Annotated in this window: 55 protein-coding genes (1 of these 55 only partly in view); 17 read left to right on the top strand and 38 right to left on the bottom strand. The window is 74.1% G+C overall.

The genetic code is table 11. From position 1 onward, the window contains the following. On the bottom strand, positions 1-648 hold the beginning of the coding sequence (locus VE614_RS01220) for an MFS transporter (protein WP_324930437.1). It extends 840 nt beyond the left edge of the window; 648 of the gene's 1,488 nt are visible here — the first part of the coding sequence; its start codon is at positions 646-648; its stop codon lies beyond the left edge, outside the window. Positions 649-734: 86 nt separating this feature from the next. Between VE614_RS01220 and VE614_RS01215 the strand changes: the two genes are divergently transcribed. Further along, the gene (locus tag VE614_RS01215; protein WP_324930435.1) at positions 735-1,142 is read left to right on the top strand and encodes a MarR family transcriptional regulator; all 408 of its coding nucleotides are present in this window, start codon (positions 735-737) and stop codon (positions 1,140-1,142) included. Positions 1,143-1,179: 37 nt separating this feature from the next. On the opposite strand, the gene VE614_RS01210 is transcribed toward VE614_RS01215, so the two are convergent. The 8 genes from VE614_RS01210 to VE614_RS01170 form a co-directional block, all read right to left on the bottom strand. Beyond that, entirely contained in the window at positions 1,180-1,926 is a 747-nt protein-coding gene (locus tag VE614_RS01210; protein WP_414719467.1) for a maleylpyruvate isomerase family mycothiol-dependent enzyme, read from the bottom strand. A gap of 88 nt (positions 1,927-2,014) precedes the next feature. Beyond that, positions 2,015-3,217, bottom strand: a complete 1,203-nt coding sequence (locus tag VE614_RS01205) for an MFS transporter (protein ID WP_324930432.1) — start codon at positions 3,215-3,217, stop codon at positions 2,015-2,017. Positions 3,218-3,519: 302 nt separating this feature from the next. Further along, positions 3,520-4,098, bottom strand: coding sequence for an AMIN-like domain-containing (lipo)protein (locus tag VE614_RS01195; protein WP_324930429.1), 579 nt, complete (start codon positions 4,096-4,098; stop codon positions 3,520-3,522). 146 nt (positions 4,099-4,244) lie between these two features. Beyond that, positions 4,245-5,690 carry a glyceraldehyde-3-phosphate dehydrogenase gene (locus tag VE614_RS01190; RefSeq protein WP_324930426.1) on the bottom strand — a complete coding sequence of 482 codons (1,446 nt, stop codon included), beginning with the start codon at positions 5,688-5,690 and terminating at the stop codon, positions 4,245-4,247. A gap of 316 nt (positions 5,691-6,006) precedes the next feature. Next, a complete protein-coding gene (locus VE614_RS01185) occupies positions 6,007-7,644 on the bottom strand; it encodes a phosphodiester glycosidase family protein (RefSeq protein ID WP_324930423.1) in 1,638 nt (545 codons plus the stop codon). Positions 7,645-8,061: 417 nt separating this feature from the next. Continuing rightward, positions 8,062-8,292, bottom strand: coding sequence for a hypothetical protein (locus VE614_RS01180; protein WP_324930420.1), 231 nt, complete (start codon positions 8,290-8,292; stop codon positions 8,062-8,064). 136 nt (positions 8,293-8,428) lie between these two features. Then, complete coding sequence (locus VE614_RS01175) at positions 8,429-10,261, bottom strand: glycoside hydrolase family 15 protein (RefSeq protein ID WP_324930417.1); 1,833 nt, start codon at positions 10,259-10,261, stop codon at positions 8,429-8,431. A 126-nt stretch (positions 10,262-10,387) separates the two neighbouring features. Then, complete coding sequence (locus VE614_RS01170) at positions 10,388-11,167, bottom strand: DeoR/GlpR family DNA-binding transcription regulator (RefSeq protein ID WP_324930414.1); 780 nt, start codon at positions 11,165-11,167, stop codon at positions 10,388-10,390. A 130-nt stretch (positions 11,168-11,297) separates the two neighbouring features. Between VE614_RS01170 and VE614_RS01165 the strand changes: the two genes are divergently transcribed. Both VE614_RS01165 and VE614_RS01160 read left to right on the top strand, forming a co-directional pair. Then, positions 11,298-12,179, top strand: a complete 882-nt coding sequence (locus tag VE614_RS01165; RefSeq protein WP_324930411.1) for an SIS domain-containing protein — start codon at positions 11,298-11,300, stop codon at positions 12,177-12,179. A 23-nt stretch (positions 12,180-12,202) separates the two neighbouring features. Then, the gene (locus tag VE614_RS01160) at positions 12,203-13,057 is read left to right on the top strand and encodes a ketose-bisphosphate aldolase (protein ID WP_324930408.1); all 855 of its coding nucleotides are present in this window, start codon (positions 12,203-12,205) and stop codon (positions 13,055-13,057) included. On the opposite strand, the gene VE614_RS01155 is transcribed toward VE614_RS01160, so the two are convergent. After that, positions 13,044-14,180: a methyltransferase gene (locus VE614_RS01155; protein ID WP_324930499.1), complete on the bottom strand. Its 1,137-nt coding sequence runs from the start codon at positions 14,178-14,180 to the stop codon at positions 13,044-13,046. The genes VE614_RS01160 and VE614_RS01155 overlap by 14 nt on opposite strands. A gap of 91 nt (positions 14,181-14,271) precedes the next feature. On the opposite strand from VE614_RS01155, the gene VE614_RS01150 reads away from it, so the two are divergent. Further along, positions 14,272-14,988: an alpha-ketoglutarate-dependent dioxygenase AlkB gene (locus VE614_RS01150; protein ID WP_324930405.1), complete on the top strand. Its 717-nt coding sequence runs from the start codon at positions 14,272-14,274 to the stop codon at positions 14,986-14,988. A 27-nt stretch (positions 14,989-15,015) separates the two neighbouring features. Then, positions 15,016-16,257, top strand: a complete 1,242-nt coding sequence (locus VE614_RS01145) for an ROK family protein (protein ID WP_324930402.1) — start codon at positions 15,016-15,018, stop codon at positions 16,255-16,257. A 14-nt stretch (positions 16,258-16,271) separates the two neighbouring features. Here VE614_RS01145 and VE614_RS01140 read toward each other — a convergent pair whose 3' ends face one another. From VE614_RS01140 to VE614_RS01110, 7 genes are all read right to left on the bottom strand, one after another. After that, positions 16,272-17,036, bottom strand: a complete 765-nt coding sequence (locus VE614_RS01140) for a glucose 1-dehydrogenase (protein ID WP_324930399.1) — start codon at positions 17,034-17,036, stop codon at positions 16,272-16,274. 117 nt (positions 17,037-17,153) lie between these two features. Next, on the bottom strand, positions 17,154-18,515 hold the full coding sequence (locus VE614_RS01135) for an MFS transporter (protein ID WP_324930397.1): 1,362 nt from the start codon (positions 18,513-18,515) through the stop codon (positions 17,154-17,156). A 90-nt stretch (positions 18,516-18,605) separates the two neighbouring features. After that, complete coding sequence (locus VE614_RS01130; protein ID WP_324930394.1) at positions 18,606-19,190, bottom strand: TetR/AcrR family transcriptional regulator; 585 nt, start codon at positions 19,188-19,190, stop codon at positions 18,606-18,608. Positions 19,191-19,267: 77 nt separating this feature from the next. Further along, entirely contained in the window at positions 19,268-19,444 is a 177-nt protein-coding gene (locus VE614_RS01125; RefSeq protein WP_324930391.1) for a DUF1272 domain-containing protein, read from the bottom strand. 132 nt (positions 19,445-19,576) lie between these two features. Further along, positions 19,577-20,488: a phosphotriesterase gene (locus VE614_RS01120; RefSeq protein ID WP_324930388.1), complete on the bottom strand. Its 912-nt coding sequence runs from the start codon at positions 20,486-20,488 to the stop codon at positions 19,577-19,579. Further along, a complete protein-coding gene (locus VE614_RS01115; RefSeq protein ID WP_324930385.1) occupies positions 20,485-21,072 on the bottom strand; it encodes a DUF4865 family protein in 588 nt (195 codons plus the stop codon). The genes VE614_RS01120 and VE614_RS01115 overlap by 4 nt, the downstream gene beginning before the upstream one ends. Before the next feature lie 11 nt (positions 21,073-21,083). Further along, positions 21,084-21,671: a TetR/AcrR family transcriptional regulator gene (locus tag VE614_RS01110; RefSeq protein ID WP_324930383.1), complete on the bottom strand. Its 588-nt coding sequence runs from the start codon at positions 21,669-21,671 to the stop codon at positions 21,084-21,086. 113 nt (positions 21,672-21,784) lie between these two features. Between VE614_RS01110 and VE614_RS01105 the strand changes: the two genes are divergently transcribed. Continuing rightward, positions 21,785-22,117 (top strand): glyoxalase superfamily protein, encoded by a 333-nt coding sequence (locus VE614_RS01105; RefSeq protein ID WP_324930497.1) that lies wholly within the window; start codon positions 21,785-21,787, stop codon positions 22,115-22,117. 285 nt (positions 22,118-22,402) lie between these two features. Here VE614_RS01105 and VE614_RS01095 read toward each other — a convergent pair whose 3' ends face one another. Beyond that, positions 22,403-22,990, bottom strand: coding sequence for an ATP-binding protein (locus VE614_RS01095; RefSeq protein WP_324930380.1), 588 nt, complete (start codon positions 22,988-22,990; stop codon positions 22,403-22,405). A gap of 192 nt (positions 22,991-23,182) precedes the next feature. Further along, complete coding sequence (locus VE614_RS01090; RefSeq protein WP_324930377.1) at positions 23,183-23,506, bottom strand: hypothetical protein; 324 nt, start codon at positions 23,504-23,506, stop codon at positions 23,183-23,185. A gap of 322 nt (positions 23,507-23,828) precedes the next feature. Here VE614_RS01090 and VE614_RS01085 point away from each other — a divergent pair, with 322 nt between their 5' ends. After that, positions 23,829-24,962: a PLP-dependent cysteine synthase family protein gene (locus tag VE614_RS01085; RefSeq protein WP_324930494.1), complete on the top strand. Its 1,134-nt coding sequence runs from the start codon at positions 23,829-23,831 to the stop codon at positions 24,960-24,962. A 188-nt stretch (positions 24,963-25,150) separates the two neighbouring features. Here the strand turns inward: VE614_RS01085 and VE614_RS01080 are convergent, their stop codons facing one another. Then, positions 25,151-25,978, bottom strand: a complete 828-nt coding sequence (locus VE614_RS01080) for a DeoR/GlpR family DNA-binding transcription regulator (RefSeq protein WP_324930375.1) — start codon at positions 25,976-25,978, stop codon at positions 25,151-25,153. Between the two features lie 288 nt (positions 25,979-26,266). On the opposite strand from VE614_RS01080, the gene VE614_RS01075 reads away from it, so the two are divergent. Then, entirely contained in the window at positions 26,267-28,594 is a 2,328-nt protein-coding gene (locus VE614_RS01075; RefSeq protein WP_324930373.1) for a hypothetical protein, read from the top strand. Between the two features lie 10 nt (positions 28,595-28,604). Here VE614_RS01075 and VE614_RS01070 read toward each other — a convergent pair whose 3' ends face one another. The 4 genes from VE614_RS01070 to VE614_RS01055 all read right to left on the bottom strand — a co-directional run bounded on the left by VE614_RS01070 (position 28,605) and on the right by VE614_RS01055 (position 33,315). After that, positions 28,605-31,031 carry a right-handed parallel beta-helix repeat-containing protein gene (locus tag VE614_RS01070; RefSeq protein ID WP_324930372.1) on the bottom strand — a complete coding sequence of 809 codons (2,427 nt, stop codon included), beginning with the start codon at positions 31,029-31,031 and terminating at the stop codon, positions 28,605-28,607. Between the two features lie 106 nt (positions 31,032-31,137). After that, entirely contained in the window at positions 31,138-31,740 is a 603-nt protein-coding gene (locus VE614_RS01065) for a hypothetical protein (RefSeq protein WP_324930370.1), read from the bottom strand. A gap of 252 nt (positions 31,741-31,992) precedes the next feature. Then, positions 31,993-32,817 carry an MOSC domain-containing protein gene (locus tag VE614_RS01060; protein WP_324930367.1) on the bottom strand — a complete coding sequence of 275 codons (825 nt, stop codon included), beginning with the start codon at positions 32,815-32,817 and terminating at the stop codon, positions 31,993-31,995. Positions 32,818-32,859: 42 nt separating this feature from the next. Continuing rightward, positions 32,860-33,315 carry a DUF6643 family protein gene (locus VE614_RS01055; protein ID WP_324930364.1) on the bottom strand — a complete coding sequence of 152 codons (456 nt, stop codon included), beginning with the start codon at positions 33,313-33,315 and terminating at the stop codon, positions 32,860-32,862. Between the two features lie 304 nt (positions 33,316-33,619). Here VE614_RS01055 and VE614_RS01050 point away from each other — a divergent pair, with 304 nt between their 5' ends. Continuing rightward, entirely contained in the window at positions 33,620-34,915 is a 1,296-nt protein-coding gene (locus VE614_RS01050) for a TerD family protein (protein ID WP_324930491.1), read from the top strand. Between the two features lie 14 nt (positions 34,916-34,929). Here the strand turns inward: VE614_RS01050 and VE614_RS01045 are convergent, their stop codons facing one another. After that, entirely contained in the window at positions 34,930-36,105 is a 1,176-nt protein-coding gene (locus tag VE614_RS01045) for a glycosyltransferase (RefSeq protein WP_324930361.1), read from the bottom strand. A 57-nt stretch (positions 36,106-36,162) separates the two neighbouring features. Here VE614_RS01045 and VE614_RS01040 point away from each other — a divergent pair, with 57 nt between their 5' ends. Then, the gene (locus VE614_RS01040; protein ID WP_324930358.1) at positions 36,163-36,963 is read left to right on the top strand and encodes a glutamate racemase; all 801 of its coding nucleotides are present in this window, start codon (positions 36,163-36,165) and stop codon (positions 36,961-36,963) included. 275 nt (positions 36,964-37,238) lie between these two features. Next, positions 37,239-37,784, top strand: coding sequence for a hypothetical protein (locus VE614_RS01035; RefSeq protein ID WP_324930355.1), 546 nt, complete (start codon positions 37,239-37,241; stop codon positions 37,782-37,784). Between the two features lie 19 nt (positions 37,785-37,803). On the opposite strand, the gene VE614_RS01030 is transcribed toward VE614_RS01035, so the two are convergent. Next, complete coding sequence (locus tag VE614_RS01030) at positions 37,804-38,832, bottom strand: O-antigen ligase family protein (RefSeq protein WP_324930352.1); 1,029 nt, start codon at positions 38,830-38,832, stop codon at positions 37,804-37,806. 268 nt (positions 38,833-39,100) lie between these two features. On the opposite strand from VE614_RS01030, the gene lnt reads away from it, so the two are divergent. The 4 genes from lnt (at position 39,101) to VE614_RS01010 (ending at position 44,163) form a co-directional block, all read left to right on the top strand. Then, positions 39,101-40,711 carry an apolipoprotein N-acyltransferase gene (gene lnt / locus VE614_RS01025; RefSeq protein WP_324930350.1) on the top strand — a complete coding sequence of 537 codons (1,611 nt, stop codon included), beginning with the start codon at positions 39,101-39,103 and terminating at the stop codon, positions 40,709-40,711. 68 nt (positions 40,712-40,779) lie between these two features. Next, complete coding sequence (locus VE614_RS01020) at positions 40,780-41,259, top strand: NUDIX domain-containing protein (RefSeq protein ID WP_324930348.1); 480 nt, start codon at positions 40,780-40,782, stop codon at positions 41,257-41,259. Positions 41,260-41,313: 54 nt separating this feature from the next. Then, complete coding sequence (locus tag VE614_RS01015; RefSeq protein ID WP_324930345.1) at positions 41,314-42,123, top strand: 3-hydroxybutyrate dehydrogenase; 810 nt, start codon at positions 41,314-41,316, stop codon at positions 42,121-42,123. A 69-nt stretch (positions 42,124-42,192) separates the two neighbouring features. After that, entirely contained in the window at positions 42,193-44,163 is a 1,971-nt protein-coding gene (locus VE614_RS01010) for a helix-turn-helix domain-containing protein (RefSeq protein ID WP_324930342.1), read from the top strand. Between the two features lie 48 nt (positions 44,164-44,211). On the opposite strand, the gene VE614_RS01005 is transcribed toward VE614_RS01010, so the two are convergent. Beyond that, positions 44,212-45,597: an MFS transporter gene (locus VE614_RS01005; RefSeq protein WP_324930339.1), complete on the bottom strand. Its 1,386-nt coding sequence runs from the start codon at positions 45,595-45,597 to the stop codon at positions 44,212-44,214. 366 nt (positions 45,598-45,963) lie between these two features. Here VE614_RS01005 and VE614_RS01000 point away from each other — a divergent pair, with 366 nt between their 5' ends. Next, positions 45,964-46,215, top strand: coding sequence for a DUF6400 family protein (locus VE614_RS01000; protein WP_324930336.1), 252 nt, complete (start codon positions 45,964-45,966; stop codon positions 46,213-46,215). Then, positions 46,199-46,429, top strand: a complete 231-nt coding sequence (locus VE614_RS00995) for a hypothetical protein (protein WP_324930334.1) — start codon at positions 46,199-46,201, stop codon at positions 46,427-46,429. The genes VE614_RS01000 and VE614_RS00995 overlap by 17 nt, the downstream gene beginning before the upstream one ends. Positions 46,430-46,557: 128 nt before the next feature. Here the strand turns inward: VE614_RS00995 and hypE are convergent, their stop codons facing one another. From hypE to VE614_RS00945, 11 genes are all read right to left on the bottom strand, one after another. Next, the gene (hypE, locus tag VE614_RS00990) at positions 46,558-47,547 is read right to left on the bottom strand and encodes a hydrogenase expression/formation protein HypE (RefSeq protein WP_414719468.1); all 990 of its coding nucleotides are present in this window, start codon (positions 47,545-47,547) and stop codon (positions 46,558-46,560) included. Between the two features lie 70 nt (positions 47,548-47,617). Further along, complete coding sequence (gene hypD / locus VE614_RS00985; RefSeq protein WP_324930328.1) at positions 47,618-48,787, bottom strand: hydrogenase formation protein HypD; 1,170 nt, start codon at positions 48,785-48,787, stop codon at positions 47,618-47,620. Next, positions 48,784-49,110: a HypC/HybG/HupF family hydrogenase formation chaperone gene (locus VE614_RS00980; protein ID WP_324930326.1), complete on the bottom strand. Its 327-nt coding sequence runs from the start codon at positions 49,108-49,110 to the stop codon at positions 48,784-48,786. The genes hypD and VE614_RS00980 overlap by 4 nt, the downstream gene beginning before the upstream one ends. A 10-nt stretch (positions 49,111-49,120) precedes the next feature. After that, entirely contained in the window at positions 49,121-51,535 is a 2,415-nt protein-coding gene (hypF, locus tag VE614_RS00975) for a carbamoyltransferase HypF (protein ID WP_324930323.1), read from the bottom strand. After that, entirely contained in the window at positions 51,532-52,227 is a 696-nt protein-coding gene (gene hypB / locus VE614_RS00970; RefSeq protein WP_324930321.1) for a hydrogenase nickel incorporation protein HypB, read from the bottom strand. The genes hypF and hypB overlap by 4 nt, the downstream gene beginning before the upstream one ends. A gap of 2 nt (positions 52,228-52,229) precedes the next feature. Beyond that, positions 52,230-52,643: a hydrogenase maturation nickel metallochaperone HypA gene (hypA, locus tag VE614_RS00965; RefSeq protein ID WP_324930318.1), complete on the bottom strand. Its 414-nt coding sequence runs from the start codon at positions 52,641-52,643 to the stop codon at positions 52,230-52,232. Between the two features lie 142 nt (positions 52,644-52,785). Beyond that, a complete protein-coding gene (locus VE614_RS33640) occupies positions 52,786-52,902 on the bottom strand; it encodes a DUF6893 family small protein (protein WP_414719466.1) in 117 nt (38 codons plus the stop codon). A 41-nt stretch (positions 52,903-52,943) separates the two neighbouring features. Continuing rightward, complete coding sequence (locus VE614_RS00960) at positions 52,944-53,468, bottom strand: hydrogenase maturation protease (RefSeq protein ID WP_324930315.1); 525 nt, start codon at positions 53,466-53,468, stop codon at positions 52,944-52,946. Next, entirely contained in the window at positions 53,465-54,925 is a 1,461-nt protein-coding gene (locus VE614_RS00955) for a hypothetical protein (RefSeq protein WP_324930311.1), read from the bottom strand. Before VE614_RS00955 ends, VE614_RS00960 begins: the two co-directional genes overlap by 4 nt. Next, positions 54,922-55,560 carry a DUF6084 family protein gene (locus VE614_RS00950; protein ID WP_324930309.1) on the bottom strand — a complete coding sequence of 213 codons (639 nt, stop codon included), beginning with the start codon at positions 55,558-55,560 and terminating at the stop codon, positions 54,922-54,924. The genes VE614_RS00955 and VE614_RS00950 overlap by 4 nt, the downstream gene beginning before the upstream one ends. Next, complete coding sequence (locus VE614_RS00945) at positions 55,557-56,165, bottom strand: DUF5947 family protein (RefSeq protein WP_324930488.1); 609 nt, start codon at positions 56,163-56,165, stop codon at positions 55,557-55,559. The genes VE614_RS00950 and VE614_RS00945 overlap by 4 nt, the downstream gene beginning before the upstream one ends. Positions 56,166-56,232 lie beyond the last annotated feature (67 nt).

Raw genomic sequence — 56,232 nt, 5'->3', positions numbered from 1 at the left:
GGCGCCGGGGATGTCGTAGCCGCGGTGGTCGCGTTCGCGGGTGCTGCGCGGGAGCAGCTTCAGGCCGGCGACCAGCGCGATCAGGGCGATGGGCGCGGGCAGCAGCATGGTCAGCCGCCAGCTGGCCTCGGTGAGCAGGCCCGACAGCACCAGGCCCATCGAGAAGCCGGTGGCCGCGCAGGTGGTGTAGATGGACAGGGCCCGGTTGCGCAGCGGGCCCTCGGGGAACGTCGTGGTGATGATCGACAGGCCGGCCGGGGCGGTGAAGGCCGCGCTCAGTCCCTTGATGAAGCGGCTGGCGATGAGCAGCGGGCCGGAGTCGACGAGTCCGCCGAGCAGTGAGGCGAGGGCGAAGACACCGAGAGCCACCAGGAAGACCTGGCGCCGGCCCAGCAGGTCGGCGGTGCGGCCGCCGAGCAGCAGCAGGCCGCCGTAGCCGAGGATGTAGCCGCTGACGATCCATTGCAGGGTCGAGGTGGACAGGCCGAGGTCGGCGCCGATGGACGGCAGGGCCACGCCGACCATGGACACGTCCAGGGCGTCGAGGAACATCGCGGCGCAGAGCACGAGCAGGGTGCCCCACAGCCGGGGTGTCCAGCGCACCTCGGGCCGCACTTCAGGTGTGGGAGCAGTGAGCGGAGAGGTCATGGCACGGGAGACTACATGCAGCTGCATCCAATGCAAGCGCATTAAATTCAGGTGCAACAAAGTGACTTCTCTGCTACGGTGCGAGCATGGCGGCGAAGAAGGCGGCCGAGCAGGCGCTTGTGGAGCAGTGGCGGGGCATCCTCGCGCTGCACGCGCACACCCAGTGGGAACTCGACCGGGCCCTGCACGGGCACGGTCTGTGCGCCAGCGACTTCGAGGTCCTCGACGTGCTGGCCGAGGGTGAGACGCCGAAGGGGCCCTGTAGTTACCGCGTGCAGGAGATCTCCGAGCGCGTTCACCTCAGCCAGAGCGCGCTCTCCCGGCTGATCGCACGGCTGGAGAAGGACGGACTGGTCAGTCGCGGCATGTGCCCGGAGGACCGGCGCGGAGTGCGGGTGGCCCTCACCGAGAAGGGGCGCGCCCTGCACGCCGAGGTGCTGCCGGTGCAGCGGGCGGTGCTGACCCGGATGCTGAGCCGGGACGCGCAGGACTGAGCCGGGACACGCGGGGGCTGAACGCGGGGCCGCGGCGTCAGACGGCCGATCGCTCCCGCCACAGGTCGGCCAGCGCGCGATCGCCGGTCACCGACGGAACGGGCAGCCGGTTCCACAGCGCCAGATACAACTCCTCTGCCCGGCCCGAGAGTTCGCAGTCGGCCTCTCCCGAGGCGTCCCGCGTCGTCACCGGCGGCTTTGGTGACAGCCGTACGGTCCACACCGTGTCCGTGTCCGTGGCGCGGACCCGCAGCATCCGGGGCTCGTCCGTGCGCACCCGGCTCCGGGAACGGGCCTGGAAGCCGCGCAGCAGCTCGTCGATGCCGTCCGCCGCGAAGTCGCTCTCCACCCGGCTCGGGGTGCCGCCGCCGAGTGCCGCCTCCGCGTCGAAGCGGTGCACGGCGGTCTCGTGGGCCTGCCGGCGGACCCAGAACTCCAGGGGCGAGGGGGCGGGCAGGAACGCCCAGCACGCCACGTCGGGCGCCGCCCCGGCGAGCGTGTCGACGAGCCGGCGATGCGCCTCGCGGTACCAGGCCACCAGCTCGGCGCCGTCGAGGTCCGGCGGATCGCCGAGGGGGCGCCGCTCGGCGTGGCCCTCCCGGACGTACGACGCGGCCCAGCGGTGCACCGCGCCGGTGTGCCGCAGCAGGTCGCGCACCTGCCAGTCGGGGCAGGTCGGCACCGCGGCGCCGGTCCCGGCCCGTTCGGCGGCCGAGGCGAGCAACCGGCCTTCCCTGTCGAGGATCTCGACGTAGCGGCCTGTCTCCAGAGCGGTGGATTCCATACGGCAGAGTCTGCCGGATGGAGCACGCTCCAGGGCAAGTCGGTTCTCCCACCGCCGTCTTGGAGCGGGCCTCGTCCCTCGGTCCTCGCTACGCCGTGACGCGCCGCGTCGCGAACCCGAGCAGCGCCGCCGCCGCCGCGAGCGCCGCGACGCTGGTGAGGGCGGCCGGCAGGGAGAACCAGTCGGCCATGAAGCCGATGACGGGCGGGCCCAGGAGCATCCCGCCATAGCCCAGCGTGGAGGCGACGGCGACCCCGCTGGGGCCGGCGAGGGCACCCGCCCGTTCCACCGCGACCGGGAAGAGATTGGCGAGGCCGAGACCCGCCACCGCGAAGCCGAGCAGCGCCGCCCACAGCGAGGGCGCCAGCGAGCCGAGCAGCATGCCGGCGGCGGCGGTGGTGCCGCCCGCGACCACGGTGGTGGTCCGGCCCAGGCGCTCCAGGAGCACCGTTCCGCTCAGCCGGCCCAGGGTCATGGCGAGCGCGAAGCAGGAGTAGCCGATCGCCGCGAGGCCGGGGGAGGCGTGGAGGTCCTGTTCCAGGTGGAGCGCACCCCAGTCGGCCAGCGCGCCCTCGCCGTACGCCGTGCACAGGGCGATCAGGCCGAAGACGGCCACCAGGGCGCGGGTGCGGCGGTCGGGGCGGGGCGGGGCGCTCGCGGCGGATCGCCCGCGTGTCGACGGTTCCGACGGCTGGAACGGTTGTCGTGCCGCCGGCGGCCTCGATGGCCGATGGCGCAGCAGTGCCGGTGCCGCGAGGGCGGTGACGAGCAGGCCGATCAGGGTCAGTCCCAGCAGATGCCGGGTGGGGGAGAAAGCGCCCGCCACGAGCGCGCCCAGTCCCGCGCCGATCATGCCGCCCAGGCTGAACGCCGCGTGGAAGCTGGGCATGATCGGCCGGCGCAGGGCGGCCACCAGCTCCACCGCCGCGCTGTTGAAGGCCACGCTGATCCCGCCGTAGGCCGCGCCGAAGACCAGCAGCACCGCGCCGAGTGCGAGCGCGGAGTGGGTGAGCGGGGGCAGGGCGACGCTCAGGGAGAGCAGGACCGCGCAGGCGACGGTCACCTGGTGGTTGCCGAAACGGCGGCACAGCCGTCCGGTGAGGATCATCGTGACGACCGCACCGGCGGAGACGCCGAGCAGGGCGAGGCCGAGGGTGCTGGCGGAGGCGCCGGTCTGTTCCTTGATGGCGGGGATGCGGACGACCCAGCCGGCGAAGATGAAGCCGTCGAGGGCGAAGAAGGCGGTCAGGGCCGCGCGGAGCCGGGTGAGGTCGCTGTGGTGACCCGGCACGACGCTGTGCGAACGGGTTTTGTTTATTTGCGGCACAAACTGAGGTTAGGAGGCGGACGGGGGCGGGGCAAGGGGGCGATCGGGGCCGGGGCCTGGGCAGGGAGGGGCGGCGCGGGGACGTGCTGTTCGGTCCGGCCGGCTCGCTGTCCGCCTGTGTCTTCATGACGGCGATCCCGGTCCTGAAGCCCTGGGTTCCGACCCGGCGGGGCCGGAAGCCGCGGGCGGGGTCGGTCCGGCCGTACCCCACCGGCTGCCGGGCGGGTGCGGCAGCCGGTCCGGCCGGTCTCAGGGGCCGGTCCGGGTCACCGGCTGCCGGTCCAGTTGTGGGCCACGTCCACGACGACCCGGTCGGTCGTCTGCGTCACCCGGAACGGCAGCCGGGCGCGGACGCCCAGCCCGATCTGGGTATCGCCCTCGAAGCTGCCCGCGAAGCGGGTGTCGCGGAAGGTGCGGTATCCGGTGAGGTCCACGCCCGGGAGCGGGCGCCCGACGCGGCCGGGATAGGTGGGCGCCCCGGTGCCGGGGTCGTAGGCGGGTGCCGCGACCCGGACCTCCAGGACGGCGCTGCCGCCGACCGGGACGGGGCGGCCCGAGCCGTCCTGATGGAGCCGGTCGACGTACCCGACCCGGTAGCCGACGCCCTTGCCGGCGCCGGGGACGTCGATGACCAGCCGGTCGTAGCAGGCGTGCCGGCCGGCCCTGACGTTCGTCAGCGGTTCCGTCGTGCCGGCGCCGCCGGACTTGGCGCGGCTGCCCCAGCCGGTGGGGCAGGCCGTGGTCTGGGTGGTGGTGGGTGCGGTGGCCTGGGCCGGTACCGCTGCCGCCACCGACGTGATGCCGATGAGCGCGGCTGCCGCCCATGCTGTTTGTTTTCGTCCCATTGCGTCCCCTAGGGGCATTCGTTGTCCGATATCAGTTGAGACAGTCGGGTTCCCCGAATGGTTGCGCTCTCGCCCGAGGAGACGGAAAAGCGGCCGTGCGCCCGGCCGGTGAGGCCGGGCGCACGGCCGCTGCCGGTGGTCCCTGATCAGGCGCCGGGCGCCGGGTAGGTCGGGTACTCCACCCCGGAGACGTGCTGCACGACGCGGATGACCTGGCACGAGTAGCCGAACTCGTTGTCGTACCACAGGTAGAGGATCGCGTTGTCGCCGTCGACCTTGGTCGCGCCGGCGTCGACGATCGAGGCGTGCCGCGAGCCGATGAAGTCGCTGGAGACCGCGTCGGGCGCCGTGGTGAAGTCGATCTGGCGCTTGAGCGGGGAGGTCAACGAGACGTTCCGCAGGTAGTCCAGGACCTCCTCGCGGGTCGTCTCACGGCCGAGGCGCAGGCTGAGGATCGCGATCGAGACGTCCGGCACCGGCACGCGGATGGAGCTGCCGGTGATCGGCGCCTTGAGGTCCGGCAGCGCCTTGGCGACCGCGGAGGCGGCACCGGTCTCGGTGATCACCATGTTGAGCGGCGCGGAGCGGCCCCGGCGGTCGGCCTTGTGGTAGTTGTCCAGCAGGTTCTGGTCGTTGGTGAACGAGTGGACGGTCTCCACGTGGCCGCGCAGCACGCCGAACTCGTCGTCCATGGCCTTCAGCGGCGGGACGATCGCGTTGGTGGTGCAGGAGGCGCAGGACAGGATGTTCTCGTCCGGCTTGATGGTGTCGTGGTTGACGCCGTGCACGATGTTCGGGACGTCGCCCTTGCCCGGCGCGGTCAGCACGACCTTGTCGATGCCGGGGCGCAGGTGCTTCGACAGGCCCTCGCGGTCACGCCACTTGCCGGTGTTGTCGATGAGGATGGCGTCCTTGATGCCGTACGCCGTGTAGTCGACCTCGGAGGGGTCGTTGGCGTAGATCACCTTGATGGTGTTGCCGTTGGCGACGATCGCGCCGGCTTCCTCGTCGACCGTGATCGTGCCCTGGAACTGGCCGTGGATCGAGTCGCGGCGCAGCAGCGAGGCCCGCTTCACGAGGTCCTGCTCACCGCCGCCGCGCACGACGATGGCGCGCAGCCGCAGGCCGTTGCCCGAGCCGGACTTCTCGATGAGCAGCCGGGCGACGAGGCGGCCGATGCGGCCGAAGCCGTAGAGGACGACGTCCCGGCCCTCGCGCCGCTCGATCTTGTTGGTGCCGGTGGCGCCGGCGACGGCCTCGGCGGTGAACTCCGCGATCGGCAGTCCGCGGTCGTCGGCCTTGTAGGTGGCGGCGAGCATGCCGATGTCGATCTGGGACGGGCCGAGATCGAGCGCGGTGAGCGCCTGGAGGAACGGCATCGTCTCGGTCACCGACAGCTCCTCGCCGGCGATCTGCCGGGCGAAGCGGTGGGTCTTGAGGATGCTGACCACCGACTTGTTCACCAAGGAGCGGCTGTGGAGGAGGACGGTGACGTCCCGCTCCCGGTGCAGCTTCCCGATGATCGGGATCATCGACTCCGCGATCTCCTCGCGGTTCTTCCAGTTCGTGAACGAGTCCTCGTTGACAGTCACAGGTCCATCTTTCGAGCTAGGTGGCGCTCAGATGATAACCATGCTTCTTCCCGGTGCTCGGAGGGGGGTGCGGGTGGCGGTGCTGCGGGAGGGCGGAGAGCCGGGGACGTTCCCGCACTGGCTGGTGACCGGCATCGACCCGGACGGCGACGGGCTGTCGCCGGTCGGCACCGGCCCCGGCCATCCGCACCGCAACGGACGGGGAGCGCGGCTGGGGCGGCCCCTGGCCCCGGCGGGCGACCCCGCGCACCGCTACGTCTCCGCCGGCCGCACCCTGGTCGGGCTCTACCGGCGACGGCGGAGCCCGGCCCCGTCCTCAGGGCAGTACGACCAGGGTGTCCCCGGCGGGGCGCTCGCCCGCGGGGTCGCTGGGGTGGCCCTGCAGCTCGTTGCGTACGACCATCGCCGTCGAGCCGCCGCCGTCCAGGTTGATCGCGTGCACCGCGCCGAGGCCGCGCATGACCTCAGCGGTCTCGGTGATCGACAGACCGGCGCTGTGCCCGGGGCGACGGCCGTCGACGGTGAGCAGGAGGATGCGCCCGTCACGGGTGACACCGGCCGCCGTGCGCGGATTGCGGCGCAGATACCAGTCGTTGTAGAGGCCGGCGCGGTCCACGCCGTCGATGTCCTCGGGGCTCCATCCGTCCCGCACCGGGTCGAGGACCGGCTCGCCGTCCCGCAGCAGCAGCGGACCGCCGTTGACGACGGAGGTGTCCGGGGTGAGCGCCAGCGGGGTCTGTGTCTCGGCGTCGACCACCGTGCCGCGCACCGTCAGCGGCGCACCGGCCCTGGCGTGGGCGCGCAGCCACTCGGCTCCCGTCCCGGTGCCCTGGAGCACGGTGCCGAGCGGGGGGACGGACCCGCCGCGGCCCTCCCGGACCGCGGTCACCCGGCCGTCGGCGTCGAGCGTGGCCTGGAATCCGGGGCCCTCCGGGGCGGCGGTGCCGAACGCGGGGGTGACGGCGATCAGCTCGTCGGCGTTGCCGCAGGTGTAGTCGTGCGCCGGGCGGGTGAACGGGGTGGCGTTCCCCACGCCGCCGCAGTTCACGATCAGACCGGGCCGCCGGTTGAGGCCGGTCACCTCGCGGGAGGCGCCGTCGGCCGTGGCGACCGTGATCCGGGTCTCGACCCGGCGGACCGAGGTGTTCCGGCCGGAGCCGGTCGGCACGATCAGGGCGGGCCGACCGTTCACGGCCTCCGAGACGAGGTCCCCGCCGACCACCGAGACGCCGGCGGGATCGCCGTCGGTGCCCGCCACCCAGTTGCCGGGTGTGGTCCTGTCGCCGCCGATGACGAAGTAGCCGGCGTTGACCGCGGCGAGGGCTCCGGTGCGCCGCGCCACCGAGCTGGTGGTCTCGCGGCCCGGCACGATCCCGGTCGTCAGCTCGGACCGCAGCCGGCCGCGGAAGCGCGCGGGGTCGATCACGAGCACGTCCAGCGACCAGGGCCCGGTCGTCGTGTGCCCGTCCTCGCTGGTGTGCTGGACGTTCCCGGGCAGCCCGCGGGCCGTGATCTGGTCCTCGGCGCGGTCGGCGGCGGCCCGGTCGGCGTACCGGCCCACCCGCACCATCCAGCCGAGCGGCCGGTCACCGGACCCCTGGGGATCCGGCCCGGCGGTGCGGTCCCGCCGGGGTGCGTAACCGGCGGCGCGGGCCTTCCGTTCCAGCTCGGCGGCCTCCGCCTCGCTGGTGGCGACCCCGATCGTGACGGTCCAGAAGTCGTCCGCCGACTTGCGGCCACGCTCGATCGCGATGTGGGTCACCCCCGGCGCCAGCTCCCGGGAGGTCCGGGTCTCGTCCAGTGCGGCGGCACCCAGCGGCAGTTCCTCGGCGGCCGTCGCGTCGGTCTGCCGCGCGGCCGACCGGTTGTCCACTGTGGCGGCGAGCGCGGCGGCGGCCACACAGGCGCCCGTCGTCCCGGTGATCAGCCAGCGGCGTGCCGTTCGGCTTGTCATAGAGCGTGCCCTTTCAGGTACGGAGAGTCGGCTCTGACCGTGCACGCCGCCCACGTCATCCAGACGGCGGCCACCTCACCGCGCGATGGCGGAGGAGTGGCCGTACGGCGGCGACAGCGCAGGGCGCACACGGTTCATGGGCGATCCGTGGTCCGGGGCACGCGAGGGGTCGATGGGGCGATGCTTTTCGGCCATGATCAGCTGGAGCATCATTCCACAGGCCGTTCTCCCGCTCACGGGAGGGCCGGGGGTCGGCGGTGTGGGCGAAAGCACTGGTCAGGCCAGCGGGCCGTGAGTCCGGCGCCCGCCCGGCAGCGTGGCCCGCCCGGCAGCGTGGCGTACACCGGCATCCGCCGCAGCTGCCGGCGTCCGCGGTGAGCGGATCGATGTCCGCGGTGAGCGGATCGACGTCCACCACTACCAGGTCAGCCGGATCGCGACCCTGATCAGCGCCCGCGCCCGGGCTGCCGCCGTGAGCGCCGCCCGCACCGGGAGGCACTGCTCCGGAGGCCGGGCGGGCCGCTCGTCACCGGTCCGGCCGACCGCCGCCGCGATGCCCGGCCGCGGGTCCAGCGGCGCGACCGGGGTGTCCGGACCGAACTCCGGCGGCGACGGCCACGGTCCGGCCGCCCGCGATCCGCAGCGCACCGAGCGGTCCGCCCGCGCCGAGCCGCGCTCCGGTCGGCGTCAGCGCGGGCGGCGGGGTGCCGGGGCCGTCGTCCCCGCGGGGGCGCGGGCACGCCGTCGAGGCTCGTCCTGCGCACACTCCGCCAGGCCGGGCGGATCAGCCGAGGGCGCGGTCCAGGTGGAACACGGCGCTGATCAGGGCGAGGTGGGTGAAGGCCTGCGGGAAGTTGCCCTGTTGCTCGCCGGTGTGGCTGATCTCCTCGGCGAACAGGCCCAGGTGGTTGGCGTAGGTGAGCATCTTCTCGAACGCCAGCCGTGCCTCGTCCACCCGGCCCGCGTGCACCAGCGCCTCGACGTACCAGAACGAGCAGATGGAGAACGTGCCCTCGTCGCCGCGCAGTCCGTCCGGGCTGGCCTGCGGGTCGTAGCGGTAGACCAGCGAGTCGGACACCAGTTCCTCGGTCAGCGCGTCCAGCGTGGAGAGCCACTTGGGGTCGGTCGGTGCGATGAACTTGGTCAGCGGCATCATCAGCACCGCCGCGTCCAGCACCTCGCCGCCCTCGTACTGCACGAACGCCCGCCGTCTCGCCGACCAGCCGCGGCTGTGGATCCGCCGGTAGATGGCGTCGCGGGCCTCCCGCCAGCGGGGCAGATCGGCGGGCAGTCCGCGCCGGTTGGCCATCCGGATGCCCCGCTCGATCGCCACCCAGCACATCAGCCGCGAGTACAGGAAGTCCTTGCGGCCGCCCCGGGTCTCCCAGATCCCCTCGTCCGGCTGGTCCCAGTGCGCGCACACCCAGTCGACGAGCGCGCAGACGTCGTCCCACTGGGCGCTGGAGATGGGCCGCGCCCACTTGTCGTACAGGTAGATGGAGTCGATGAGGGCGCCGTAGATGTCCAGCTGGAGCTGCTCGGCCGCCGCGTTGCCGACCCGGACCGGCGCGGACCCCAGGTGCCCCTCCAGATGGGGAAGTTCACGCTCCGTCAGATCGGTGCGGCCGTCGATGCCGTACATGATCTGGAGCGGGCCGGAGGCCCGGCCGTCGCCCGGGCTGATGTGCCGGGTCACGAAGTCCATGAACGCCTGGGCCTCGCCGCTGAAGCCCAGCCGCAGCAGCGCGTACACGCAGAACGCCGCGTCCCGCACCCACACGTACCGGTAGTCCCAGTTGCGCTCGCCGCCCGGCTGCTCGGGCAGGCTGGTGGTGGGGGCGGCGACGATGGCGCCGGTGGGCGCGTAGGTGAGCAGCTTCAGGGTGAGCGCCGAGCGGTGCACCATCTCCCGCCAGCGGCCCCGGTAGCGGGACTGGGACAGCCAGCGGCGCCAGTACGCCACCGTGGCCTGGAACTGCTCCTCGGCCTCGATCCGGGGGCACCGGCGCGGCGCCACCTCGCCGCCGACCTGGTCCAGGGCGAACACCGCGGACTCGCCCTCGGCGAGCTTGAACTCGGCCCGCGCGTCCGGCCCGTCCGCCTCCAGCGGCACGGTCGCGGTGAGCGCGAGCGTGAGCGCGGCCGAGGCGAAGAGTGCCACGCCGTCGTCCATGCGCAGGGTGTGCGGCTGGGCGCCGAAGTCGAAGCGGGGTGCCACACGCGCGCGGAACAGTGCCGACCCCCGGACGCACACCACCCGGCGGATCAGCCGGTGCCGCTCGGCCTCCGCCCGCTCGTCGCGGATCGGCATGAAGTCCTGCACCTCGCCCACGCCGTCCTCGGTGAAGAAGCGGGTGATCAGGACGTTGGTGTCGGGGAAGTAGAACTGCCTGGTCCGCGCCGGGCCGGCCGCCGACAGTCGGAAGCAGCCGCCGCGCTCCGCGTCCAGGATCGAGGCGAAGACGCTCGGGGCGTCGAAGGCGGGGCAGCAGTACCAGTCGATGGTGCCGTCCGTGCCCACCAGGGCCATGCTGCGCAGGTCGCCGATCAGCCCGTGCTCGGCGATCGGCAGGTACCGCGAGCCTCCGAAGCCGCCGTCCCTCGATGCCTCGGCCATCGCAGCCTCCCTCGAACGGTCCGCCAGCGCGGTTCCAGCTTAGGGCGGTGCGGGTCGCCGGGCCCCCGGAATCGATCAGTCCGGGGCGGGCGGCGCGGATGCCTGCGGGCAGCCGGGGGAGTGCCGTCACACCGCGACGACCCGGATCCCCGCCTCCTCGAACCGCCGGACGACGCCCTCGTCCGCCGCCGCGTCGGTGACCAGGGTGTTCACGGCCCGCGCGGCGCAGATGCGGGCGAAGGCGCGGCGGCCCAGCTTGGTGGAGTCGGCGGCGACCACCACCCGCTCGGCGCGCTCGCACAGCAGCCGGTTGATCGCGGCCTCCGCCTCGTCGTGCGCCGCGGCGCCGTGCACCACGTCGAAGGCGACCACACCCAGCACCGCCACATCCAGCGTGACCTGGCTCAGCACCCCGTCGGCGAGCGGCCCGATCAGCTCGTACGACTGCGCCCGCGCCACCCCGCCGGTCACCACGATCTTGAACTGGGGCCGCACGGCCAGCTCGTTGGCGATGTTGAGCGCGTTGGTGACGACGGTGAGCGCGGGCGAGCCGGAGCCGAGATCCCCGCGCACGGCCAGCGCGCGGGCCACCTCGGTGGTGGTCGTGCCCCCGGTCAGCCCGACCGCCTCGCCGGGCGCGATCAGCTCTGCCACCGCCTTGGCGATGCGCTGCTTCTCGGAGGCGCGGCGGGCCGTCTTGTAGCGCAGCGGGAGTTCGTACGACACCCCGTGCACCACCGCCCCGCCCCGGGTCCGCACGAGCATCTGCTGCTCGGCGAGCTGGTCGAAGTCCCGGCGGATCGTCGCGGCCGACACCTCCAGCTCGGCGGCGGCCTCCTCGACGTCCAGCCGGCCCCGCTCGACGAGCAGTTCCAGCAGCGCCTTCCAGCGGGCGTCGCGCGACATCCGCACCCTCCATCCGGTCCCGGTCCTCCTCGGCGACCCTAGCGCACCCCATCTCGGCAGGAATGCTTGAAGATGCTCGAAAGCTCGCGCTATCTTGCAAAAACAATCACAACGTCGGGAGGGCTACGGCATGACGCATGTCGAGGACGAGCTGCGCACCCAGCCGGAGTGCTGGACCCGGGCCGCGGCGGAGGCACCCGGCCACCGCGCGGCCCTGCCCGCGCCGGGGGAGCGGGTCGCGTTCGTCGGCTGCGGCACCTCGTACTTCATGGCGCGCGCCGCGGCCGCGCTCCGGGAGGGCACCGGCCAGGGCGAGTCGGACGCGTTCGCCGCCTCCGAGTTCCCGCACGGCCGCCCGTACGACCGGGTGGTGGCCCTCACCCGCTCCGGCACCACCACCGAAGTGCTCGAACTGCTCGCCGCGGCGCGCGGCCGCCTCCGCACCACCGCCGTCACCGCCGACCCGCGCACCCCCGTCGCCGAGGCCGCCGACGCCCTCGTCGTCCTCGACTACGCGGACGAACGCTCGGTCGTGCAGACCCGGTTCGCGACCACCGCGCTCACCCTGCTCCGCGCCCACCTCGGCCTGCACACCGACGCCGTCACCGCCGACGCCCGCACCGCCCTCGCCGGCGAACTGCCCCAAGGTCTCGTCGGCCGCACCCAGTTCACCTTCCTCGGCCGCGGCTGGACCGTGGGCCTGGCCGACGAGGCCGCCCTCAAGCTGCGCGAGGCCGCCGGAGCATGGACCGAGTCCTACCCGGCGATGGAGTACCGGCACGGCCCCGTCAGCGTCACCACGCACGGCACCGCCACCTGGATGCTGGGCGAGGCTCCCCCGGGACTCGCCGACGAGGTCCGCGCCACCGGCGCCCAGTGGATCGCGGGCCGCCTCGACCCGCTCGCCGAGCTGATCCGCGCCCAGCGTCTCGCGGTCGCCGTCGCCACCGCCCGCGGCCTCGACCCGGACCGCCCCCGCCACCTCACCCGCTCGGTGATCCTCGCGCCCTGACCCCCCGCCGGAAAGGACCGACCGTGTCTCTCGTCACCACCGGCGAGCTGGTCACCGCCGCCGCCGCGGCCCGCCGCGCCGTGGCCGCCTTCAACGTCATCACCCTGGAACACGTCGAGGCCGTCGTCGCCGGCGCGGAGGCCGCGGGCTCGCCGGTCGTCCTCCAGGTCAGCGAGAACGCCGTGAAGTTCCGCTACGGACGGCTGCTCCCGCTCGCCCGCGCCGCCGTCGCCGCCGCCGAGCAGGCGGCCGTCCCCGTCGCCCTGCACCTCGACCACGTCCGCGGCGACAGCCTGCTGCGGCAGGCGCCGGACGCCGGGTTCAGCTCCGTGATGTACGACGCGGCCCGGCTGCCGTACGCCGAGAACCTGGCCGCGACGCGCGCCGCCGCCGACTGGGCGCACGCCCGAGGGCTGTGGATCGAGGCCGAGCTGGGGGAGGTGGGCGGCAAGGACGGACGGCCCCCGCTGGACGCCCACGCGCCGGGCGCGCGCACCCATCCCGCGCAGGCGCACGCCTTCGTCGCCGGCACCGGGGTCGACGCCCTCGCGGTCGCCGTCGGCAGCGTCCACGCCATGACCACCCGCACCGCCCGCCTCGACCACGACCTGCTCAAGTGTCTCGCCGCGCGCCTCGACGTGCCGCTCGTGCTGCACGGTTCGTCCGGCGTACCGGACGACGAACTGACCGCGGCGGTCGCGGGCGGCATCACCAAGGTCAACATCGGGACCGCGCTCAACATCGCCATGACCGCGGCCATCCGCGCGCACCTCGCCGCCCACCCCGAGGCGGTGGACTCCCGGGCCTATCTCAGCGTGGGCAGGACGGCGATGGCGGACACGGTGGAGCGGCTCATCCGCACGCTCACCCCCGCTTGACCGCCTTCAGCACCACGAACTTGGGGTCACCGGCGACGACCTGGCTGTTGCCGAACAGCCGCCGCAGCTTCACGTGGTACCCGAGATGCCGGTTGCCGACCACCCACAGCTCACCGCCCGGCCGCAGCACCCGCCGGGCGCCGCTGAACATCCGCCAGGCCGTGGTGTCCGTCGTGGCCTGGTGGGAGTGGAACGGCGGATTGTTGAGCACGACGTCGGCGCTCTCGGACGCCACGCCCGCGAGCCCGTCCCCGACCCGGAACTCGGCGTGCCCCGGCACCCCGTTCGCCTTGTACGTCGCCTCGGCGGACGCCACCGCCTGGAACGACTCGTCCACGAACAGCACCTCGGCCCGCGGATTGGCCAGCGCGACCGCCGTCCCGACGACCCCGTTGCCGCAGCCCAGGTCCACCACCCGCTGCGCCCCCCGGCACTCCGGCAGATGCCCCAGGAAGAACCGGGTGCCGATGTCCAGCCGGTCGGCGCAGAACACGCCGGCGTGGTTGACGACGGTGTGCCCGGAGACCGGCCCGATGCCGTCGGGCAGCGCGTAGCGGTACGGCCACGGGTTGGCGGGGCGGCTCAGCGCCGGGTCCGGGGCGCAGAAGATCAGCCGCGCCTTCTGCTCGGCGAGCGAGGTGCGGGTCGGGCCGACGATCCGCTCGAACAGCTGAAGCGTGGAGGTGTGGATCTCCTTCACCATGCCGGTGCCGACGACCACCGAGTCCGTGTGCAGCGCGGGCGCCAGCCGCAGCAGCTGGTCCTCCAGCAGCGCCAGGCTCTTCGGCACCCGCACCAGCAGCACGTCGATCCGCTCCGGCGGCGGATCCTGTGTGGTGAGCAGCCGCACCTGCCCCGGCTGGACCCCGGCCCGCGCCAGGTTCGCGCGGGTCGCCTCCTGGGCGAGGAAGGAGTCGGTGATCTGCGTCGGCGCGTGCGCGGCGAGCGCCGTGGCCAGCGCGCCCCAGCGATCGCCGACGATCACGACCGTGCCGGTGAGCGGAACGTCCTGGGCCGCGAGATGCCGCAGCAGATAGGCGTCGGCGGCGTCCCAGGCCCGCAGGCGGTCGCGCGGGTCCTCGGGGAAACGGGTGAGCGCCAGCTCGCCCCAGGGGGTCGTCATACGGTCGTTCATCGTGCGTCAAGGCTAGCGGAGCCGCAGCTCAGGGACGGTGGGGCGGGAGGAGGAGGGGACCGGGGGGAGGATGGACGGCATGGAAGCCGAGCTGTTCCCCCGGCAGCGGGCCCGGATCGCGCCGGGCGCGGTGCACGTCCCGGACTGGCTGGACCCGGACGGCCAGCGCGAACTGCTGGCGGCCTGCCGGGAGTGGGCCCGCCCGCCCGCCGGACTGCGCACCGTGCGCACGCCCGGCGGCGGCACCATGACCGCCCGCCAGGTCTGCCTGGGCTGGCACTGGTACCCGTACGCCTACGCCCGCACGGTCGTCGACGGCGACGGCGCCCCGGTCAAGCCCTTCCCCGGCTGGCTCGGCGACCTGGGGCGGCGCGCGGTCACCGACGCGCTCGGCGTCGAGGCGGCCACCGGTGCCACGGCGGACACGGCGGACACGGCGGACACGGCGGCGGGCGCGGGACCGGGCCCGGCGTACGACATCGCGCTGATCAACTTCTACGACGGCGACGCCCGCATGGGCATGCACCGCGACGCGGACGAGCGCTCCGACGCGCCCGTGGTGTCCCTGAGCCTCGGCGACACCTGCGTCTTCCGTTTCGGCAACCCCGGGACCCGCGCCCGTCCCTGGACCGACGTCGAGCTGCGCAGCGGCGACCTGTTCGTGTTCGGCGGGCCCTCCCGGCTCGCCCACCACGGGGTGCCGCGCGTGCACCCGGGGACGGCGCCGCCCTGGCTCGGGCTGCGCGGACGGGTCAACGTGACGTTGCGGGTGAGCGGCTTCCCGGCGGCCGGCTGACGGACGGATCATGGGAGACTCACCCTCATGAGCGGCAAGGCTGACCCCCGGCCGGCGGGGGAAGGGACCACCTCGAGGGCGCGGTTGGACCGGGGGCGCGGTGCGCTCGGGCCCGCGCTGGAGCTCGTGCACACCGGACGGGCACCCACCCGTGCCGTCCTCACCGCCGAACTCGGCGTCACCCGTGCCACGGCCGGCGCGGTCGCCGCCGAGCTGGAGGCCCTGGGCCTGATCCGGGTCGACGCCAGGCCCGGTGCCGCCGCCGGCTCCCAGGGCCGCCCCTCGCACCGGCTGCGGGTCGCCGAGGAGGGGCCCGTGGTACTCGCCGCCCAGGTGCACGCCGACGGCTTCCGGGCCGCGCTGGTCGGACTCGGCGGGCGGATCGTCGCCACCGCGCCCGGCTGCGAGACCGTCGACGCCGACCCGGCGAAGGTGCTCGGCTCGGTCGTCGAGGCCGGTGCGGACCTGCTGCGGCAGACCGGGCGGCGGTGCGTGGGCGCCGGGCTCGCGGTGCCGTCCGCCGTCGCCGAGCCGGAGGGCCTGGCGCTGAACCCGCTGCACCTGGCCTGGCCGGCGGGTGCGCCGGTGCGGGAGATCTTCGCCGCGTGCGTGCGCGCCGCCGGTATCACCGGGCCCGCCTTCGCCGCCAACGACGTCAACCTCGCCGCGCTCGCCGAGCACCGGCACGGCGCCGGGCGCGGGGCCCGTGACCTGCTGTGCGTGGCCACCGGGCACCGCGGTGTCGGCGGTGCGCTGGTGCTCGACGGGCGGCTGCACTCCGGCAGTTCGGGCCTCGCCCTGGAGGTCGGCCATCTCACCGTCAACCCCGAGGGCCGCGCCTGCCACTGCGGCAGCCGTGGCTGCCTCGACGTGGAGGCCGACCCGCTGGCCCTGCTCACCACGGCGGGCCGCGACCCGGGACCCGAGGTGTCGCTGCTCCAGCAGGCCAACGACCTGCTGCGCGAGGAGTACGACGACCCGGCGGTCCGCACGGCCGCCGAGGCGCTGATCGACCGGCTGGGCCTCGGTCTGGCCGGGCTGGTCAACATTCTCAACCCGGACCGGATCATCCTCGGCGGCCTGCACCGCACCCTCCTGGAGGCCGACCCGGAGCGGCTGCGCGCGGTCGTCGCCGACCGCAGCCTGTGGGGCCGCAGCGGCGGCGTCCCCATCCTGCCCTGCACTCTCGACCACAACAGCCTGGTCGGAGCGGCGGAGCTGGCCTGGCAGCCGGTGCTGGACGACCCGCTCGGGGCGCTCGCGGGCTGACGCCCGGCCGTCGGTCAGAGGCAGGCGCCGCCGTCGACCACGAGGTCGGTGCCGACCAGGGGGGCGGCGGCGTCGGACGCCAGATACAGCACCGCCTGCGCCACCTCCTCCGTGGCGGCGACCCGGCCCAGCGGCGACTGCTCCTTCATCCGTACGGCCCGCTGCTCCTCGGTCTCGCCCGGCTGGAGCGACATGGACGTGTCGGACGCCCCGGGGCTCACCGCGTTGATCCGCACGCCCTCGCCGATGTGCTCCAGGGCGGCGCCCCGGGTGAGCGAGGTGACGGCGGCCTTGGTCGCGGCGTAGGCGGTGGCGCCGTTCACCTGCCGGTGGACGCCCAGGTTGGAGGCGATGTTGACGATCGAGCCGCCGCCCGGCTGGGTGCGCATCTGCCGGATCTCGGCCGCCATGGCGAGGAAGACTCCGGTGACGTTGATGTCGAGCACGGTCCGCCAGTCCTCCTCGGCCATCTCGGGCAGCGGTCCGCCGCGGAAGACCCCCGCGTTGTTGACGGCCACGTCGAGCGAGCCGAATCGGTCGACGGCGGCCCGGACCAGCGCGGCCACGTCGTCGGCGCGGCTGACGTCAGCGGTGCGGGCGAGCGCCGTGCCACCGGCTGCCTCGATCAGGGCGGTGGTCTCGTCGAGCGCCGCCCGGCCGCGCCCGGCCACGACGACACGGGCTCCTTCGGCGGCGAACGCGAGCGCGACGGCCCGGCCGATGCCGGAGCCGGCGCCGGTGACGAGGACGGTGCGGTCGGCGAAGCGATTGCGGGACATGGTGAGGTGCCTTTCGGGTCGGAGCAGTTGAGGTGATCGGAGAGTTGAGGTGATCGGAGAGTTGAGGAGATCGGAGGAGTTGAGGGGAACGGCGGAGCTCGGGAGAGAGGGAAGTGGTCAGCGGCGCGCGAGGCGCGGGAGCGGGGCCGCGAGCGCGAAGAGCGCCGCCGCCGCGGCGAGGCTCGCCCGGTCGTCGCCGGTGGCCAGCAGCAGGGCGAAGAGCACGGTCGGTCCGACCTCCATCGCGGTGTTGTGCACCCCGCCGGCGAGCCCGGTGCGCGCGGCGGGCACCCGGTCGGTGGCCAGGACGGCCGCCCCGGCGAACGCGGCGGTGGCCCCGGCGGGCAGCAGGACCAGGCCGGGCAGGACGCCGTAGCCGTACGGCAGCCCGCCGTCGAACCCGGTCAGGGCGAGCAGCCCCAGCCCCGCGGCACCGGTGGCCAGGCCGACGGAGGTGACCGCGCCGGGCCCGAGCCGTCCGACGAGCCGCCCGGACACCCGGCCGGAGACGAGGAGCGCCACGGCGAACGGTACGAACGCCGCCGAGGTGCGCAGCGCCGACCAGCCGCGCTCCTCCTGGAGGTGGAGCGAGAACAGCACGAAGACGGTGCTGGTCCCGGCCGCCGTCAGCGCGGTGGCGACCAGCCCGAGCGCGCGCCGCCCGTCGCGCAGGAAGCCGGGTGGCAGCAGCGGATCGGCCGTACGCCGCTCCACGGCGAGGAGGACGACGAGCAGTACGGCACCGGCGACGAGCGGTACGAGGACCGGCGCCGAGCCCCAGCGCCGGGCGTCGGTCAGGACGAGGCCGTAGCTGACGGACACGATCCCGGCGGTCGCGAGCAGCGCGCCGGGCACGTCGAGCCGGGCACCGCGGGAGCGCGGGCCGTCGGCCGGGAGCAGCCGGGGGACGAGCGGCAGGGCCAGGACCGTGGCCGCGAGCGGCGCCGCGAAGGCCCAGCGCCAGGACAGCAGGGCGGAGACGACCCCGGAGAGCAGATGGCCCGCCGTGGCGCCGAGCACCGACAGACCGCCCCAGCTCGCCATCGCCCGCCGGAAGGCGGGCGGTTCGGGGAACAGCGTGCGCAGTACCGCCATCGCGGCGGGCGCGACCAGGGCCGCCCCGGCGCCTTGCGCGAACCGGGCGCCGAGCAGCGCGGCGTATCCGGGGGCGAGCGGGGCGGCGGCCGAGGCCGCGCCGAACAGCAGCAGCCCGGCGAACAGGGTGCGCCGGCCGCCGTACCGGTCGGCCAGACGGCCCCCGAACAGCAACAGCCCGGCGAAGGTGAGCCCGTAGGCCGCGCTCAGCAGGATCAGTTCCTCGCGCGCCAGCCCGAAGCGGCGGCCGATCTCGGGCAGCGGCACGGCGACGGCGGCCAGCGTGAAGATCAGGGTGACCTGTAAGGAGCCGAGCAGCGCGAAGGCCGGGCGGGTGGCACGCCCCCGACCGGTGACGGCCGAAGCGGCGTCGACCGTGGTCATGAGCCCCCTCTTTCTGGATCGATCAGTCAAGTATCAGGGCGGCGAAAAGCGACCGCCCCGAAGGGCGGCCGGTCTCCTGCAAGTGCCTGCTCAGTCCAGCAGTGCGAGCGCCTGCTCGGCCGCGTCCCGCACTCGCGCCGGGTCGTTCGAGGCCTTGCCCACCACGCGCAGGCCCTGCATCAGCACCAGCAGCATCCGGGCCAGCGCCCGCGGATCGCGCTCCTCGGGCAGCTCGCCCTGGGCCTGGGCGCGCAGCAGCGCCGAGTGCAGCAGGGTCTCCACGTGCTCCCAGCTCAGTTCCACCCGCCGGGCCGCCGCGCTGTCGTGCGGGGCCAGTTCGGCCGCCGTGTTGGTGACGAAACACCCGGCCGTGCGGCGCGTGTCGTCCATGGCCTCGGACGCGAACCGCCGGACGACCGTGCGCACGGCGGGCAGCGCGGGGCCCGGCCGGGACAGTTCGCGCAGCAGCACGGGGTTGTGGGACTCGCCGTACCGGTCGAGCGCCTTCAGGTACAGATCGCGCTTGTTGCCGAAGGTGGCGTAGATGCTGGCGCGTCCGATGCCGAGGTGCTCGACGAGGTCCGCCATGGACGTCGCCTCGTACCCCCGCTGCCAGAACAGTTCGAGGGCCGACTGGAGGGCGGCGTCCGGATCGAATTCCTTGGTCCTGGCCATGCCCCGACCCTAGGTGATTCAAGAACGAACGGTCAAGTATGAGTCGGACCGAAGAAGCCGGGACGCGCGCTGACCGGTCAGCCTCGACGCGGCCGGTCCACCAGCTCGCCCCCGCAGTTGGGGCAGACACCCGCCATGGCCGCACCGCACGGGCCGCAGAAGGTGCACTCGTACGAGCAGATGAGGGCCGGTCCGTCCGGCGGCAGCACCGCCGTCTCGCAGCGCTCGCACCGGTCGCGCATCTCCAGGGCCATGCTCGTCCCCCTCCTCGTGTCCGGGCCCGTCGCGGCCCGTGGACCCTCATCCTGCGGGCACCCGCCGAGCCGTTGAACGCCTCGGCGGGACAGAGACCGACCGGATCGGGCCACGCGGTGGTAGCGGCCGGCTCAGGCGGGCCAGTCCACCGCGAACGCCCGCCCGGGATTCTCCGTGAGGATCCGCGCGACCGGCTCGGCCCCCAACTCGGCCTCCAGCCTCGGCCGTACCCGGCGCGCCAGATACGGCATGCCGGGCCCGCCGTGCACCGAGCGGGCGGCGGATGTCGTCGTGTCACCGCCGAGCAGCAGCCGGTCGGCGAACCCCGCCTCGGCGAGCCGCCGCACGGCGTCCGGCATCCGCCAGTCCGTGGCGTGATGGGCCCGGGACGGGCCGTCGAAGGCCAGGTAGGCGCCCGCCTCGGCGGCCTGGCGGTGTGCCACGGGGTCGGGGGAGCGGTTGAGATGGCCCAGGATCACCCGGTGCGGCGGCACGCCCGACTCGCCGCACAGCAGGTCCAGTACGTCGAGCGCGCCCGTGCCCAGCTCCAGATGGACCGCGATGGGCGCGCCGGTCGCGTGATGCGCCTCGGCCGCCGCGGCCATGGTCCAGCGCGCGTGCGCGTCGAGGAGGTGGAAGCCGCCGGCCACCTTGATCAGCCCCGCACGGACCCCCGACGCGCCGATGCCCTCGGTGAGTTCGGCGACGAACACCTCCGCGAGCCGGTCGCGCAGCCCGGCCAGGACGGTCTCGTCGTAGTGCGCGGCCTGGTGCAGTCCGGTCGCCGCCACCACGTGCACCCCGGTCTCCCGGGAGAGGCTCGGCAACTCGCCGGCCCGCCGCCCCATGCCGTACGGCGTCCACTGCACCACCGTGCCGCCGCCCGCCGCGCGGAACGCGCTCAGCTCCCCGCGGGCTGCCGGCACGTCCCGCAGTTCCTGACCGGGGAGCTGAGGGCTGGTCAGGAACAGGTGGTCGTGCGCGTCGCAGACGCCCAGGCGGCCGGGGAGCACATCCCCGAGCACCGTGCGGACCCGGCTCACCACTGCCGGCCGCGCGGCAGCCGTGCCCGCTCCGGCGCCGACAGATGCAGCACCTGGAACACCTCGCCGTCGGTCCCGGGCCTCTCGTCCCGTGCCCAGAGTGAGAAGAGGACCAGCTCCCAGCGGCCGGTGTCCACGGCCGCCGCCGCGCACACGGCGCCGTCCCGGGCCGCGAGCCGGCCGGCCTCGCGCACCGCCTCCCCGGCCACCTCGCCGAGCGCGGCGCCCTCCGGCACCCGCCGCCGCTCGCGGACCGCGATCCGCGCGGGAGCCCCCGCGGCGCCACCCTCCTCGTACGCGAGCCCCGTCCACTGGCGGATCGAGGGCCGCCCGAAGTCGTCGCTGAGCCCCTGGAAGCCACCGCCCCAGAGGAAGGAGTTCATGCCCTCCACGGTGTTCCACAGATAGAACGGCGCGTACTGGTTGACCGGAGAGCCGTGCACCCCGCGCTCACGCGTCAGATACGCCTTGAACCCCAGCCCCGGCCAGTCGTCGAGGAGATGCCCGACACGGGCCACGCGCGTGCGGACGACGTCCATGTCGTAGGCGGCGGGCAGGGTGATCTCGTACTGCATGGCGTACAACGGGTGCCTCCTCAGGCTGTGGGCGCGGCGGGCGGCGCGAGCAGGGCGAGCAGGCCGCGCACCCCCGCGTCGAAGGCGGACGGCCGCCCGGAGGCGCGGGCGAGGACATAGCCTCCCTGGACGGTCGCGACGATCGCCGCGGCGACCTCCTCGCCCTCCAGGGAGGGCGCGAACTGGCCCTGCTCCTGTCCCTCCGCGACGATCCCGGCCAGCCGTGCGCGCAGCCAGTCCAGCGTCTCGTCGACGGGTGCGCGCAGTTCGTCGCTGGCGATGACGTCCGGGTCCATGGTCAGTCGTCCCAACGGACAGCCGCGCAGCACGTCGCGTTCGCGCCGCAGATACGCCGTGATCCGCTCGTACGGCGTCCCGGGGCCGCCGAGCACTCCCTCGGCGGTGGCCCGCATCTCCTCGGCGGTCCGCCGGATCGCGGCGAGCGCGAGATCCGGCTTGCCCTTGAAGTGGTGGTACATGCTGCCCTGCCCGGCGCCCGCCCGTTCCAGGATCGCCTTGGGGCTCGTGCCCACGTAACCGCGCTCCCACAGCAGCTCGCGGGTGGACTCGATCAGTCGCTCCGAGGTGCTCATGCGCCAACTGTACATACCAGTAGTTACAGAAGTCGAGCCCGTTGGGTGCCGACCTCTGTGATCATGGCGTCATGGAATCGAAGGAACCGAAGGAACCGAAGGAACCGAAGGAACCGAGAGAGCCTGAACTGGAAGAAGAGGTCATCCCCGTCCTGCGGGTGGCCGACGCGGCCGCCGCCGTCCGCTGGTACGCGCGACTGGGCTTCGCTCCGCAGTGGGAGCACCGTTTCGCACCCGAGTTGCCCGCCTTCGTCGAAGTCGCCCGCGGACGCGTGCGGTTGTTCCTCTCGGAGCACACCGGCGACGCCCGGCCGGACACCCTCGTGTACCTCCGGGTGGCCGACGTCGACGCGATCGCCGCCGGATTCGGCGTGACCGCGGTCGAGCTGCCCTGGGCCCGGGAGGTGGAACTCCGCGATCCCGACGGCAACCGCCTCCGCGTCGGCACCCCGACCCAGTGACCCGGTGCGGGACCGTGGGGCGCCTCCGCCCCCGTGGTGGAAGCCGTACGGCCCTCGCCCGTACGGCGACCCGGTTCCCTTCCCGGAGCCACGGTGGAGTGATCACCGGGCCACCTCGCCCCTCACCGTCCTGGCCGCCGCTTCGCCTCCGGCGGGATCGACGAGGAGGGGTACTGGCGCCGGCTGTCCGTCCTCGGCGAGCGGTTCGGCCGGAGGCGAAGCGGCGGCGCGGCGTGACCGCGCCGACCCTGAGGGGGCGACCCGGGCCCGCCCCTCACCGCCCGGTCAGCCGGGAACGGCGGACCGGGCGGGAGCGTGCGCGGCGGGCCGGGCCGTGCCGACGGGCTCGGCGAGGCCGACGGGCTCGACCTCCGCGAAGCGGCGCGCGGGTGCCTCCGTGGGGGTACGGCGCGGTGGACGCGAGGACGTCTCCGTGTCCGTGCGGCGGGGCGGACGCGGCGGTGCCTTCCGCGCGGAGGGCGGCGCCGGCAGCGTGAACCAGACGACCTTCCCCCGCTCGCCGTCCGGCCGCACCCCCCAGCTCTCGCTGACCGCCGCCACCATGGCGAGCCCGCGCCCGCAGGTGGCCAGCGACTCGGCGTCCTCCACCACGGGGAGACGGGGATCGTGGTCGTGCACCGAGACCTTCAGTCGGTCGAGCAGCAGCTCGATCTCCACGGTGCACATCTTGTCGGGCTGGGCGTGGCGGTGGACGTTGGTGAGCAGTTCTGTCACACCGAGCGCCGCCCGGTCTATCAAGGCGTCGAGATGCCAGTAGCGCAACTGCGCTGAAACGATTCTGCGGACCTGGCCGATCCGCGACGGCAGGGCTTGGAGCTCCACCGTGCAGTGCCTGCTTGGGTAACTGATCACGGCTGCGACTCCCCGACGTGAGGTCCGGAAGAACACGGAGTTCGGATCCAGCAGAGTGCCTGCGTACAACGGCCGCCTGCTGTCGTGGCCGGCGGGCTGGTTCGCAGCGTTATCGCCGGTAAACCCAGAGTGACGTGAGACCAGCGTGCCCCGGGGGGTGCGGTGGCGCAACTCGCGGACGTCTCCGCCATCTCAGTCGTCGTGCCCCGCCGCCCTGCGCACCGCCTCGATGAACCGGCGCGCCACGGGCGGCCCCGGCTCTCCCGGAGCCGGATCGCGCTCGCGCAGGGTCAGCTGATAGCGCGTGCCGTTCAGATCGGCGAGCGCCCGGTCCGCGGACCCGAACCACGGCCTCGACGCCCGCACCGCCCGCACGGGCGCGCTGTCGATCTCGCTGCCGTAGCTGGTCAGCAACTCCAGCCGGCCACCCCTGATCCGGACCTGGCCGGCCCGCGAGAGTGAGCGCAGCCCCTTGCCGATCCGCACGTCCATGGCCGTGAACTCCGGCTCCGCCATGCCCTGTACGCCCCCTTGTCGCGTGCTCGCGGGTGGGCCCGCCCCGGGGCGGAGGACCCCGCCCCGGGTGCAGTCTGCCCCGCCCGTGGATCGAGCACCAGTGCGCATGTGCCGGGCGCACCGGCCACCCGGAGCACTCACCCGAATGCGCCCCCTCCGCACGTCCGCCCGCGCCGCTTCGCACCCCTGTTCCCGCAGCCCTCCTTTGAGTCGTCCAAAGGTGCGTTTATGCAGGTGAGAAGCGTGCTGAAGCTGTTTATCATCGGTGTGTCGGCCGCGCGACGCGCCGTCGGCGCGCAGCCTAAGGAGCACCGCCGTGAGCATCCGCACCCCCCACCAGCCGCCCGTCGGCGCCACCCTCGGCACCCTCGACGTCGACCGGAGCGACGCCGCCTGCCGCGGCTGGCTCAAAGAGGCCGTCCGCAAGGTGCAGGCCGACGCCAACCGCTCGGCCGACACGCATCTGCTGCGGTTCCCGCTGCCGGAGCACTGGGGCATCGACCTGTATCTGAAGGACGAGTCCACCCACCCGACCGGCAGCCTCAAGCACCGCCTCGCCCGCTCGCTCTTCCTCTACGGCCTGTGCAACGGCTGGATCCGTCCCGACCGTCCGGTCATCGAGGCCTCCAGCGGCTCCACGGCCGTCTCCGAGGCGTATTTCGCCAAGCTGATCGGCGTGCCCTTCATCGCGGTCATGCCGCGCACGACGAGCGCCGAGAAGATCCGCCTGATCGAGTTCCACGGCGGCCGGTGCCACTTCGTGGACGACCCGCGCACCATGTACGAGGAGTCCGCCCGCCTCGCGACCGAGACCGGCGGCCACTACATGGACCAGTTCACCTACGCGGAACGGGCCACGGACTGGCGCGGCAACAACAACATCGCCGAATCGATCTTCCGGCAGCTGCGGCTGGAGCGTTTCCCGGAGCCCGCGTGGATCGTCGCCACGGCCGGCACCGGCGGCACCTCCGCGACCATCGCCCGCTACGTCCACTACATGCAGCACGACACCCGCATCTGCGTCGCCGACCCGGAGAACTCCTGCTTCTTCGAGGGCTGGACCACCGGCGACCCGGACGTCACCTGCGACTGCGGCTCCCGGATCGAGGGCATCGGCCGTCCCCGGATGGAGCCGAGCTTCGTGCCCGGCGCCGTCGACCGGATGATGAAGGTCCCCGACGCGGCCAGCGTCGCGGCCGTCCGCGCCCTGGAGCAGGCCATCGGCCGCAAGGCGGGCGGCTCGACGGGCACCGGGCTGTGGAGCGCGCTGAAGATCGTCGCCGAGATGGTCGCCGAGGGCCGTACCGGCAGCGTGGTCACCCTGCTGTGCGACCCGGGCGACCGCTACCTGGACAAGTACTACTCCGACGCCTGGCTCGCCGCCCAGGGTCTGGACATCGCCCCGTACACCGCGGCGATCGAGACCCTGCTGGCGACGGGCATCTGGACTGACTGAGCCAGGGGCTCGGGCCGTCCGGCGCCCCAGGGGGTGTCTCGTCGATCGGCGAGAACCCCTGGGCCGCGAGGTGCCGGTCCAGCTCGTCGACCTCGTCCCGGAAGCGCGGCCCAGTCCGGGGCGCAACGTGCGGGCCATGGTGACGCCACCCCCTGTTCGACGGGAGCACCACCCCAGCTGACGCTACGTCAGTCGTCCGCGCTCTCGTCGGACTCGCCCGCCACCACCAGCCGCAGATGCTCCGAGATCTCCGCGCGGGCCTCCGCGGGCAGCCCCGCGTCCGTCACCAGGGTATCGACCTGCTCCAGCGTCGCGAAGGAACTCAGGCCCACCGTGCCCCACTTGGTGTGGTCGGCGACCACCACCACCCGGCGCGCCGACTGCACCAGGCGCCGGTTGGTCTCGGCCTCCGCCAGGTTCGGCGTCGACAGGCCGGCCTCGGCCGATATCCCGTGCACCCCGAGGAACAGCACATCGAAGTGGAGCGTCGCGATCGCCTGGTCGGCCACCGGCCCCACCAGCGAGTCGGACGGGGTGCGCACCCCGCCGGTCAGTACCACCGTGGCCGCGCCCGTGCGCTGCCCCGAGGTGCGCTGCGCCGCGTGGAAGACATCGGCGACCCGCACCGAGTTCGTGACGACCGTGAGGTCGGGCACGTCCAGCAGCCGGTGCGCCAGCGCGTACGTCGTCGTACCGCCCGACAGCGCGATCGCGGCACCCGGCGCGACCAGCTCCGCCGCGGCCCGCGCGATGTCCTCCTTGGCGGACAGCTCCAGACCCGACTTCGCCTCGAAACCGGGCTCGTGCGTACTCGCCTCCGCCACCGGCACCGCGCCGCCGTGCACCTTCTCCAGCACACCCTGCCGGGCCAGAGCGTCGAGATCGCGCCGAATCGTCATGTCCGACACGCCGAGCTTGCGGGTCAGCTCATTGACCCGGACTCCGCCGCGGCGGCGCACCTCGTCCAGGATCAGGGCGCGCCGCTGCTCCGCGAGGAGGTTCTGATTCTCGCTCACGTACGCTCCGGTCCTTTCACCTCAGGCCTCCGACACCCCCTCGCACACCCTCCGACGAGGACTGCTCCCGCGGCCCGGTGCGTGGGCGTCCCATCCTCGCACGGGCGGGTGCGGGTCGCGCCATCCACTGCCGGACGCGCACATGTCACCTGTGTCTCATCTGACGCTCATCCGTGACCCCGATCGGGGAGATTCCGTGACGAGGGGTGTACGCGGCCCGTCCGGCGGACATCCTGGTTGCCCGCACGACGACAGATGCCGACGGCGCGTCACGGGGGAAGTGCCACAGTGGAACACGCGCAGGAACGTGCCCTGAACGAAACAGCCGCCACCGGCCCCGCCGGCCGGCCCGAAGCCGCCCTGGAACTCCTGGTCCACGGGGTGGGCGGCACCACACCGGATCGCATGCTGGACGATCCCCGCACCACACGGGTCGCGGGCGACGACACGGCCGCCGTCTTCCGCCGTACCGCGGACGTCGAGGCCGCCGGACAGCACACCGGAACCGAAGGCCGCCCGGTGCCCGAGGCCTACGTCTGGTGCAACCTCACCTCCGGCAACGGAGCCCGCGCCCTGTGGCTGCTGTTACTGCCGTTCATGGTGGTCAACCTCGCCCACTGGATGCGCCCCGCCGCCCAGGGCCGCACCCGCACCATCCGGCTCTACGGCCTGCTCGTCCGGCTCGCCGGACTCACCCTGACGGTGCTCCTGGTCGCCGCGGCCTGCGAGGTCGCCCTCGACCTCGGCGCCTGGCAGTGCGCCGGCACCTCCGCCTGCGCCGAACGGCACTCCTGGCTCGGCTTCCTCTCGCCCACGGTCTCCGACGGCGGCTGGTGGAGCCGCCCGGGCCGCCGGCTCGCCCTCGCCGCGTTCCTGCCCGCCGCCCTCGTCGGCCTGCTCTGGTACCTCTCCCTGCGCACCTGGAACGCCTACGAGTCCCAGCTCCCCCTCACCCGCCCCTCTCAGCCCGACGAGGCCGGCGCCCCGACCGCGCTGGCCCGGCCCGGCTTCTGGTACGGGCGGCGCCTGGTCGCCCGGCTGCGCGCCGCGCACACCGCCGCCGGCCTGCTCACGGTGGCCGCCGCCGCCATCGGCCCCGCCCTCCGGAGCGACCGCGCTCCCGGCGGACCAGCCGTGCTCGCAGGGGCCGGCTGGCTGCTCGCCGCGGCCCTCCTCGCCACCGCCGCCTTCGCGGTGGCGGTGGTCTGCAGCCGGGGCCGCACCGAACGCCGGCTCGACGAGGACACCGACGCACCCCTCGTCCGGCGCCTGCCGCTCGCCGCGCTCCTCCTGCTCGCCCTCGCCCTGGTCTACGCCGGGTGGGAGCGCCCGGGCTGGACGTCCTCCGGCCGGCTGCCCGGCGACGTCGCCTTCGGCGCCCTCACCCTGGTCCAGGGGCTGCTGGTGATCGCGCTCGCCGTGGCCGCCCATCTGCTGCACCGCACCCGGCCCGACACCCGAGCCGCCCTGCGCGGCCTCGGCGGACCCGCCGTCGCCATGCTGGCCTGCGCCCTGGGCGGGGTGATGTCCGGCGGAGTGTCCCAGCGGGTCGCCGACTGGCTGGACGGCACCCACGCCGCCATCCCGGGCCCCCCGGTCCTGCTGACCTGGCAGGCGTCCGTCATCCCGCCGATGCTTCTGGTCCTGCTCGTCCTGTGCGCCGGACTCGCCCGGCGCGCGATGCGGCTGGCCCGCGCCGAACGCGCGGCCGTGGCCCGCGACTACCCCGGTGAACGGCTGGAACCGGACCGCACGCACCGCATCGCCCGCGTCCGCGCGATGGCCACCCTCACCGACCGCGCCCCGCTCCTGGTCGCCGTCGTCTCCGCCTCCACCCTCCTCCTCGGCGCCGCGGCCCTGGTGGGCGCACTGACCACCGGCCAGACCCCGAGCCGCGCCACCCGTGACACCTACGGCTTCGTCCAGGGCGCCGCCGAGACCGCGCAGGCCCTGGGCTCCTGGCTCATCGGCCTCGGCTTCATCCTGTTCGTCACCTGCGGGCGGCGCGCCTACAAGGACGCCTCCGCGCGGCGCACCATCGGCATCCTCTGGGACGTCGGCACCTTCTGGCCGCGCGCCGCCCACCCCTTCGCCCCGCCCTGCTACGCCGAGCGGGCCGTCCCGGACCTGACCTGGCGCATCGACACCTGGACCCGCACCACCGGCGGCCGGCTGGTGCTCTCCGGCCACTCCCAGGGCAGCGTGCTCGCCGCCGCCACGGCCTGGCAGCTGTCCCCGGCCACCCGCAAACGGGTCGCCCTGCTGACCTACGGCTCCCCGCTGGAGCGCCTGTACGGCCGCTGGTTCCCCGCCCACTTCGGCCCGGCCGCGCTCAGCGCCCTGCACCACGAGGTCGACTGCTGGCGCAATCTGTACCGGCTCACCGATCCGATCGGCGGTCCGGTCCGGGTGCCCGCCGACGGCGGCCCCGAGGTCGACCGGGCGCCGCTGAAGGACCCGCTCGCGCACGGCCGCACCGACGACCAGCCGCTGCCCGCGCCCGTCCTCGGCCACTCCGCCTACCAGTCGGACCCGGCGTTCGCCGAGGAACGCGAGCGGCTGCTGACCCGGCTGCCGCCCGAGCTGCCCACCCAGCGGCCCCAGGCCGGGCCCTGAGCGACGCCGCTCAGGGCAGGTCCGGCAGGTCCTCCGCGTACAGCAGGGTCAGATCCTCCGTGCTCGGCTCGTCGACCTGCGCGACCCGGCCGGCGTGCCGCTCGACCATCGCCTCGAAGGTCTGCCGCGCGGTCCGGCCGTTGCCGAACGCGGGGCCCTTCGGGATCGCCGCGAAGTACTTCAGCACGGCCTCCGCGGCGCCCGGCGCCAGCCGGTACTCGTGCTCCTCCGCCTGCTGCTCCACGATCCGCAGCAGCTCCTCGGGGCCGTAGTCGCTGAAGGTGATGGTGCGGGAGAAGCGGGAGGCGACGCCGGGGTTGACCGACAGGAAGCGCTCCATCTCCGCCGTGTACCCGGCGACGATCACCACGACCGCGTCGCGGTGGTCCTCCATCAGCTTCACCAGGGTGTCGATGGCCTCCTTGCCGAAGTCACGGCCCGCGTCCTCCGGGGACAGCGCGTACGCCTCGTCGATGAACAGCACCCCGCCGCGGGCCCGTTCGAAGGCCTCCTGGGTGCGGATCGCCGTGGATCCGATGTGCTCGCCGACCAGGTCGACCCGGGACACCTCGACCAGATGGCCCTTCTCCAGCACGCCCAGCGAGGCCAGGATCTCGCCGTAGAGCCGGGCGACCGTCGTCTTGCCGGTGCCGGGGGATCCGGTGAAGACCAGATGCCGCTTGACGGAGGCGGCCTTCAGGCCCGCCCGCTGCCGGCGCCGGCCGACCTCGATCATGTCGGTCAGCGCCCGCACCTCGCGCTTGACGCTCTCCAGGCCCACCAGCGCGTCCAGTTCCCCGAGCACGGCCTTGGAGGTCCGCGCCGGCGGCTCGGCCGGGGCGGGCTCCGGCTGGGTCGGCCGCTGGCCGGGGACCGCGCCCAGCAGTCCCGGCGACCGGGTCGCCGTCTCCACGGCGGTCTCCCGGGACACCGGCGGCCTGAGCCCCGCGCTCTCGTCGCTGGTGCAGTCCTCCACGACCGGCCCCGTGCCCGCGCCCGCGTCGGGACCGCCGTCCGCGAACTCGTAGCCGCCGCGCGCGCACCGCTCCGTACGGCACTTCCTCAGCGTCGTACGGCAGCCGTCGATCACATGGAAGCCGTAGCCGCCGCTGCCCGTCACCCGGCAGTCCAGGAAGCTGCCCCGGCCGCCCGCCGAGACGTAGAAGCCCGCTTCCGCGGGCGAGTCGACCGCGCACCGTTCGATCACGGGGTCGGCGCCCTTGGTGACGATCACACCGGTCTGGGTGCCGGTCACCGTGCAGTTGTTGAGGGTGCCGCCGCTGCCGTGGTCACGGAACCAGGCACCCGTCGCGGCGTCCCGGATCCGGCAGTCGTCGAGCTGCGCGGTCGCGCCGTCGCTCACCGACACGGCCGTGTTGCGCACCTGGGACAGGTCGCTGTCGACGACATCCGCGCGGGAGCCCCGGTCGAGGACGAACAGCGCGTCCGGCACGTCATGCACCCGGCAGGAGTCCAGCACCGCCGTCGCGCCGTCGCTGACCCACACCGCCGGATAGTCACCGGTGCTGTCGAAGATCTCGCACTGGTTGGCGTCCACCCGGGTGCCCGGGTCCCACACCGACAGGCCGTTGCGCCCGAACTGCCGCACGCTGGTGCGGGTCAGCGTCAGCACCGAGCGGGAGCGCAGGTCGACCGCGTTCTCCGGGATGTCGTGGATCCGGCAGTCGGCCAGGGTGAGCACGGCGTCCGTGTCCAGGGTGACCCCGTCCGCGGTGGTCCGGTGCACATCGCAGTCCGTGAGGTTCGCGGTCGCCCGGCCGGTGATCTGCACCCCGCTGCCCCGCACCTCGTAGACCTCGCAACCCACCGCCTCCAGCGCGGAGTTGTCACCGGTGACGGTCAGGCCCGAACCGGCCGCGTGGTGCACCCGGCAGCGCTCCAGACGCGGACGGCCGCCGCCGCGCACCGCCACGCCCGCCTGCCCGGCCGCGACGACCTCGCACTCCTCGAACACCCCGCCCCCGCCGTCCACCACGGCGATGCCGACGCCCGCCGGATTGTCGACGGTGCAGCGCCGCACGCTGGGCCGGGCGCCGCCGCGCACCTCGATGCCGGCCGCGGACCGGGTGACGATCCGCACGTCGACCAGCTCCGGCGCGCCCTCCTCCACCAACAGCGCGGGCGCCGCCGCGTCCTGGCCCTCGACATGCAGGTCCTGCACCACCGCGGAGGACCGCACGGTCAGCGGCACCCCGTCGACGGGGGCGATGCGCACCGAGCCGGGGGAGCCCGCGGGGCCGCGCAGCGTCACCGCGCGGCGGACGACGAGGTTCTCCCGGTAGGTGCCGGGGGCGACGGTGAGCACGTCACCGTCGGCCGCGGCCTCCAGGGCGGCGGCGAGCGATGCGTACTCACCCGTGCGGCGCCGCCACCGCGACGTGCCGGTGTGCGTCACCTGGACCGTGCCCTGTGCCATGGCGTTGTCGTGCCCCCACCTCGTCGTACGCGGGTCGTTGCCGAAGAGTCGGCCGGTCCACCGTAGCGTGCGCGCGGACGGTGGGTTGACCGGAGCCGGAAGGCGGTCAGCTGCCGGTGCCGGTCCGGCCCCAGTCCGGTCCTGCCTGCTCCCAGGCGCGGTCGAGACGGGCGTAGCGAAGGCTGACCATGCGCCACAGGACCAGCCGTCTGCCGGCCTCGACCAGGCCCGCGGTGAGCAGGGCCGCGCCGAACCCGGCGAGGACGGCGTGCGTGGTGGCGGTGGCGGAGTCCAGGGGGCGGGTCACCAGCCGGCCGTGCGGATCGGTCCACACCCGGAACCGGTCGCCGGGCTCCGCCGACTCCAGCTGCGCCAGGACGGTGCCCCGGTGCGCGCTGCCGTCGGGCCCGGTCCAGCCGGCGAGGACCCTGGTGCGGGTGTCGCGGGTGGCGGTCTCGGGATCGGCCTCCAGTGGGCCGCGCTCCAGTCTGCGGAGCACGGTGGCCGTCACCTGGTCGCGGGTCAGGCTCTGTTCGCGGGCCGAGCGTTGCAGGGACTCCTGGGCGGCGGAGCCGACGAGGGCGCCGAGCAGGGGTGCGGCGAGGACCGTCAGCAGCAGCGCCGTCAGCGCCAGCCGGGCCTCGGCGAGATCGGTCGGACGGCGCAGCGGATTGTGCCGCCACCGCCAGAGACCGCTCAGGGCTCGCACGACCGCATCCCCTTCCGCTCCGCGGCAACCCCGTCCTAGGAAGTTCTCACGCCACCCCAACGTGCGGACCCTTCACCGCGGTTCCCGTGCCTCGGCGCGTCGGCGGGAGTTGGCGAGATCCCTTCGCCGGGGTCCCGTCCCGCGGCTCCCGCCCCGGAGGTCCCGCCCTCGGGAGTCCCGCCACGGGGGTCCTGGCACCGGGGTCCTGTCACCGGGGTCCTGGCACGGGGCCCCGCCCCCGCGGTCCTGCCGTCAGCCGAGGATCCGCACGGGGTCGCCGACCCGTACCGTGCCGCCGGAGAGCGGCACCAGATTCTGGCCGAAGACGAGCTTGCCGCCGATCCGGCGGTGCCGGCCCAGGGTGAGCAGGGGCTCGCGACCGCGCTCGGCGCTCGCCTGGTCGGTCGTCGTCACCACGCACCGCCCGCAGGGCTTGGCCACGCGGAACTCCACCTCGCCGACGGCGAGCCGCGTCCAGTCGTCCTCCGCCCAGGGCGCGGTGCCGGTCACGACCAGGTTCGGCCGGAAGCGGTTCATCGGCAGCGGGCCCTCCGCGGCGTGATCGCCCTCGGCTATCAGCGAGTTGAGCGCGTCGAGGGAGGCCGCCGAGGTGAGCAGCAGCGGATAGCCGTCGGCGAAGCTCACCGTCTCGCCGGGCAGCGCGTACGCCGGGTCGACGGGGCGGCGGGTGGCGGGGTCGTCCATGTGCACCAGGCGGACGTCGCGGCCCAGGTAGGCGCTGCACCAGGCGTGCGCGGCGGTGTCGGCCGGGACGCCGTCCACCTCGTCGCGGAAGATCTCCACCGCCACCGTGGCGGCCGGCTCGGGCACGGACACGGTCAGCGGGTCGAGGCCGGGCGCGGACAGCCGAAGGCCGCCGCCGGGCAACAGCTCGGCGGCGGCCAGCGCGAGGCGCGGTTGCTGGCGTTGCGTGACGACCTTTCCCCCGTCGTCGATCAGCACCCAGCGTCGGTCTCCGGCCAGCCCCCAGGGCTCCACCACGGCTTCCCGGAGCGACAGGCCCCGGAACGCCTTGACCGGATGGACGTGAATCGATTGCAGTTCCGCGTTCCCCATGGGGCCATCGTGCCAGGTGGCACCGACAGCCCGGGGAGGCGGTCAGTAGCCGCGGTACTGCTGGTTGTTGTACGGGTCCTGGTAGGGGGCGGGCGCCGGGCGCGGCGCCGCGGGGCGCATCGCCTCGTAGCCCATGCCGGGCGCGGCGGCCGGGCGCGGCTGCTGGGGAGCGGCCTGCGGACCCGGATAACCGCGCGGCGCGGAGGCCTGCTGCGGGATGTAGGCCGTCGGCGCCTGGTGGACGGCCGCCTGCTGCAGCGGCGCGGGCTGCTGCTGGTGCGGGTAGCCGTAGGCGGGCTGGGACGGGGCCGCCGGAAGAGCGGGCAGTGCCGACGGCAGCGCGGGCAGCGAGCTGCCCGGCGTGTCGTAAGCGGCGGGGACCCGGATCGGGGCGATCTGCGGGGTGCCCCGCTCGGCGACGAGGGAGTCGTAGATCGGAGTGTCCGGGAAGGAGGCGGAGTAGTAGCCGCCACCATAAGTGGAGCGGGGGGAGGTCATGGCACATAAGTTAAGCCCACGATGTGCTGGTTGGGGAGACCGATAATGGGGTTGTTTTCCGTGTCTGGGGTGACGCGGGATCCCCAATGCGAGCGAACACGGGGAAAAGGGGCGCCGGGCGGCGTTCGGATCGCGTAAAAGCTCAGCTCTGGGCGGGTTACCGGCGGTTGCTTCCCGATCTTCGTACGACTCGGAAAGGGGTTCGCCGGTGTGTCCCGCACGCCCTGTGGGACTTCGCGGGGCGGGGCCGTAGGTTGGGTGGGCGGAGAACCCGGGAGAACGTGCGAGGGGGGCGGACATGTCCATGCCGAAAGGATCGAATACCGCGGTGCCGACGACGGCCCTGCGGGTCGAGGTGGGCTGGCGCGGCGGACCGGGCGTCCCCGACGCCGACGCCTCGGCGCTGCTGCTGGTCGGCGGGAAGGTCCGCTCCGACGGCGACCTCGTCTTCTACAACCAGCCCGCCCACTCCTCCGGCGCGGTCCGCCACGAGGGCAAGCGGGAGGCCGGCGGCCGGGTGACCGACACGCTGTACGTCGACCTCGCGCGCGTGGAGCCCGCGGTCGAGACCGTGGTCCTCGCCGCCTCCGCCGACGGCGGCACCTTCGGCCGGGTGCCGGAGCTGGCCATCGAGGTCAAAGACGCCGCACAGGGCGGCCTGGTGGCCCGCTTCGCGAGCACGGACGCGTCGGTGGAGACCGCCTTCGTGCTCGGCGAGTTCTACCGCCGCCGGGGCGCCTGGAAGTTCCGCGCGGTCGGCCAGGGTTACAGCAGCGGACTGGAGGGCCTGGCCACCGACTTCGGCATCACCGTCGACGAACCCCAGCACGCGGCGCCGCCCGCGGCAGCCACCTCGGCGGCCCCGCCGGTGACGGCGCCGGCCACCACGTCGCCGCCTCCGTCCGCTCCCGCCCAGGCCACGCCGGTGACCGCACCGGCCACCACGCCGCCCGCCGCGCCCGTCCGGCTCACCAAGGTCACGCTGACCAAGGCCGCCCCGGCCGTGTCCCTCACCAAGCAGGGCGGCACCTCGGGCGCGCTGCGGGTGAACCTCAACTGGCAGACGCGCAAGCAGTTCTCGGGGTGGGGCGGCAAATTCGGCCGGGCCGTCGCCCTGCACTCCGACCTCGACCTCGACCTGTGCGCCCTGTACGAACTCGCCGACGGCAGCAAGGGCGTCGTCCAGGCCCTCGGCAACGCCTTCGGCGCGCTGCACCAGCCGCCGTACGTCCACCTCGACGGCGACGACCGCACCGGTGCCGTGACCACCGGCGAGAACCTGACCGTCAACCTCGACCACAAGGACGCCTTTCGGCGCATCCTCGTCTTCGTCACCATCTACGAGGGCGCCCGCTCCTTCGCCGACCTGAACGCCACGGTCACCCTCCAGCCGCAGTACGGCGCCGCCGTCGACTTCTCCCTGGACGAGTGCACCGTCCCCTCCCCGGTGTGCGCGCTTGCCCTGATCACCAACACCGGCGGTGACCTGATCGTCCAGCGCGAGGCGCGCTACCTGATCCCCGCGCACGGGGTCAGCCCGCAGCGGACCGTCGACCAGGCCTACGGCTGGGGCATGAACTGGACACCCGGACGCAAGTGAGCGAGCGGGAGTGATCAGCTCTCGTCGGGCACCGCGTCCGGACGTGCGTAGGTGCGGCCCTTCCAGGCCGCACCGCGCCCCCAGTAGTGCCGCACCGCGGAATCCACCGTCATGAGGAGATAGAGGAACGCGGTGAACGGCAGCAGGGGAGCGAGCCACAGGGGCTGCCGGTAGTAGCGGAGCATCGGCACGTACGTCCCCGCCATCATCAGCCACGCCCCGGCACCGAGCGCCCCCGCCGCCGTGCCGCCGCCGAGGATGCCGGCGGCCAGTGCCACGGGCGGCACCAGATAGACGACGGCCAGCCCGGCGACCGTGCCGAGCAACAGGGGCGGGCTGTGCCGCAGCTGGGCGTAGGCGCTGCGCGAGACCATCCGCCACAGGTCGGGCAGCCCCGGGTACGGGCGCACGCTGTCCACCCGGTCGGCCAGCCCCAGCCAGAGCCGGCCGCCGCTGTCGCGCACGGCCCGCGCGAGGGCCACGTCGTCGATGACGGCGTGCCGGATGGCGTCCGGGATCCGCGCGCGCCCGGCGGCCTCGGCGCGCAGCAGGACACAGCCGCCCGCCGCGGCGGCCGTCCGGGCGCCCCGGCGGCCGATCCACCGGAACGGATAGAGCTGCGCGAAGAAGTAGACGAACGCGGGCACGACGAGCCGCTCCCAGAAGCTCTCCACCCGCAGCCGGGCCATCTGCGACACCACGTCGAAGCCGCCGGTGCGGGCGGCGGCCACCAGCGTGCGCAGACTGTCCGGGGCATGCGCGATGTCGGCGTCCGTCAGCAGCAGGTACTCGGGCGCACGCGCGCGTGCCTCCCCGATACCGTGGCGCACCGCCCACAGCTTGCCGGTCCAGCCCGCGGGGGGCTCGCCCGGCGAGACGACGGTCAGCGGCAGCCCGCCCCGCCGCCGCGCCAGCTCCCGAGCCAGCTCCGCGGTGCCGTCCGTACTGCCGTCGTCCACCAGGAACACCTCGGCCCGCCCCGGATAGTCCTGCCCGAGCAGCGACGGCAGGCTCACCGGCAGCACCGCCGCCTCGTCCCGGGCCGGTACGACCACGCAGACGGACGGCCAGTCGGCGGGGTCCCGGCGGGGCGGCAGTCTCACGTCCGTGCGCCAGAAGAAGCCCTGGCCGAGCAGCAGCCACAGCCAGGCGGCGAGGGAACCGGCGGCGGTCCATGCGAGGGCGCTCACCAGCGCAGTCTGCCCCACCGGAGCGGGCGGCACGGGCACATCGACTATCGTGGCCGGGTGAAGATCGCGCTCATGGACTCAGGAATCGGCCTGCTGGCGGCCACCGCCGCGGTACGGCGCCTCCGCCCCGACGCCGATCTGGTCCTCTCGCTCGACCCCGACGGCATGCCCTGGGGGCCGCGCACACCCGAGGACCTCACGGAGCGGGCCGTCGGCGTCGCCGAGGCCGCCGCCGCACACGGGCCCGACGCCCTGATCGTCGGCTGCAACACCGCCACCGTGCACGCCCTGCCCGCACTGCGCTCCCGCCTGGAGCCCGGCATCCCGGTGATCGGCACCGTCCCGGCGATCAAGCCCGCCGCGGCCGGCGGCGGCCCGGTCGCGATCTGGGCCACCCCCGCCACCACCGGCAGCGCCTACCAGCGCGGACTCATCCAGGACTACGCGGCCGGGGTGCCGGTCACCGAGGTGCCGTGCTGGGGACTCGCCGAGGCCGTGGAGCACGCGGACGAGGCGGCGATCGACGCGGCCGTCGCGGCGGCGGCCGAGCTGACGCCCGCGGATGTCATGACCGTCGTCCTGGGCTGCACCCATTACGAACTCGTCGCCGAGCGCATCCGCGCCGCCGTCCAGCGCCCCGGCCGCCCGCCGCTGGCCCTGCACGGCTCGGCCGGCGCCGTCGCCGCGCAGGCGCTGCGCCGGATCGGCGCCCGCCCCGCCCCGGAGACGGCCGCCCGCGGCGATGTGACGGTCCTGCTGAGCGGACGCCCGGGCCCGCTGCCCGCACCCGCGCTCTCCTACGCCGAGGGACGCCTGCTCGCCCCGGCCGTCCCGGCTCCGGCAGCCGACGCCCACTGACCGGCGAAGCCGCCGCCGTACGCCCGCGCCCGCGCCCGCGCCCGCGACGAGCCCGGTGCTGTGAGGCGGCGCGGCGAAACCGGAGAGCCGCGCGAGTGCGGAGGCGCCCGGGGTGCGTACGGCGTCACGAGACCGCCCGGGGTGCGCGGGATGCGACGAGGCGGATGCCCGCAGCGAGGGGGCACCCCGGTTCGTACGGCGCGCGTGCGTCCGGGCGGAGGAGTCACGCTGCACGACGACCACCCGCGCAGCGAAACCTGAGTAACCTCGAAAACATGAGGGACGACCCCCGTGACGCGCGCTCCCCGCACCCCGATGTCTGGACCGGCCGGGCCACCAACCGGGTCCAGTGGCTGCTGGCGCTCATCGGTGCCGCCTGTCTGGCCCTCGGCATCGAGCTGGCCGTCGACTACCCGTGGACCAACGGCATCGCCCCGCTGGTGATGGCCGTGGTCGGGTGCATCGCCGGCGGGCTGCTGGTCCTCTTCGGCACCCTGGCCTTCGTGCACGTCGCGCTGCGGGTGGACCAGGAGTGCCTGGAGATCCGCTGCGGCCATATCGGCGTGCCGCGCCGCCGCATCCCCCTCTCCCAGGTGAGGGACGCAGACTTCGCGCCGCACGTCACCCCGCGTCACTGGGGCGGCTGGGGCTACCGCTGGCGTCCCGAGAAGGGCACCGCCGTGGTCGTACGGCGCGGCGAGGGCGTGATCCTGCGGCTGTGGGACGGCCACACCTTCACCATCACCGTGGACGACGCGGAGTCGGCCGTACGCGTGATCAGGAACCGGCTGCGCCCGCGCGCGCCCGGCGCGGCGCACTGACACCCTCGCCGGGCGGCGGCTATCCGGCCGGCGGCCGGGCGGTGGCCAGCCCCGCGAGCAGTCCGGCGCCCGCCGTCACCGCGGTGAAGCTGAGGGCGTTGCCGACCGCGGAGATCGCCGCGAGCGCCGTGAGCGCCGCGCCCGCGGTGAGCGCGACCGGGGTCGGGCGCGCGGTGCGCCACAGCGCGTGGAGCATCCAGCAGAACACCGCCGCCAGCAGGAGCACCCCGACCACTCCCTGCTCCGCCGCCTGCTGCAGGAGTGCCGAGTGCGGCTTGCCGTCGGACGGCGGTGACGCGGCCACCGTCCGGCTCAGCTCCCCGAACCGGCCCGGTCCCACGCCCAGCGCGGCCTCCGCGCGCGCGAGGGCGAGCGCGTCCTGCCAGAGTCCGATCCGGTGCGGGGTCAGCGGGCCTTCCAGGAACGCGGCCGGACCGGGCGGCAGCACCCGCCCGGCGACCGCCCAGGCCCCGCCGGCCACCAGGACCGCGATCAGCGCCAGGCCGGCGAGGGCCGGTCCCCGGTGCCGTACCCGGCCGGCGGCGAACGAGGCCAGCAGCACCGCCGTACAGGCGACGAATCCCGTCGTCGAGCCCACGACCGCGGCGCTCACCGTGATCCCGGCGGCCAGCGCGCCCAGTGCCGGCCGGAGCGCGGCGGCGCCGGCCGACCAGGCGGCGCAGCAGGCGGCGCCGGTGGCCAGGGACAGCAGGGCGGCGGCGGCCCCGGCGTGGCCGAGGGGGGCGCTCGGCTGCGGCCCGGGAGCGAGGTGCGGTACGGCGACGAGCAGGCCGAGACCGGCCAGGGCCGCGGCGCCGGGCGCGGCGACCGGCAGCAGCGATCCGCAGATCCGGCCGGCGGCGTGCCCGGCGGCCACGGCGAGCACCGCCAGCAGTACGCCCTCGGGCCGGCCGCCGTGCGCCGCCGCCGTGATCAGGGACCAGACGGCGCAGGCCCCGAGCACGGCCACGCCCACCGCGTCGGAAACGTCTCGTCTCTCGTCGTCCGCGTCCTGTCCGGCCGCGGGCGCCACCCCCGTGGAACCCATCCGTCCCCCCGAAACCGGTCCCCCGACCTGTGACGGACCCCGTTCGCCGCCCGCGCCACGGGCGGGCGGCTCAAGGGCCCGGCACAAGGTATCGGCTCATGGGCGGTTTGTGGATGAGTCGGGGGGAGATGTGCCGAAACGATGCGGCGGAGCGGTCCGGCGGACCGGTGCGCGGGGGAGGGGCGCGGCCCAGGACCGGAGGGCGGGGAGCCCGCGGCCCCGCTGACCGCGCTGTCCGCGCCGGGGGAGCCCGCCGTAGACTCCCGGAGTGACCGTCACCGCAACCTCCGTGGACGAGTCGGACGACGTCCGGCCGGCCACCGCGCCCGCCCCGCGCGGCGCGCGGCTGCTGCGCCTCGTCCCGGCCGCCACCGCGGCGCTCTCCGGAGTTCTGCTCTACGTCAGTTTCCCGCCCCGCACCCTGTGGTGGCTGGCCCTGCCGGCCTTCGCCGCCTTCGGCTGGGTGCTGCGCGGCCGCGGTGTGAAGGCGGGCCTGGGCCTCGGCTATCTCTTCGGCCTCGGCTTCCTGCTGCCGCTGCTGGTGTGGACCGGCGTGGAGGTCGGCCCCGGACCGTGGCTCGCCCTCGTCGTCGTCGAGGCGTTGTTCGTCGCCCTGGCCGGCGCGGGCGTCGCCGCCGTGTCACGGCTGCCCGCCTGGCCGGTGTGGGCGGCGGCGGTCTGGGTCGCGGGTGAGGCGGCACGCGCGCGCGTTCCCTTCCACGGCTTCCCCTGGGGCAAGATCGCCTTCGGCCAGGCGGACGGCGTCTTCCTGCCGCTCGCCGCGGTCGGCGGCACTCCCGTGCTCGGTTTCGCGGTCGTCCTGTGCGGTTTCGGTCTGTACGAGGTCGTCCGCCTCGCGGTGGACGCGCGCCGCACCCGCGCGGTACGGCGGCCCGCCGCGGTCGCGGCGCTGCTCAGCCTGGCCGCGCCGCCCCTCGCCGCGCTCGCCGCCCTGCCGCTGGTCAGCGACGAGGCCGAGGACGGCACCGCCACCGTCGCCGTCATCCAGGGCAACGTGCCGCGCGCGGGACTCGACTTCAACGCCCAGCGCCGGGCCGTGCTCGACCACCACGCGCGCGAGACCGAACGACTGGCCGCCGAGGTGAAGGCCGGGAAGGTCACCCGGCCCGACTTCGTGCTCTGGCCGGAGAACTCCTCCGACATCGATCCCTTCGCCAACGCCGACGCCCGCGCGGTCATCGACGGCGCCGCCAAGGCGATCGGCGCGCCCCTCTCCGTCGGCGGCGTCGTCGAACGCGACGGCAGGCTGCTGAACGAGCAGATCCTCTGGGACCCCGAGAAGGGCCCGGTCGACACCTACGACAAACGGCAGATCCAGCCCTTCGGCGAGTATCTGCCGCTGCGCTCCGTGCTCGACGCGATCAACGAGAACTGGACGGCCATGGTCCGCCAGGACTTCAGCCGGGGCTCCGAGCCGGGCGTCTTCACCCTGGACGGCACCGAGGTCGGCCTCGCCACCTGCTACGAGGCGGCCTTCGACTGGGCCGTGCGGGACACCGTCACCCACGGCGCGCAGATGATCTCCGTGCCGAGCAACAACGCGACCTTCGACCGCAGCGAGATGACCTACCAGCAGCTCGCCATGTCCCGGATCCGCGCGGTCGAGCACAGCCGGACCGTCACCGTGCCGGTGACCAGCGGCGTCAGCGCGATCATCCTGCCGGACGGCACCATCACCCAGAAGACCGGCATGTTCGTCGCGGACTCCCTGGTGCAGGAGGTGCCGCTGCGCTCCTCCCGGACCCCCGCCACCCGGCTCGGCACCGTTCCGGAGCTGGCCCTGCTGCTGGTCGCCGCGGGCGGTCTGGGGTGGGCGGCCACCATGGCGGCGCGCGGGCGGCGCGCGGGTGGCGTGTAGCCGTACGACCGCTGTACGCCCCGGGAACCCGCCGGAGGCGCGCCGGATGGCCCGTTAGGGTCTGGCCCATGGCCATTCCTGACTTCATCCGCACCCTGCGGGCCTCCGCCGGACACCAGTTGCTGTGGCTCCCCGGAGTCACCGCGATCGTCTTCGACGACGAGGGCAGGGTCCTGCTCAACCGCCGTGTCGACACTCGCAAGTGGTCGGTGCTCGGAGGCATCCCCGACCCGGGTGAGCAGCCCGCGGCCTGCGCCGTGCGGGAGGTCCACGAGGAGACCGGCGTCCGCTGCGTGCCCGAGCGGGTCGTCCTGGTCCAGGCGCTGGAGCCGGTCACCTACGAGAACGGCGACGTCTGCCAGTACATGGACATCACCCTGCGCTGCCGCGCGGTCGGCGGCGAGGCGCGGGTCAACGACGACGAGTCGCTGGAGGTCGGCTGGTTCGAGGTCGACGCGCTGCCCGACCTGAATGAGTTCGGGCTGCTGCGGATCAAGCAGGCACTGTCGGACGCACCCACGTGGTTCGAGCCCATGACCTTCGAATGAACTGTGGTGGATGACCACATGGGGCGGGGGAGGGCCGCTGCCTAGGGTCGAGACATGACCCCGCCCCGTGACCTGCCCGGCCCGTCCGGGCCCTGTGCCCCCTCGCTCGACCTGGGCGGCCGCACCGCCCTCGTCACCGGCGCCGCCGGCGGCATCGGCCGCGCCTGCGCGCTGCGGCTCGCGGCCGCCGGAGCCAAGGTCAGAGCGGTCGACCGGGACGACGCCGGACTGGCAGCCCTCACCGAGCAGGCCGCGGGCCTGGCCGGGACCGTCGAACCGCATGTCCTCGACCTCACCGACCTGGACGCCGCCGAACTCGTCGCCGCCGGCACCGACGTCCTCGTCAACAACGCCGGACTGCAACTCGTCCGGCCGCTGGAGGAGTTCCCGCCCGACGTCTTCCACACCGTCCTCACGGTGATGCTGGAGGCGCCGTTCCGGCTGATCCGGGGCGCCCTGCCGCACATGTACGGGCAGGGCTGGGGCCGGATCGTGAACATCTCCTCCGTGCACGGGCTGCGCGCCTCGCCGTACAAGTCGGCGTACGTGGCCGCAAAGCACGGCCTGGAGGGCCTGTCCAAGACCGCCGCCCTCGAAGGCGCGCCGCACGGCGTCACCTCCAACTGCGTGAACCCCGGCTACGTCCGCACCCCTCTCGTGGAGCGGCAGCTCGCCGACCAGGCGCGGGCCCACGGCATCCCGGAGGAACGCGTCCTGACCGAGGTGCTGCTCCAGGACAGCGCCGTCAAGCGGCTCATCGAGCCGGCCGAGGTCGCGGAGGCGGTGGCGTACCTGTGCGCGCCGCAGGCGTCCTTCGTCACCGGCACCTCGCTGGTCCTCGACGGCGGCTGGACCGCGCACTGAGTCCCGCGGGCGGCCCGGAGTTCTCCACAGGGCTGCCGGGGCGCCCGCGTCATGGTGAATCCTGTGAGCATGTCCCGCGATCATGTGCAGTCCGCTCCCCAGACGCCGGGCGCCGAGGCTCGGACACCGAGCGCCGGCCTCGACACGCCGACCGCCGCCGTCGAGGCACCGTTCCTGGAGCTGCTGGCCCGTGGCGCGTCCGCCGACGCGTATGAGCAGCCGGTGCTGCTCGCCCGCGCCGAGGGCCGGTCCGGCGAGCGGATCACCGCGCTGGAGCGCGCCAAGCTGCTGGCGCTGCGGGTGCGCGCGGAGCTGGAGGGACGGCGCCGCCGCGAGGCCGAGCTGTCGGCGCTGTTCGAGACCGCCCACGACCTCGCCGGCCTGCGCGACCTCGACGCCGTGCTCCAGGCGATCGTGCAGCGGGCCCGCTCCCTGCTCGGCACCGACGTCGCCTATCTCAGTCTCAACGACCCGGCCCGCGGCGACACCTACATGCGGGTCACCGAGGGCTCGGTCGCGGCCCGCTTCCAGCAGCTGCGGCTCGGCATGGGCGAGGGGCTCGGCGGCCTCGTCGCCCAGACGGCCCGGCCGTACGTCACCGACGACTACTTCCGTGACGACCGCTTCCAGCACACCCCCACCATCGACGCGGGGGTGCGCGACGAGGGACTGGTGGCCATCCTCGGCGTGCCGCTGATGCTGGGCCCGCACGTGATCGGGGTGCTCTTCGCCGCCGACCGCCGCGCCCGGGTCTTCGAACGCGAGCAGATCGCGCTGCTCGGCTCCTTCGCCGCCCTGGCCGCCGCCGCCATCGACACCGCCAACCTGCTCACCGAGACCCGCTCGGCGCTGGCCGGCCTGGAACGCGCCAACGAGATCATCCAGGACCGCAGCGCCGTCATCGAACGGGCCTCCGAGGTGCACGACCGGCTCGCCGAACTCGTGCTCCGCGGTGGCGGGGTGCACGACGTGGCCGCCGCGGTGGCCGAGGTCCTGGACGGCACGGTCGAGTTCACCGAGGCTGCCGGGGCCCCGGCCCGCCCGCTGGACGAGTCCCGCGCCGAGGGACACGCGGTGCGGCACGAGGACGACTGGATCGCGGCCGTCGCGGCCGGTGGCGAACTCCTCGGCGCGCTGGTGCTGCGCGGCCATCCCGGTCTCGACCCGGTCGACCAGCGCACCCTGGAGCGCGCCGCGATGGTCACCTCCCTGCTGCTGCTCGCCCGCCGTTCCGCCGCCGAGGCCGAACAGCGGGTCCGCGGCGAACTCCTGGACGACCTGCTGGACGCCCGCGACCGCGACCCCCGCCTGCTGCGGGAGCGCGCCTCCCGGCTGCACGCCGACCTCGACGCCACCCACGTGCTGCTCGCCGCCCGGCTCGACGACCCCGCCGCCGACGCCGACCACGAGGCCGACGCGCGGCGCCGCCTGTGGTCGGCCGCCTCCCACCTCGCCGCCACCCGGCGGGGACTGGCCGCCGCCCGTGACGGCGGCACCGTCCTGCTGCTGCCCCTGGCCCCCGGCGACAGCGCCACCGAGCTGGCCCGGCGCACCGCCCGCCACCTCGGCACGGCCGTCCACGAGGCGGTCACCGTGGGCGCCTCGCCGCCGGTGCGGGACCTCGCCGCCCACCCGGCCGACGTCGCCGGGGCCTACACCGAGGCCCGCCGCTGCCTCGACGCCCTGCGCCTGCTCGGCCGCAGCGGAGACGGCGCCGCCGCCGACGACTTCGGCTTCCTGGGGCTGCTGCTCGCCGGCGACCGGGACGTGGCGGGCTTCGTGGACCGCACGATAGGCCCGGTGGTGGCGTACGACGAACGACGCGGCACCGAGCTGCTGCGCACCCTCGACGCCTACTTCCACTGCGGGATGAGCCCCGCCCGCACCAAGGACGAGCTGCACGTCCACGTCAACACCGTCGCGCAGCGCCTGGAACGCGTCGGCCGGCTGCTGGGCGACGACTGGCAGACCCCGTCGCGCGCCCTGGAGGTCCAGCTCGCCCTGCGCCTGCACCGGCTGTCGGCACGGGGAAGCCACTGACCGCGGCCCCGTACCCGCCGGCATGGGGACCGCGGCCGGCAATGCCGCTCAGACGGTGTGCGCGTCCTCGGCCCGCGCGCGCTCGGGCGCGGCACCCGCCGAAGGCTCGATGTCGGCCAGATCCCGGTGGCGGGTCTCCTTCGCCACCCCCACGGCGACGAGCGTCAGCAGCGCCGCCGCGATCACGTACAGGGCGATCCAGGTCGAGCCGCCGGTGCTCTGCAGCAGGGCGGTGGCGATCAGCGGGGCGGGCGCGCCGGCCGCGACCGAGGCGAACTGGGCGCCGATGGAAGCCCCCGAGTAGCGCATCCGGGTCGCGAACATCTCGGAGAAGAAGGCGGCCTGTGGAGCGTACATCGCCCCGTGGAGCACCAGCCCCACCGTCACCGCGAGCAGCAGGCTGCCGAAGTCGCCGGTGTCGACGAGCGCGAAGAACGGGAACATCCACAGACCGACCCCGGCCGCGCCCAGCAGATAGACGGGACGGCGCCCGACCCGGTCCGAGAGCGCGCCCCAGAGGGGGATGACCGCGAAGTGCACGGCGGAGGCGATCAGCACGGCGTTGAGCGCGGTCTGCTTGGAGACGTCGGCCGCGGTGGTGGCGTAGACGAGGATGAACGCGGTGATGACGTAGTAGCTGATGTTCTCCGCCATACGCGCGCCCATCGCGATGAGCACGTCCCGCCAGTGGTGCCGCAGCACGGCGACCAGCGGGAGTTTCTCGGCGTCCACCACCCGCGCCCCCTTGCGCGCCTCGGCCTGCGCGAGGGCCTGCCGGAAGACGGGCGACTCGTCGACGGACAGCCGGATCCACAGCCCGACGATCACCAGCACCCCGGAGAGCAGGAACGGAACACGCCAACCCCAAGTGTTGAACGCGCTGTCCGACAGCACGGCGGTCAGCAGCGACAGCACACCGGTGGCGAGCAACTGCCCGGCCGGCGCCCCGGTCTGCGGCCACGAGGCCCAGAACCCCCGCCGCCGCGCGTCCCCGTGCTCCGACACCAGCAGCACGGCTCCGCCCCACTCACCGCCGAGCGCGAACCCCTGCACCAGCCGCAGCACCGTCAGCAGCACGGGTGCGGCGGTTCCGATCGTCGCGTGTGTCGGCAGCAGACCGATCGCGAAGGTCGCCCCGCCCATCAGCAGCAGACTCAGCACCAGCAGCTTCTTCCGCCCGAGGCGGTCGCCGTAGTGCCCGAACACCAGCGCACCCAGCGGGCGCGCCGCGAATCCCACCGCGTACGTCAGAAACGACAGCAGCGTGCCGACCAGCGGGTCGGACTCCGGGAAGAACAACTGGTTGAAGACGAGCGCGGCCGCGGAGCCGTAGAGGAAGAAGTCGTACCACTCGATGGTGGTGCCGATGAGGCTGGCGGCGACGATGCGCTTGAGGTTGGAGGGGGCTGGGGGAGCGGTCGCGGGCGACGACATCGGCACCACTTCCTGACGTTCGACGGGGACGGTTGCGTGTCGCCACACGGTAGGAACGTGCAGGTCAGAGGCGTATGTGGTGGGACACCATAGTTCTTGGCGTGGGAGTGCGCGCGTCCACCATGTAGGTGGGGCCAGGACCTCGGTGAGGGCTTCGACAGGGTTGCCAGGGGGTGCCAGGGCGGTGCGATCGAGCTCGCGAGCACGCAGGCACCTGCCTTGTCCGCAACCGCCTCCCACGGACGCCGGCCTCGCGCGTCGCCCGGCCCAACCCCGATGAGGTCCGTCACAATGCCTTCCGGCACGGAGACCCATGCTGGTACAGCTGGCTGGGACCGGTGAATCCCGTGTGAAAGTGCACCGCGCATGAACGACAGCCCAGCCCACGACCCTGTGGCTTTCCCGCTCGACCTCACCCTGGAGGAGTCCCGCCGGCGCGCCGCGGTGGTGGCCGCCCTCGGTGACGACTGGGACCCCCTGGCCGTGCTCCGCTCGGAGGAGGAGGCGCACCGCCTGCTGTACTCGGGTCTGGACGCCGAGCAGGAGCGGACGTACGCCATGCTGGTGGAGGCCGGCGTGCTGCCCGGACGGGACCCGGGCGATGCGGCTTCCCCTTGACCCGCAGGCGGACCGGGCCCGGCGGGCCTGGGTCCCCTGCCCGGGGTGCGACGACGCCCGGGACTGTGTCACCTGCGCCGAACGGCGCAACTGCCCGGACCACTGGCGCTACCTCATAGCCAACGAGGGCGCGCGGGTGCACCTCCAGTGCCCCGGCTGCACCCACAGCTGGACCCTGGACACCCGTCCCGGCAGGCGCGGCCCGACCATCTGAACCCACGGGCGCGCGGGCTCGGGCGGGAACCCGACCGCCTGAACCCACGGGCGCGCGGGCTCGGGCGGGAACCGGGCCGCCGGCCGGAGAGAGGCACCGATGACGCCGGCCCGGCGAGCGGGCACCGGTCAGCAGATCCGCGGGAGCTGTTCTCCGAGCGGCATGTCCACCACGCGCGTCCCACCCAGGCCCGTCCGGGCCACGACCATCCCCGGGTGCTCGGCCACCGCCTCACCGATGACCGCCGCCTCGGCGCCCAGGGGGTGCGCCCGCATCGCGGCGAGGACCGCGTCGGCGTGGTCCCGGGGCACGAACGCCACGAGCTTGCCCTCGTTGGCCACGTACATCGGGTCGAGGCCCAGCACCGCGCAGGCGTTGGCCACCGGTGGCGGCACCGGGACGGCCCGCTCCTGGACGACGATCCCGGCGCCCGAGGCCGCCGCGATCTCGTTGAGCGAGGCGGCCAGACCCCCTCGGGTCGGGTCGCGCAGCACATGGAGGTCCGGGGTGACCGCGAGCATCGCCTCGACCAGGCCGCCGAGCGCCGCGCAGTCGCTCTCGATCTCGGCCTCGAACCGCAGGTTCTCGCGCTCGCTCAGGATGGCCACACCGTGGAGGCCGATGGCCCCGCTGACGATGACGACGTCACCGGGCACGACCCGCTCCGGACGCAGGTCGACCCCGGGCGGGACCAGACCGATGCCCGAGGTGTTGATGTAGACGCCGTCGCCGTGACCGGCCTCCACGACCTTGGTGTCGCCCGTCACCACCCGCACACCGGCGGTGCGGGCGGCGGCGCCCAGCGCCTCGGCCACCCGGCCCACGGTGGAGATCTCGACGCCCTCCTCCAGGATGACGCCGCACGACAGGTAGGCGGCCCGGGCCCCGCTCATCGCGAGGTCGTTGACCGTGCCGTTGACGGCGAGGTCACCGATGCTCCCGCCCGGGAAGAACAAGGGCCGCACGACGAACGAGTCGGTGGAGAAAGCGAGCCGCGCCCCGCCGAGCTCGACCGTGGCCGAGTCGGTCAGGGCGGCGGGCGCCGGTCCGGCCAGGGCGGGAAGGAAGACCTGCTCCACGAGTTCGGCGGACATCACGCCGCCACCGCCGTGGCCCATCACCACCCGTGGCCGGTCCCGCAGCGGGGCGGGGCAGGTCCAGGACAGGACGTCCGGCCCTGTGAACGCGTCAGACAACGGGGCTGCCCTCCAGGGTGTGGGATGTCGTCGCCGGGGCCGCCGGGCCGCTGACCGGCACCGGGCGGGCCGGCAGGTCGAGCCGCCGGTACAGGTAGTAGGCGGCGCACGCGCCCTCACTGGAGACCATGGTGGCCCCCAGCGGGGTGCGCGGCGTGCACGTGGTGCCGAACGCCTCGCATTCGTGCGGCTTCAGCAGCCCTTGCAGCACCTCTCCGCTGCGGCACTCGGCCGGCTCCCGGGTCGTGATGTCACCCACCTGGAAGCGGTGCTCGGCGTCGTGGTCCCGGTAGCGCTCGGACAGCCGCCACCCGCTGTCGGGGATGACGCCGATGCCGCGCCAGGCCCGGTCGGTCACCTCGAAGACGTCGTCCAGCATGGCGCGCGCGGCGGGGTTGCCCTCCGGCCGGACGGCACGCTCGTAGGCGTTCTCCACCGTGTGCTCGCCCCGTTCCAACTGCCGCACGGTGCGCCGTACGCCTTCGAGGATGTCGAGCGGCTCGAAGCCGGTCACCACGATGGGCACCCCGAACCGTCGGGCGAGCCCGGGGTACTCCTCCGTCCCCATCACGCTGCACACGTGACCGGCCGCGAGGAAGCCCTGGACGCGGCAGTCCGGCGACCGCATGATCGCCTCGATCGCGGGCGGGACCCGGACGTGCGACACCAGCAGGCTGAAGTTGCCGATGCCCAGCTTCCGCGCCTGGTGGACCGCCATCGCGTTGGGCGGGGCGGTGGTCTCGAAGCCGATGCCGAAGAAGACGACCTCCCGGTCCGGGTTCTCCTGCGCGACCCGCAGCGCGTCCAGCGGCGAGTACACCACCCGGACGTCGCCGCCCTCTCCGCGTACCTGGAAGAGGTCACGGCCGGTGCCCGGCACCCGCAGCATGTCGCCGAAGGAGCAGAAGATCACCTCGGGACGCGAGGCGATCTCCAGCGCCTTGTCGATCACCTCGAGCGGGGTCACGCACACCGGACAGCCGGGGCCGTGGATCAGCTCCACCTCCTCCGGCAGGAGCTGGTCGATGCCGTGGCGGATGATGGTGTGCGTCTGGCCGCCGCACACCTCCATCAGCGCCCAGGGCCTGGTCACGGTGGCCCTGATCTCGTCGAGCAGCCGCGCCGCGAGGTCCGGGTTCTGGAACTCGTCGATGTACTTCACCGCAGCACCTCCCCGGCCGCGGCAGCGTCGTCCGGCCCGTGTCCGTTGCCGCCCGCCTCCGCGGCGGCCTGCTCCCACGGATCGCCGAACTCCTCCTGGAGCATGCCGAGGTTCTCGAACAGCTCCAGCGTCCGGCGGGCCGACTCCTCGTCCAGCCGTTGCAGGGCGAAGCCGACGTGGACGATCGCGTACTCACCGACCTGAAGGTCCGGCAGGTACTCCAGGCACACCTCCTTGACCACACCGCCGAAGTCGACGCTGGCCATCCGTGTGCCGTTCCGGTCCTCGACCCCCAGTACCTTCCCTGGTACCGCCAAGCACATATGTGTCTCCTCACTCTCGCGTCGCGCGGCCCGTGTCCGCCGATCCGGCCCCGTCCGTGGCGCGGGCGGCCACGACGAGCTGGCCGAGGGCCAGCCCCCCGTCGTTGGGCGGGATCCTGTGGTGGCGCAGCACGGTGAAACCGTCCGCGCGCAGACCGCGTGCGCAGGCCGACGACAGCAGCGCGTTGGAGAACACCCCGCCGGACAGGGCGACGGTGTCCAGGCCCGACGACTCGCGGGCCAGCCCGCAGACCGTGCGCACCAGCCGGGCCACCGCCGAGTGGAAGCGGGCCGCGACGACCGGTGCGGGAACGCCCAGCCGTACGTCCTCGACGGCCGCGGCCAGCAAAGGCGCCGGATCGGCGGAGACCGGCGACGCGCCGTCCCGGTCCCGTCCGGTCAGGCGGAAGACGTAACGCGGGTCCTCGTCGACGGTCCCGGCGGCGACCGCGGCCGCCTCCAGTTCGATCGCGGCCCTCGCCTCGTACTCGGCGTGGTGGCAGACGCCCACCAGGGACGAGACCGCGTCGAAGAGCCGCCCGATGCTGGATGTGGGCACGCAGTTCAGCCCCCGCTCCAGCTGCCGCTCCAGCACCGCCCGCTCCTCCGGGGGGCAGGCGGCGGCGCACGGCAGGTCCGCGTCCGGCGCGATGCCCGCCGCCCACAGATGCGCAAGGGCCATGCGGTAGGGGCGCCGAACGGCCGCGTCACCGCCGGGAAGCGGTACATAGGCCAGGTGCGCGAACCGGTCGTAACCGCCGTAGTCCGCGAGCAGGAACTCCCCGCCCCACACCGCACCGTCGGCCCCGTGGCCCGTGCCGTCGAACGCGACCCCGATCACCCTGCGGCCCGCGACCACGCCGTGTTCGGCCATCACGGAGGCGACGTGCGCGTGATGGTGCTGGACCCGCACCACCGGGCGTCCCGTGGCGTGCCGCCGAGCCCAGGCGCCCGAGCGGTACGCCGGGTGGGCGTCGGTGACGAGCAGCTCGGGGCGCACGCCCGTGATGGACTCCAGCTGCCGCTCGGCGCGGTCGAACGCACGCTGGGTGGCGAGGTCGTCCATGTCCCCGACGTGGGCGGACAGCCACGCCCTGTCGCCCTCGGCGAGGCAGAAGACGTTCTTCAGGTCGCCGCCGACCGCGAGGGCGGGCGCCACCGGCACGGGCAGCGTGAGCGGCAGCGGGGCGTAGCCGCGGGAGCGGCGCAGCACCAGCGGCTCGCCGTCGCAGACGCGCACCACCGAGTCGTCGCACGGCACATGGACGGGCCGGTCGTGCGTGAGCCAGGCGTCGGCCAGGCCGGACAGCCGGTCCAGGGCCTCGTCGTCGTCGATGACGATGGGCTCGCCGGACAGGTTGCCGCTCGTCATCACGAGCAGCCGGGGCCCGTCCGCGCCGAGCAGCAGATGGTGCACCGGTGTGTACGGCAGCATCACCCCGAGGTCGGGACTGCCGGGCGCGACCGTGTCGGCCGGCACCAGGGCCCCCGGTGCGCCCGTGACGCCGGTGCGCCGGCGCAACAGCACGATGGGGCGGACACGACCGGTGAGCAGCTCCCGCTCGGCGGGGCCGATGCGCACGAGGTGCGCCACATCGGCCACCTCCCGGGCCATCAGCGCGAAGGGCTTGCCACCGCGTGCCTTGCGGCGGCGCAGCTCGCCGACCGCCCGGCTGTTGGCGGCGTCACACGCCAGGTGGTACCCGCCGATGCCCTTGACGGCGACGATCCCACCGGCGGCGAGCAGCGCGCGCGCCGCGTCGACGGGGTCCTCGGCGGCCGGACGGCTGTGCCCGGAGGCCGTGACGAGCCGCAGTCGCGGGCCGCACGAGGGGCACGCCACGGGCTGCGCGTGGAAGCGGCGGTCGGCCGGATCGTGGTACTCGCGGTCACACGCGGGACACAGCGGGAAGCCCGCCATCGTGGTGTGCTCGCGGTCGTACGGCAGGCCGGTGACGATGGTGAACCGCGGCCCGCAGTGCGTGCAGGTGATGAAGGGGTGGCGGTGGCGGCGGTCCGCGGGATCGGCGAGTTCGGCCAGGCAGTCACCGCAGGTGGCGGTGTCGGGGGCGACCAGCGTGCGCACGGGACCGGACGCGCGGGAGGGGACGATGCCGAAACCGCTGCCGCCGGTGGGGGGCAGGTCGGTGGTGTCCACCGACTCCACGACGGCCAGCGGCGGGGCCTCGGGCGCGATGCGCGCGCAGAACCGGTCGACGGCCGCCGCCTCGCCCTCGACCTCCACGACCACACCGTCGCCGGTGTTGGCGACATGGCCGGCGAGTCGCAGTTCCGACGCCAGGCCGTACAGGTACGGCCGGAACCCCACCCCCTGCACCACCCCGCGCACGACGGCCCGCACGCGCCGCACCGGCGGCGCGGTCACCACCTGCCGTGGCACGGCCACCTCGGGCGTCGCGTTCACGCCCGGGCCTGTGCCATCACCGGGTCGTGCACCTCTGCCCCCTCGGCCGCCGCCAGTGCCCGCTCCACCAGCAGACCGGCGCCCTGCGCACTCCGCACGGAGCTGAGGACGACCTCCACACCGGGGTTGACCTGCTGCACATTGGCCCGGAAGGCGGCCTCGTCGAACTCGGCGGGACCGGCCAGGTCGGCCTTGGTGACGATCACCAGGTGCGCGAGGCCGAACGCGGTGGGGTACTTCAGCGGCTTGTCCTCGCCCTCGGTGACCGCGGCGAGGACGACCCGCAGCGTCTCGCCGAGGTCGTACGACGCCGGGCACACGAGGTTGCCCACGTTCTCCACGAACAGCAGACGGGTGTCCTCCGGGAGCCAGTTGTGCAGGTGCCCGGCGAGCATGTCCGCCTCCAGATGGCACAACCCGTCCGTGAGCACCTGTTTGACCGGCACCCCGGAACGGCCGAGGCGTACCGCGTCGTTCTCCGTCGCGAGGTCCGCCGTCAGCGCGGCGGCCGGGACGCCGCGTTCCCGGGCGATCGTCAGCTCCCGTTCCAGCAGGGCCGTCTTGCCGCTGCCGGGGCTGGACAGGAGGTTCACCACGGTCGTGCCCCTGGCCGTCAGTTCACCGCGCAGGATGCCGGCCGCCATCGTGTTCTTGGCGAGCACGGCCTGCTGGAGGTCGACCACACGGCACATCGTCAGCTCTCCTCAAGGGTGGTTGCACGAGTTGCACGGGTTGCGCCGGGGAGGCCGGGAGCAGTGGGTTCCGCGGCCCAGCGCACTTCGGTGATGCGCAGCTCGCGGCCCGCCACCAGCTCGGTGGCGGCCGCGCGGCAGTCCGGGCAGAGCATGTCCGGGGGCATCCCGGTGTTCCAGGTCCGCCCGCACGGTGCGCACCGCGCACGGCCGGGGACGGAACGGGTGACGAGCTCGGCGCCCTCCAGGACGGTCCCGGCGCAGGCGAGTTCGAAGCAGAAGTGGAGCGAGTCGGAGACCACTCCGGCCAGCTCGCCGATGTCGAGGCGCACATGCTGGACGTTCCGCGCGCCGCGGGACCGTGCCGCCTGTTCGACCTGGTCCACCACGGACAGGGCGACGGACATCTCGTGCATCGGTCTCCGTCCGGGCCGGGGATGTCTCTCCGGCGCCCATTACACGGCCGTGGCCGGGCGGCGCGCCGACCGGCGCGCCGGGGTCACACGGCTGCGTAGGCCGTTCGGACCCACGGGACGGCACCGGGCCGCGGCCGGTGGGTCACATCCGGCGGATGCGCAGATAGCGCCGGACGTCGGGCAGGACGTTCGCGACGATGGCCGCGAGTGCGGCGGCGGTGGCGGTGGCGGCGGCACCGCCGATGAGGCGCTTGTTCATGGGCTCTCCGTGAAGGTCGGTCGGGGCGTGGGAGGGGCGGGTCAGTCTCGGGCTCCGTCGCGGAGCGGTTCAGTCACCAGTTCGGTCACCAGGCGCACCGCCTCGGGGACGGCGGCGGCCACGGGCGGGCTGAGCCCGATGCCCTCCTCGACGGTGGCCGGCTCGCACCCCACCACCAGGGTGCGTCCTGGCGGTTTCGCGCCGGTACCCGCGCACAGGGTGTCCAGCAGCGCCAGTACGGCGTCGGGAGACATCCGGTGGCCGTCGAGGGGGACGTCCGAGGCCGGCTGCCTGGAGCCCGGCCCGGCGGCGTCGATCACGTACAGCGTGCCCGGCTCCCCGCCCCGCGCCGTCGCGTCCAGGAGGACCAGGGCGTCGTATCCGTCGAGGAGCTGGTACGCCAGGTGGACACCGCGGATGCCGGTGTCGGCGACCTCGACACCGGCGGGCAGGTCCTGAAGGGCCAGCATGCGTGCCGCCTCGACGCCGAAGCCGTCGTCGCCGAGGAAGATGTTGCCCGCCCCGGCGACCAGCGTGCGCGGACGGGTCTGTGAGGGGGCCATCACGCGTCCTCCGCGACGTCGACCTCGTCGGGCTGGAAGTAGAGGAAACGGCCCTGCTCACGGCGGATGTCGGCACCCGGGTCGTCGTCGACGGTGACCGCGATGTGCACGCCGCCGTCCACGTCGTGCAGGACCGCTTCCACCAGGGCGAGCCGGCCGCTGAGGAACAGGTCCTGGGCGTCGGTGTGGCGCAGCCGGGGACGCAGCACGACGCGGCTGCCGGCCCGTACCGGCCGCCCGCCGACGAGGACGTGGTCGGAGGCCGGGTCCACGGCCGCGTCCGCCCCCGGGTCCCACCAGGGGGTGTCCGGCCGCGTGACTCCGCTCTGCCGGAAGGGGTCGGACGGTACGGCGTCGCCCGCCGGGGTGGTGAGTGCGGGCACCCCCGTTGGTGGCCTCTGTGCGGTCACCTCGCGCAGGCCGCGCACGGCGCCGTGAAGGCGCTCCAGGACCTCCGGCGGCATGGAGTCGGCCAGCTCGATGACGGCCGCCGCCCGGGCGTCCGTACCCCGGGCCTCGCGCTTCTCCTCGTCGGTGAGGGCGGCGGTGCGCAGCGCCAGGATCTCGTCGATCTCCGTCGCGTCGTACAGCGCGCCGGGGCTCTCGGGCGCGATCGCCGGGTGGTCCTCCAGGATGATCGGCGAGGAGAGCACCAGGTCGCCGCGGCCCGGTTCGCCGGCCAGCACCGGCCAGGTGTGCAGGTTGCGGCACGCGGCGGTGGCTCCCCGCGCCCACTCCGGCGGGTCCGTCATCGACAGGAACCGCCCGGAGTCCAGGCACAGCAGTGCGTGACAGGCGACCAGGGACCGGGGCAGGGCCGCGTCGCGGTCGGCGTCGCCGTCCGGGGTCCAGTCGCTGGTGTTCTCCACGACCAGGCTCAGACGATGCGTGCGGTACGGACCGTCCAGCTCGCCCGCCGACAACCGCAGCGCACCCATGACCTCCTGGCGGCGGCGTACGAGCCGGCCCACCACGCGCCCGGTGGAGTCCGAGACCGGTTCGGTCTCCTCGGCCGCCGGGCGGGTGAACGGGACGACGATGCCCTCGCCCGCCAGGGTGTCCACGGGAACGGTGAGCCGGACGGCCTGTTCATGTCCCTCGTCCCACGGGACGATCACCTGGTCGTCCAGGCGCAGCTCGCCCACCGGCTCGAAGGTGCCGTCCGGGCGCACCCGCTGGACGGTGCGTCGCTGCGTGTGCAGGAAGCGGACCTCGACGGCGAGCGTGGCCCCCCGCTTGGGTTCCATCAGCAGTTCGGTGTGCTGGAAGTCGTGCTCGTCGGCCCTCGCCGTCCAGGCCGGCGGTACGAGTACCCCGAACTGCCAGCGCAGACGGTTCTTGGCGGCCGAGGCGCGGTACGGGTAGAGCACGTACCCCTCGAAGAGCACGGCGTCGGCGACCTGGCGTGCGACGGCGAGCCGGGCCTCTGTCCCGGGGGAGAACGTCGTCGTGGCCGTCATGGCGTTCTCTCCCCGGCCGCATGGAGGAGCGCCTCGACGGCCGCCTCCCAGGAGGGCAGGGCGCGCCGCGACCGGTGGGCGAGCAGCGCGTCCATGGTGTCCCGGGGCAGCCGGATCCAGCCGGAGCCCGGGAAGTGCTGGTCGATCATCTCCCGCCAGGTCTTCACCGGCATGCGGAAGGCGGCCTCCTTGTCCCAGGGGACGGGCTCCACGCGGAAGCCGCCGGCGCCGGTGAAGGCGGTGCCGGAGAACAGCATCAGCAGCGGCACCTCCCCTTCCTCCAGGGCGTGGAAGTAACGGGTGGACGCGATGTCCATGTCGTAGGTGCACGGCACCGCCAGGTCGGTCTCCACCTCGCCGGTGAAGCCGGGGACCATCACCGCGACCTGGGCGAACTGCACCGGGTTGAGGCTGCTGCCCCAGCGTGACCGCTCACCGAAGAGGTCGGTCAGCCGCGCGGCCTCGGCGTCGCCGTAGCCGCGCCGGACGGGCTCGATGCGGATCTGGCAGCGCAGGGCGAGCGCGTGCACGCGGGCCTGGCCGGAGGCCGTGATGCGCAGCCGGAACACCAGGGTGGGGCCCGCCGCGTACGGATCGGCGCGCACCCCGGTGCAGGCGAAGGCGAAGTCGGTCACGACCCGCTCCCTCGGACGTCACGGGCACGGTCGCGTACGTGGGCGAAGAAGGCGTCCAGGTCGGCGCGGGCCTCCGCGCCACCGTCGAAGCCCTGCCACCGCAGGCGCATCCGGCCCACCAGTTCGTAACAGATGTCGACGGGCACCAGGAAGCACTCGACCGTGCCCTCGTGACGCCGCAGCAGCAGCGCCTCCACGTCGGGTTCGAGGAGTCCCGCCAGAGGCGAGCCGGTCAGGACGGCCTGCCAGGAGGCCGGATCCAGTTCGCTCTCGGTCGCCCCGGCAGGGCTCGGGTAGAGCGCGACGAGCCGGTCGAGCGCGGAGTTGCGGAAGAAGAACGCGACGCCGACAGGGATGCGCAGGTGCTCCCAGGCCTGTTCGTCGATGCCGTGCCCGGGGTCGCTCAGGTAGCGGCCCGGAACCGTGCGGAAGCGGCCCTGGGCCCCGCCGGAGCCGTCCAGCAACTGGGCGCAGGGGGCACACGCGCAGGCCAGCATCCGTTTCTCGGTGTCGACGAGGTGGCGGTGACGCTCGTCCGCCAGAGGCGTGGCGCACAGCTCGCAACGCTCCTCGCGGGGCCGGCGCGGGGCCGCGAAGCGGCGCAGGCCCCGCGGTTCGGGGCCGCGCCACGGCCGGCCGGCGCCGGTCTCCGCCGCGCCCGCTCGGGGCACG

The sequence above is a fragment of the Streptomyces sp. genome (assembly GCF_035645055.1).
Classification (GTDB): domain Bacteria; phylum Actinomycetota; class Actinomycetes; order Streptomycetales; family Streptomycetaceae; genus Streptomyces.
The sequence above is the reverse complement of the archived record's forward strand: the minus strand, read 5'-3'. Positions and strand labels throughout refer to the sequence as shown.

Excerpts from the sequence above, each read along its gene's own strand:
- VE614_RS01215 (WP_324930435.1), top strand. The coding sequence starts at position 735 with ATGGCGGCGAAGAAGGCGGCCGAGCAGGCGCTTGTGGAGCAGTGGCGG.
- VE614_RS01210 (WP_414719467.1), bottom strand. The coding sequence starts at position 1,926 with ATGGAATCCACCGCTCTGGAGACAGGCCGCTACGTCGAGATCCTCGAC.
- VE614_RS01195 (WP_324930429.1), bottom strand. The coding sequence starts at position 4,098 with ATGGGACGAAAACAAACAGCATGGGCGGCAGCCGCGCTCATCGGCATC.
- VE614_RS01185 (WP_324930423.1), bottom strand. The coding sequence starts at position 7,644 with ATGACAAGCCGAACGGCACGCCGCTGGCTGATCACCGGGACGACGGGC.
- VE614_RS01175 (WP_324930417.1), bottom strand. The coding sequence starts at position 10,261 with ATGGCCGAGGCATCGAGGGACGGCGGCTTCGGAGGCTCGCGGTACCTG.
- VE614_RS01170 (WP_324930414.1), bottom strand. The coding sequence starts at position 11,167 with ATGTCGCGCGACGCCCGCTGGAAGGCGCTGCTGGAACTGCTCGTCGAG.
- VE614_RS01165 (WP_324930411.1), top strand. The coding sequence starts at position 11,298 with ATGACGCATGTCGAGGACGAGCTGCGCACCCAGCCGGAGTGCTGGACC.
- VE614_RS01155 (WP_324930499.1), bottom strand. The coding sequence starts at position 14,180 with ATGACGACCCCCTGGGGCGAGCTGGCGCTCACCCGTTTCCCCGAGGAC.
- VE614_RS01150 (WP_324930405.1), top strand. The coding sequence starts at position 14,272 with ATGGAAGCCGAGCTGTTCCCCCGGCAGCGGGCCCGGATCGCGCCGGGC.
- VE614_RS01145 (WP_324930402.1), top strand. The coding sequence starts at position 15,016 with ATGAGCGGCAAGGCTGACCCCCGGCCGGCGGGGGAAGGGACCACCTCG.
- VE614_RS01140 (WP_324930399.1), bottom strand. The coding sequence starts at position 17,036 with ATGTCCCGCAATCGCTTCGCCGACCGCACCGTCCTCGTCACCGGCGCC.
- VE614_RS01135 (WP_324930397.1), bottom strand. The coding sequence starts at position 18,515 with ATGACCACGGTCGACGCCGCTTCGGCCGTCACCGGTCGGGGGCGTGCC.
- VE614_RS01130 (WP_324930394.1), bottom strand. The coding sequence starts at position 19,190 with ATGGCCAGGACCAAGGAATTCGATCCGGACGCCGCCCTCCAGTCGGCC.
- VE614_RS01125 (WP_324930391.1), bottom strand. The coding sequence starts at position 19,444 with ATGGCCCTGGAGATGCGCGACCGGTGCGAGCGCTGCGAGACGGCGGTG.
- VE614_RS01110 (WP_324930383.1), bottom strand. The coding sequence starts at position 21,671 with ATGTACAGTTGGCGCATGAGCACCTCGGAGCGACTGATCGAGTCCACC.
- VE614_RS01090 (WP_324930377.1), bottom strand. The coding sequence starts at position 23,506 with ATGGCGGAGCCGGAGTTCACGGCCATGGACGTGCGGATCGGCAAGGGG.
- VE614_RS01070 (WP_324930372.1), bottom strand. The coding sequence starts at position 31,031 with ATGGCACAGGGCACGGTCCAGGTGACGCACACCGGCACGTCGCGGTGG.
- VE614_RS01060 (WP_324930367.1), bottom strand. The coding sequence starts at position 32,817 with ATGGGGAACGCGGAACTGCAATCGATTCACGTCCATCCGGTCAAGGCG.
- VE614_RS01055 (WP_324930364.1), bottom strand. The coding sequence starts at position 33,315 with ATGACCTCCCCCCGCTCCACTTATGGTGGCGGCTACTACTCCGCCTCC.
- VE614_RS01050 (WP_324930491.1), top strand. The coding sequence starts at position 33,620 with ATGCCGAAAGGATCGAATACCGCGGTGCCGACGACGGCCCTGCGGGTC.
- VE614_RS01035 (WP_324930355.1), top strand. The coding sequence starts at position 37,239 with ATGAGGGACGACCCCCGTGACGCGCGCTCCCCGCACCCCGATGTCTGG.
- VE614_RS01030 (WP_324930352.1), bottom strand. The coding sequence starts at position 38,832 with ATGGGTTCCACGGGGGTGGCGCCCGCGGCCGGACAGGACGCGGACGAC.
- VE614_RS01020 (WP_324930348.1), top strand. The coding sequence starts at position 40,780 with ATGGCCATTCCTGACTTCATCCGCACCCTGCGGGCCTCCGCCGGACAC.
- VE614_RS01015 (WP_324930345.1), top strand. The coding sequence starts at position 41,314 with ATGACCCCGCCCCGTGACCTGCCCGGCCCGTCCGGGCCCTGTGCCCCC.
- VE614_RS01010 (WP_324930342.1), top strand. The coding sequence starts at position 42,193 with ATGTCCCGCGATCATGTGCAGTCCGCTCCCCAGACGCCGGGCGCCGAG.
- VE614_RS01005 (WP_324930339.1), bottom strand. The coding sequence starts at position 45,597 with ATGTCGTCGCCCGCGACCGCTCCCCCAGCCCCCTCCAACCTCAAGCGC.
- VE614_RS01000 (WP_324930336.1), top strand. The coding sequence starts at position 45,964 with ATGAACGACAGCCCAGCCCACGACCCTGTGGCTTTCCCGCTCGACCTC.
- VE614_RS00995 (WP_324930334.1), top strand. The coding sequence starts at position 46,199 with ATGCGGCTTCCCCTTGACCCGCAGGCGGACCGGGCCCGGCGGGCCTGG.
- hypE (WP_414719468.1), bottom strand. The coding sequence starts at position 47,547 with ATGGGCCACGGCGGTGGCGGCGTGATGTCCGCCGAACTCGTGGAGCAG.
- VE614_RS00980 (WP_324930326.1), bottom strand. The coding sequence starts at position 49,110 with ATGTGCTTGGCGGTACCAGGGAAGGTACTGGGGGTCGAGGACCGGAAC.
- hypB (WP_324930321.1), bottom strand. The coding sequence starts at position 52,227 with ATGTGCCGTGTGGTCGACCTCCAGCAGGCCGTGCTCGCCAAGAACACG.
- hypA (WP_324930318.1), bottom strand. The coding sequence starts at position 52,643 with ATGCACGAGATGTCCGTCGCCCTGTCCGTGGTGGACCAGGTCGAACAG.
- VE614_RS33640 (WP_414719466.1), bottom strand. The coding sequence starts at position 52,902 with ATGAACAAGCGCCTCATCGGCGGTGCCGCCGCCACCGCCACCGCCGCC.
- VE614_RS00955 (WP_324930311.1), bottom strand. The coding sequence starts at position 54,925 with ATGACGGCCACGACGACGTTCTCCCCCGGGACAGAGGCCCGGCTCGCC.